This is a genomic window from Pseudomonas sp. NBRC 111123 (assembly GCF_001320205.1).
In the GTDB taxonomy this organism is placed as follows: Bacteria; Pseudomonadota; Gammaproteobacteria; order Pseudomonadales; family Pseudomonadaceae; genus Aquipseudomonas; species Aquipseudomonas putida_J.
In genome coordinates this window covers 1-57,500 of the sequence record NZ_BCAZ01000037.1, presented here as the reverse complement: position 1 = coordinate 57,500, position 57,500 = coordinate 1, and the positions used below count along the sequence as shown (strand labels likewise).

At 60.1% G+C, this 57,500-nt stretch carries 48 protein-coding genes and 1 pseudogene; 26 read left to right on the top strand and 23 right to left on the bottom strand.

The window, feature by feature from the left end; genetic code table 11:
* Positions 1-73 precede the first annotated feature (73 nt).
* The 6 genes from recC (at position 74) to APH27_RS18370 (ending at position 11,678) form a co-directional block, all read left to right on the top strand.
* Positions 74-3,538, top strand: coding sequence for an exodeoxyribonuclease V subunit gamma (recC, locus tag APH27_RS18395; protein WP_060485588.1), 3,465 nt, complete (start codon positions 74-76; stop codon positions 3,536-3,538).
* Positions 3,535-7,206: an exodeoxyribonuclease V subunit beta gene (gene recB, locus APH27_RS18390; RefSeq protein ID WP_060485587.1), complete on the top strand. Its 3,672-nt coding sequence runs from the start codon at positions 3,535-3,537 to the stop codon at positions 7,204-7,206. The genes recC and recB overlap by 4 nt, the downstream gene beginning before the upstream one ends.
* Positions 7,203-9,278 (top strand): exodeoxyribonuclease V subunit alpha, encoded by a 2,076-nt coding sequence (gene recD, locus APH27_RS18385; protein WP_060485586.1) that lies wholly within the window; start codon positions 7,203-7,205, stop codon positions 9,276-9,278. The genes recB and recD overlap by 4 nt, the downstream gene beginning before the upstream one ends.
* A gap of 70 nt (positions 9,279-9,348) precedes the next feature.
* Positions 9,349-9,915, top strand: coding sequence for a YfiR family protein (locus APH27_RS18380; protein WP_027918375.1), 567 nt, complete (start codon positions 9,349-9,351; stop codon positions 9,913-9,915).
* A complete protein-coding gene (locus APH27_RS18375) occupies positions 9,912-11,183 on the top strand; it encodes a diguanylate cyclase domain-containing protein (protein ID WP_027918376.1) in 1,272 nt (423 codons plus the stop codon). The genes APH27_RS18380 and APH27_RS18375 overlap by 4 nt, the downstream gene beginning before the upstream one ends.
* Before the next feature lie 3 nt (positions 11,184-11,186).
* Positions 11,187-11,678: an OmpA family protein gene (locus APH27_RS18370; RefSeq protein ID WP_027918377.1), complete on the top strand. Its 492-nt coding sequence runs from the start codon at positions 11,187-11,189 to the stop codon at positions 11,676-11,678.
* Between the two features lie 54 nt (positions 11,679-11,732).
* Here the strand turns inward: APH27_RS18370 and APH27_RS26460 are convergent.
* Positions 11,733-11,870, bottom strand: a pseudogene (locus APH27_RS26460) (LysR family transcriptional regulator); the annotation flags it as partial.
* A gap of 289 nt (positions 11,871-12,159) precedes the next feature.
* Between APH27_RS26460 and APH27_RS18365 the strand changes: the two are divergent.
* Positions 12,160-13,260, top strand: coding sequence for a tyrosine-type recombinase/integrase (locus APH27_RS18365; protein ID WP_256250629.1), 1,101 nt, complete (start codon positions 12,160-12,162; stop codon positions 13,258-13,260).
* Complete coding sequence (locus tag APH27_RS26075; RefSeq protein WP_082435191.1) at positions 13,257-15,869, top strand: SIR2 family protein; 2,613 nt, start codon at positions 13,257-13,259, stop codon at positions 15,867-15,869. Before APH27_RS18365 ends, APH27_RS26075 begins: the two co-directional genes overlap by 4 nt.
* A gap of 442 nt (positions 15,870-16,311) precedes the next feature.
* Here APH27_RS26075 and APH27_RS18355 read toward each other — a convergent pair whose 3' ends face one another.
* The 5 genes from APH27_RS18355 to APH27_RS18340 form a co-directional block, all read right to left on the bottom strand.
* On the bottom strand, positions 16,312-16,932 hold the full coding sequence (locus APH27_RS18355) for a recombinase family protein (protein WP_060485589.1): 621 nt from the start codon (positions 16,930-16,932) through the stop codon (positions 16,312-16,314).
* Positions 16,933-18,106: 1,174 nt separating this feature from the next.
* Positions 18,107-18,433, bottom strand: a complete 327-nt coding sequence (locus APH27_RS26455; RefSeq protein WP_156335897.1) for a hypothetical protein — start codon at positions 18,431-18,433, stop codon at positions 18,107-18,109.
* Between the two features lie 752 nt (positions 18,434-19,185).
* A complete protein-coding gene (locus APH27_RS18350; RefSeq protein WP_060485584.1) occupies positions 19,186-19,974 on the bottom strand; it encodes a phage antirepressor KilAC domain-containing protein in 789 nt (262 codons plus the stop codon).
* A gap of 63 nt (positions 19,975-20,037) precedes the next feature.
* On the bottom strand, positions 20,038-20,679 hold the full coding sequence (locus tag APH27_RS18345) for an ATP-dependent Clp protease proteolytic subunit (RefSeq protein WP_060485583.1): 642 nt from the start codon (positions 20,677-20,679) through the stop codon (positions 20,038-20,040).
* A gap of 804 nt (positions 20,680-21,483) precedes the next feature.
* Positions 21,484-22,428, bottom strand: a complete 945-nt coding sequence (locus tag APH27_RS18340; RefSeq protein ID WP_060485582.1) for a LysR family transcriptional regulator — start codon at positions 22,426-22,428, stop codon at positions 21,484-21,486.
* A gap of 132 nt (positions 22,429-22,560) precedes the next feature.
* On the opposite strand from APH27_RS18340, the gene APH27_RS18335 reads away from it, so the two are divergent.
* Together APH27_RS18335 and mmsB are read left to right on the top strand one after the other, a co-directional pair.
* Positions 22,561-24,087 (top strand): CoA-acylating methylmalonate-semialdehyde dehydrogenase, encoded by a 1,527-nt coding sequence (locus APH27_RS18335; protein ID WP_060485581.1) that lies wholly within the window; start codon positions 22,561-22,563, stop codon positions 24,085-24,087.
* A gap of 10 nt (positions 24,088-24,097) precedes the next feature.
* Positions 24,098-24,988 carry a 3-hydroxyisobutyrate dehydrogenase gene (gene mmsB, locus APH27_RS18330; protein WP_060485580.1) on the top strand — a complete coding sequence of 297 codons (891 nt, stop codon included), beginning with the start codon at positions 24,098-24,100 and terminating at the stop codon, positions 24,986-24,988.
* Positions 24,989-25,468: 480 nt separating this feature from the next.
* On the opposite strand, the gene APH27_RS18325 is transcribed toward mmsB, so the two are convergent.
* The 4 genes from APH27_RS18325 to dmeF all read right to left on the bottom strand — a co-directional run bounded on the left by APH27_RS18325 (position 25,469) and on the right by dmeF (position 28,621).
* Entirely contained in the window at positions 25,469-26,446 is a 978-nt protein-coding gene (locus APH27_RS18325; protein WP_060485579.1) for a hypothetical protein, read from the bottom strand.
* Positions 26,447-26,456: 10 nt separating this feature from the next.
* Positions 26,457-26,951: a type VI secretion system tube protein Hcp gene (locus tag APH27_RS18320; protein WP_256250630.1), complete on the bottom strand. Its 495-nt coding sequence runs from the start codon at positions 26,949-26,951 to the stop codon at positions 26,457-26,459.
* 284 nt (positions 26,952-27,235) lie between these two features.
* On the bottom strand, positions 27,236-27,580 hold the full coding sequence (locus APH27_RS18315) for a cupin domain-containing protein (protein WP_027918384.1): 345 nt from the start codon (positions 27,578-27,580) through the stop codon (positions 27,236-27,238).
* Between the two features lie 96 nt (positions 27,581-27,676).
* Positions 27,677-28,621, bottom strand: coding sequence for a CDF family Co(II)/Ni(II) efflux transporter DmeF (gene dmeF / locus APH27_RS18310; protein WP_060485577.1), 945 nt, complete (start codon positions 28,619-28,621; stop codon positions 27,677-27,679).
* 70 nt (positions 28,622-28,691) lie between these two features.
* On the opposite strand from dmeF, the gene APH27_RS18305 reads away from it, so the two are divergent.
* The 3 genes from APH27_RS18305 (at position 28,692) to APH27_RS18295 (ending at position 29,772) form a co-directional block, all read left to right on the top strand.
* The gene (locus APH27_RS18305) at positions 28,692-28,967 is read left to right on the top strand and encodes a metal/formaldehyde-sensitive transcriptional repressor (protein ID WP_060485576.1); all 276 of its coding nucleotides are present in this window, start codon (positions 28,692-28,694) and stop codon (positions 28,965-28,967) included.
* Positions 28,968-29,140: 173 nt separating this feature from the next.
* Positions 29,141-29,368: a type II toxin-antitoxin system HicA family toxin gene (locus APH27_RS18300; protein ID WP_033696119.1), complete on the top strand. Its 228-nt coding sequence runs from the start codon at positions 29,141-29,143 to the stop codon at positions 29,366-29,368.
* The gene (locus APH27_RS18295) at positions 29,365-29,772 is read left to right on the top strand and encodes a type II toxin-antitoxin system HicB family antitoxin (protein WP_060485575.1); all 408 of its coding nucleotides are present in this window, start codon (positions 29,365-29,367) and stop codon (positions 29,770-29,772) included. Before APH27_RS18300 ends, APH27_RS18295 begins: the two co-directional genes overlap by 4 nt.
* Before the next feature lie 110 nt (positions 29,773-29,882).
* Here the strand turns inward: APH27_RS18295 and APH27_RS18290 are convergent, their stop codons facing one another.
* Positions 29,883-30,767, bottom strand: coding sequence for a LysR substrate-binding domain-containing protein (locus tag APH27_RS18290; protein ID WP_060485574.1), 885 nt, complete (start codon positions 30,765-30,767; stop codon positions 29,883-29,885).
* 78 nt (positions 30,768-30,845) lie between these two features.
* Between APH27_RS18290 and APH27_RS18285 the strand changes: the two genes are divergently transcribed.
* Entirely contained in the window at positions 30,846-31,610 is a 765-nt protein-coding gene (locus tag APH27_RS18285; RefSeq protein ID WP_027918389.1) for a sulfite exporter TauE/SafE family protein, read from the top strand.
* Here the strand turns inward: APH27_RS18285 and APH27_RS18280 are convergent.
* Entirely contained in the window at positions 31,600-31,914 is a 315-nt protein-coding gene (locus APH27_RS18280; protein WP_027918390.1) for a putative quinol monooxygenase, read from the bottom strand. The two genes, APH27_RS18285 and APH27_RS18280, sit on opposite strands and share 11 nt — an antisense overlap.
* 158 nt (positions 31,915-32,072) lie before the next feature.
* Between APH27_RS18280 and APH27_RS18275 the strand changes: the two genes are divergently transcribed.
* The 3 genes from APH27_RS18275 (at position 32,073) to ggt (ending at position 35,375) form a co-directional block, all read left to right on the top strand.
* Positions 32,073-32,663, top strand: coding sequence for an NAD(P)H-dependent oxidoreductase (locus APH27_RS18275; protein WP_060485573.1), 591 nt, complete (start codon positions 32,073-32,075; stop codon positions 32,661-32,663).
* A gap of 30 nt (positions 32,664-32,693) precedes the next feature.
* Positions 32,694-33,590, top strand: a complete 897-nt coding sequence (locus APH27_RS18270; RefSeq protein ID WP_060485572.1) for a LysR family transcriptional regulator — start codon at positions 32,694-32,696, stop codon at positions 33,588-33,590.
* A 117-nt stretch (positions 33,591-33,707) separates the two neighbouring features.
* The gene (ggt, locus tag APH27_RS18265) at positions 33,708-35,375 is read left to right on the top strand and encodes a gamma-glutamyltransferase (RefSeq protein WP_027918393.1); all 1,668 of its coding nucleotides are present in this window, start codon (positions 33,708-33,710) and stop codon (positions 35,373-35,375) included.
* A 69-nt stretch (positions 35,376-35,444) separates the two neighbouring features.
* On the opposite strand, the gene APH27_RS18260 is transcribed toward ggt, so the two are convergent.
* Together APH27_RS18260 and APH27_RS18255 are read right to left on the bottom strand one after the other, a co-directional pair.
* A complete protein-coding gene (locus tag APH27_RS18260) occupies positions 35,445-37,364 on the bottom strand; it encodes a methyl-accepting chemotaxis protein (RefSeq protein WP_027918394.1) in 1,920 nt (639 codons plus the stop codon).
* A gap of 248 nt (positions 37,365-37,612) precedes the next feature.
* A complete protein-coding gene (locus APH27_RS18255; protein WP_060485571.1) occupies positions 37,613-38,506 on the bottom strand; it encodes a neutral zinc metallopeptidase in 894 nt (297 codons plus the stop codon).
* 188 nt (positions 38,507-38,694) lie between these two features.
* On the opposite strand from APH27_RS18255, the gene pcaH reads away from it, so the two are divergent.
* Together pcaH and pcaG are read left to right on the top strand one after the other, a co-directional pair.
* Positions 38,695-39,414 (top strand): protocatechuate 3,4-dioxygenase subunit beta, encoded by a 720-nt coding sequence (gene pcaH, locus APH27_RS18250; RefSeq protein ID WP_060485570.1) that lies wholly within the window; start codon positions 38,695-38,697, stop codon positions 39,412-39,414.
* A 10-nt stretch (positions 39,415-39,424) separates the two neighbouring features.
* A complete protein-coding gene (pcaG, locus tag APH27_RS18245) occupies positions 39,425-40,030 on the top strand; it encodes a protocatechuate 3,4-dioxygenase subunit alpha (RefSeq protein ID WP_027918397.1) in 606 nt (201 codons plus the stop codon).
* Between the two features lie 127 nt (positions 40,031-40,157).
* Here the strand turns inward: pcaG and trmA are convergent, their stop codons facing one another.
* The 3 genes from trmA to APH27_RS18230 all read right to left on the bottom strand — a co-directional run bounded on the left by trmA (position 40,158) and on the right by APH27_RS18230 (position 44,026).
* Positions 40,158-41,243 (bottom strand): tRNA (uridine(54)-C5)-methyltransferase TrmA, encoded by a 1,086-nt coding sequence (gene trmA / locus APH27_RS18240; RefSeq protein ID WP_027918398.1) that lies wholly within the window; start codon positions 41,241-41,243, stop codon positions 40,158-40,160.
* On the bottom strand, positions 41,240-42,535 hold the full coding sequence (locus tag APH27_RS18235) for an NCS2 family permease (protein ID WP_027918399.1): 1,296 nt from the start codon (positions 42,533-42,535) through the stop codon (positions 41,240-41,242). Before APH27_RS18235 ends, trmA begins: the two co-directional genes overlap by 4 nt.
* A gap of 270 nt (positions 42,536-42,805) precedes the next feature.
* The gene (locus APH27_RS18230) at positions 42,806-44,026 is read right to left on the bottom strand and encodes an MFS transporter (RefSeq protein WP_060485569.1); all 1,221 of its coding nucleotides are present in this window, start codon (positions 44,024-44,026) and stop codon (positions 42,806-42,808) included.
* A gap of 345 nt (positions 44,027-44,371) precedes the next feature.
* Here APH27_RS18230 and APH27_RS18225 point away from each other — a divergent pair, with 345 nt between their 5' ends.
* From APH27_RS18225 to APH27_RS18215, 3 genes are read left to right on the top strand one after another with little or no spacing between them, the layout of a single operon-like run.
* Positions 44,372-45,808, top strand: a complete 1,437-nt coding sequence (locus APH27_RS18225; RefSeq protein WP_060485568.1) for a cytochrome ubiquinol oxidase subunit I — start codon at positions 44,372-44,374, stop codon at positions 45,806-45,808.
* 3 nt (positions 45,809-45,811) lie between these two features.
* Positions 45,812-46,819 (top strand): cytochrome d ubiquinol oxidase subunit II, encoded by a 1,008-nt coding sequence (gene cydB / locus APH27_RS18220; RefSeq protein WP_060485567.1) that lies wholly within the window; start codon positions 45,812-45,814, stop codon positions 46,817-46,819.
* Positions 46,820-46,828: 9 nt separating this feature from the next.
* On the top strand, positions 46,829-46,984 hold the full coding sequence (locus APH27_RS18215) for a DUF2474 domain-containing protein (protein WP_016489104.1): 156 nt from the start codon (positions 46,829-46,831) through the stop codon (positions 46,982-46,984).
* Positions 46,985-47,037: 53 nt separating this feature from the next.
* Here APH27_RS18215 and APH27_RS18210 read toward each other — a convergent pair whose 3' ends face one another.
* Together APH27_RS18210 and APH27_RS18205 are read right to left on the bottom strand one after the other, a co-directional pair.
* Positions 47,038-48,162: a methyltransferase gene (locus APH27_RS18210; protein WP_027918403.1), complete on the bottom strand. Its 1,125-nt coding sequence runs from the start codon at positions 48,160-48,162 to the stop codon at positions 47,038-47,040.
* Between the two features lie 93 nt (positions 48,163-48,255).
* Entirely contained in the window at positions 48,256-48,966 is a 711-nt protein-coding gene (locus APH27_RS18205; RefSeq protein ID WP_027918404.1) for an autoinducer binding domain-containing protein, read from the bottom strand.
* A gap of 211 nt (positions 48,967-49,177) precedes the next feature.
* On the opposite strand from APH27_RS18205, the gene APH27_RS18200 reads away from it, so the two are divergent.
* Positions 49,178-49,954: a ferredoxin--NADP reductase gene (locus tag APH27_RS18200; protein ID WP_027918405.1), complete on the top strand. Its 777-nt coding sequence runs from the start codon at positions 49,178-49,180 to the stop codon at positions 49,952-49,954.
* A gap of 32 nt (positions 49,955-49,986) precedes the next feature.
* Here APH27_RS18200 and mscL read toward each other — a convergent pair whose 3' ends face one another.
* On the bottom strand, positions 49,987-50,406 hold the full coding sequence (gene mscL, locus APH27_RS18195) for a large-conductance mechanosensitive channel protein MscL (RefSeq protein WP_027918406.1): 420 nt from the start codon (positions 50,404-50,406) through the stop codon (positions 49,987-49,989).
* Positions 50,407-50,583: 177 nt separating this feature from the next.
* On the opposite strand from mscL, the gene radA reads away from it, so the two are divergent.
* Positions 50,584-51,951 (top strand): DNA repair protein RadA, encoded by a 1,368-nt coding sequence (gene radA / locus APH27_RS18190; RefSeq protein ID WP_060485566.1) that lies wholly within the window; start codon positions 50,584-50,586, stop codon positions 51,949-51,951.
* Between the two features lie 60 nt (positions 51,952-52,011).
* On the opposite strand, the gene APH27_RS18185 is transcribed toward radA, so the two are convergent.
* The 3 genes from APH27_RS18185 to APH27_RS18175 all read right to left on the bottom strand — a co-directional run bounded on the left by APH27_RS18185 (position 52,012) and on the right by APH27_RS18175 (position 54,897).
* Positions 52,012-53,529, bottom strand: a complete 1,518-nt coding sequence (locus APH27_RS18185) for a nucleobase:cation symporter-2 family protein (RefSeq protein ID WP_060485565.1) — start codon at positions 53,527-53,529, stop codon at positions 52,012-52,014.
* A gap of 263 nt (positions 53,530-53,792) precedes the next feature.
* Entirely contained in the window at positions 53,793-54,158 is a 366-nt protein-coding gene (locus APH27_RS18180; protein ID WP_060485564.1) for a PilZ domain-containing protein, read from the bottom strand.
* Positions 54,159-54,261: 103 nt separating this feature from the next.
* A complete protein-coding gene (locus APH27_RS18175) occupies positions 54,262-54,897 on the bottom strand; it encodes a lytic polysaccharide monooxygenase auxiliary activity family 9 protein (protein ID WP_060485563.1) in 636 nt (211 codons plus the stop codon).
* 289 nt (positions 54,898-55,186) lie between these two features.
* Here APH27_RS18175 and APH27_RS18170 point away from each other — a divergent pair, with 289 nt between their 5' ends.
* Together APH27_RS18170 and APH27_RS18165 are read left to right on the top strand one after the other, a co-directional pair.
* Positions 55,187-57,253 (top strand): carbon starvation CstA family protein, encoded by a 2,067-nt coding sequence (locus tag APH27_RS18170; protein ID WP_027918411.1) that lies wholly within the window; start codon positions 55,187-55,189, stop codon positions 57,251-57,253.
* 13 nt (positions 57,254-57,266) lie between these two features.
* On the top strand, positions 57,267-57,464 hold the full coding sequence (locus APH27_RS18165) for a YbdD/YjiX family protein (protein ID WP_027918412.1): 198 nt from the start codon (positions 57,267-57,269) through the stop codon (positions 57,462-57,464).
* Positions 57,465-57,500: the final 36 nt, after the last annotated feature.

The following is a 57,500-nucleotide window of genomic DNA, read 5'->3' as shown; positions in this document are numbered from 1 at the left end:
CTGGCTTTTACTTGGGCCAGTACCGGCAGCCAGCCGTGATATCGTTCCCCATTCTTCTTTCAGGGACTTTTCCATGCCCAACACCACCTCTCTGCAGCCTGGTTTCATGATCGTCCACGGCAACCGCCTGGACGACCTGCGCAGCTTGGTGGTGAGTTGGATGCGCCGCTACCCGCTGGCACCGCTGGAAAACGAAATCGCCTTGGTACAGAGCAATGGCATTGCCCAATGGCTCAAGCTTGCCCTCGCTGAAGATCCACAAGACGATGACATGGGCGGCTGCGGTATTGCTGCCGCCATCGATGTACAACTGCCCGGCAGCTTCATGTGGCAGTTGTATCGCAAGGTGCTCGGGCGTGACGAGATCCCCGAAGTATCCCTGCTCGACAAGGCACCGCTGACCTGGCGCCTGATGCGCCTGCTGCCTGCACTGATCGAACGCCCGCATTTCGAACCGCTGCGTCGTTTTCTCACGGATGACAGTGACCTGCGCAAGCGTTATCAGTTGGCCGAGCGCCTGGCCGACCTCTTCGACCAATATCAGGTTTACCGCGCCGACTGGCTCAAGGATTGGGCAGCCGGCGAGCACATCCTCAATACCGCCCGTGGTGAACGCAAGCCCCTTGCCCCAGGTAACCGCTGGCAGGCCGAACTTTGGCGTGCATTGCTCGAGGATGTCGGTGAGCAAGGCATGGCGCAAAGCCGAGCAGGGGTGCACCAGCGCTTCATTGAACGCATCAACAGTATGGAAGCAGCGCCGCAAGGGCTGCCTTCGCGGGTGATCGTATTCGGTATTTCTTCCCTGCCCGCCCAGGCATTGGAAGCATTAGCCGGCTTGGCCCGTTTCAGTCAGGTGCTGCTCTGTGTTCACAACCCTTGCCGCCACCATTGGGCCGACATCGTTGCCGACAAGGACCTGCTACGCCACCAGTACAAGCGCCAGCAGCGCAAGCAGGGCATGCCCCTGCAACTGGACGACGAGTCGCTGCATCAGCACGCCCACCCGCTATTGGCTGCCTGGGGCAAGCAAGGCCGCGATTACATCAACCTGCTGGACAGCTACGACGACCCCGGCAGCTATCAAGGCGTATTCAGCGACGGGCGCATCGACCTGTTCAGCGAAGGCCAGCCAAGTTCGCTGCTGAACCAGCTGCAGGACGATATCCTCGAACTGCGTCCACTCGCAGAAACTCGCGAATGCTGGCCTGAGGTCGACCTGGCCAAGGATCGATCCGTGCGCTTTCACGTGGCGCACAGCCCGCAGCGCGAAGTGGAGATCCTGCACGACCAGCTACTGGCCCGCTTCAGCGCCGACCCCACGCTGCGCCCGCGCGACGTAATCGTAATGCTCCCGGCCATCGACACCTATGCCCCGCATATCCGTGCAGTGTTCGGCCAACTGCAGCGCAACGACCCGCGCTACATTCCATTCACCCTGACCGATCAGGGCCAGCGTGGTCGCGACCCCCTGCTGATTGCCCTGGAACATCTGCTCAAGCTGCCAGACAGCCGCTTCGCCGTCAGCGAAGTGCTCGACCTGCTCGATGTCCCGGCAGTGCGCGCGCGTTTCGGCATCCGCGAAAGCGACCTGCCCACCCTGCACCGCTGGATCGAAGGTGCGGGCATTCGTTGGGGGTTGAACGCCGATCAGCGCGCCACGCTCGGGTTGCCCCAGGGCCTGGAGCAGAACAGTTGGCGCTTCGGTCTGCGGCGCATGCTGCTGGGTTACGCGGTGGGTGTGGGCGAAGGCTGCGACGGCATTGAACCGTACGATGAAATCGGTGGCCTGGATGCCGCCTTGATCGGCCCGCTGGTGGCGTTGCTCGATGCCCTCGATGTGGCCAACCAGGCCTTGTCCAAACCTGCCACTGCCAGCGAATGGGGTGACCGCCTCAACGCATTGTTGCAAGTGTTCTTCCTGGCCGAGGAAGAGCACGATGAGTTTCTTTTGATGCAATTGCAGGAGCTGCGCGACAGCTGGCTGGAAGTCTGCGAAACCGTGGGCCTGCAAGATCAGCTGCCACTCACGGTGATCCGTGAGGCCTGGCTGTCGGGCCTCGACGAAGGCAAGTTGTCCCAGCGTTTTCTCGCCGGCTCGGTGAATTTCTGCACCTTGATGCCAATGCGGGCAATTCCCTTCCGTGTGGTGTGCCTGCTGGGCATGAACGATGGCGACTATCCGCGCGCGCAGCCGCCGCTGGACTTCGACCTGATGGCCAGCGATTACCGCCCCGGCGATCGCTCGCGCCGCGAGGACGACCGCTACCTGCTCCTCGAAGCGCTGCTGTCGGCACGTGACCAGCTCTACATCAGTTGGGTTGGCCGCAGCATCCGTGATAACAGTGAACGACCGGCCTCGGTATTGATCGGCCAGTTGCGCGATCACCTGGCTGCCGGTTGGCGCCTCAAGGGCGATGCTGACGGCCAGCAACTGCTGCACGCCTTGACCCAGGAACATCCCCTGCAGCCTTTCAGTACACGCTATTTCCAGAAGGGCAGTGCGCTGTTCAGCTATGCCCATGAGTGGCAGTTGCTGCACCAGCAGACTCCAGACGAAAAGCAGCCCGACCTCAACCTGCCTCCGTACGTCAACGATGAAGCGCTGACGCTGACCCAATTGCAGGATTTCTTGCGTCACCCAGTCAGGCACTTCTTCAGCCAGCGCCTGAAAGTGTTCTTTGAGGCCTTGGAGGCTCCTACACCAGACGAAGAGCCATTCGTCCTTGACGCCTTGCAGCGTTACAGCGCCAGCGAAAGCCTGCTGGGCGCCGCCCTGAGCGATCCTGACAACGCCGAACGTGCGTTGCAGGCCCAGGCCCGCCGCCTGCAAGGCTGCGGCATGCTGCCCCTGGCTGGCTTCGGAGAACTGCTGCAAGCCGAGTTGATCCAGCCACTGCCCGATCTGCTGCTACGTCATCGTCAGCTGCTGCAGCGCTGGCCAACGGTGGTCGATGGTGCATTGCCGATTCGTTTCGAGCATGCCAATCACCGCCTTGAGGGTTGGCTGGGCCGGGTCTATCAGGCCGACGATCAAAGCCTGTTGAGTATCACCACGGTTCCCAACACCATCAGCGCCGGGCGCAACAACCTCAAGTGGCACCGCCTGATTGCCAGCTGGGTGATGCACCTGGCCGCGTGCGCCGCTGGTTATCCACTACACAGTGCGCTGCTGGCCAGCGACGTCACCCTGCTGCTCGGTCCCTTGCCACAGGATCAGGCTGGCGAGCAACTGGGGCACCTGCTTGTAGCGCGACAGGCTGCGATGAATGCACCGCTGCCTGTCGCCGCCAAGACAGCCTTTGCCTGGCTGGCTCAGGAAGATCCGGACAAGGCCCTGGCTGCCGCTATCCGTGCCTATGAAGGGGATGGCCGCACCAGTTTCGGCGAGCGCAGCGAAAGTGTTGCGCTGGCCCGGCAGTTCCGCGATTTCGCCGCACTCAGCGCCGATGAGACTTTTGAAGGCTGGTGCGAAACCTTGTACCGCCCCCTGTTCAGCGCTACCTGGCAGGCCCAAGGTAATCCGGAGAGTGAAGCATGACCCAGGCCCGCCCCCTGGCACTGAGTTTTCCCCTGCACGGCAGCCAGCTGATCGAAGCCAGTGCCGGCACAGGCAAGACGTTCACCATTTCCGCGCTGTACCTGCGCCTTATCCTCGGCCATGGCGCTGAGCAAGGCTTCGGCCGCGAGCTGCTACCGCCGCAGATTCTCGTGGTGACCTTCACCGATGCCGCCACCAAAGAGCTGCGCGAGCGTATCCGTGCCCGCCTGGCCGAGGCCGCGCGCTTCTTCCGCGGCGAACTGGAACGCGGCGACCCCCTGCTGCAGCAACTGCGCGACGACTATGCCGAAGCACTCTGGCCACGCTGCGCCAATCGCCTGGAAGTCGCTGTGCAGTGGATGGACGAAGCGGCGGTGTCGACCATTCATGGCTGGTGCCAGCGCATGCTCCGTGAACATGCTTTTGACAGCGGCAGTTTGTTTACCCAGAGCCTGGAAACCGACCACAGCGACCTGCTTGGCCAAGTCATGCGCGATTACTGGCGGCGCTTCTGCTATGGCATGCACGGCGAAGCACTGAGCTGGGTGCGCAGCCATTGGGTCAGCCCCGATGCTCTGCTGCCGCGCATCCGCCCGCTGTTCGGCCGCGTGCGTGCACAACAGGACGAAACGGAACCACAAGCGTTGATCGAAGGCGCGCTGCAACAGCGGGGCGAGCAGTTGCGCCAACTCAAGGCACCGTGGGTGCAATGGGCGGATGAGCTGCAGCAGATCTGCCGCGACGCAGTGGCGGCAAAGCAGGCGGATGGCCGCAAACTGCAAGCGCGCTACTTCGAGCCTTGGTTTGAAAAGCTGCGCACCTGGGCCGGTGATGAACAAGAAGTGGAGCTTGATCTGGGAACCGGCTTTACCCGCCTGACGCCGGCGGGGATGGCCGAGGCCTGGAAAGCTGGCGAGCCGCCCGACCACCCGGCCTTGCATGCCATGCAGAACCTGCAGCAACAGGTGCAGGCGCTGACCAGCCCGGATGCCCGCTTGCTCGAACATGCCGCCGCCTGGGTGGCGACGCGTTTCGAAGTGGAGAAACGCCGCCGAGCCGAAATGGGCTTCGACGACATGCTGCTGCGTCTGCAACATGCACTGGGCACCGAGTCGGGGGAACGCTTGGCCGCACTGATCCGCGAGCAGTTCCCGGTAGCGTTGATCGATGAATTCCAGGACACCGATCCAGTCCAGTACGGCATCTTCGAAAGCATCTATCGCATCAGCGAGAACAATGCGCAAACCGGACTGTTCATGATCGGCGACCCCAAGCAGGCGATCTATGCCTTCCGTGGCGCCGACATCTATACCTACCTGTCGGCCCGACGCGCTACCGCGGGCCGCCTGCATAGCCTGGACACCAACTACCGCTCCAGCCAGGCGATGGTCGCGGCGGTCAACCGGGTGTTCCTGCAGGCCGAAGCGCGCACGCAGGGCAAGGGTGCCTTCCTGTTCCGCGAAGCTGACGATAACCCGCTGCCGTTTGTCGAAGTTCGCGCCAAGGGCCGCGGCGAACGCCTGTTGATTGATGGCCAAGCGTGTGCGGCGCTGCAATGCTGGCAGCTGAAAAGTGACGAGCCGGTATCCAGCACGCTCTACCGGCAGCAACTGGCCGCCAGCTGTGCGAGCCATATCGTTACCGTATTGAATGGTGGCCAGCGCGGCGTGACCGGCTTCAGCGATGACCAGGGCGAGCTGCGCGCTTGCCAGCCTTCGGACATCGCCATCCTGGTGCGTGATGGCCATGAAGCGCAGTTGGTGCGCAGCGAGCTTGCCGCCCGCGACGTGCGCAGCGTGTACCTCTCCGACAAGGACTCGGTGTTCGCCGCCCAGGAGGCACACGACTTGCTCGCCTGGCTCAAGGCCTGCGCCGAACCGGACTCCGAGCGCTTGCTCAAGGCCGCGCTGGCCAGCCTGACTCTGGAGCTGTCGCTGGCTCAACTTGACCAGCTGAACCAGGACGAGCGGGTGTGGGAAGGCTGGGTCATGCGTTTTCGTCGGTACCGCGAAATCTGGCAGCGCCAGGGCGTACTGCCGATGCTGCGGCACCTGTTGCACGACTTCGAGTTGCCGCGCACGCTGATCGGCCGCACTGACGGCGAGCGTGTGCTGACCAACCTGCTGCACCTGGCCGAACTGCTGCAGCAGGCAGCTGCTGAGCTGGACGGTGAGCAGGCGCTTATCCGTCACCTGGCCGAGCACCTGGCCAGCTCCGGCCAAGCGGGGGAGGAGCAGATTCTGCGCCTGGAAAGCGACGAGCAACTGGTCAAGGTAGTGACGATCCACAAGTCCAAGGGCCTGGAATACCCCTTGGTCTATCTGCCGTTCATCTGCACCAGCAAGCCCGTGGACGGCAGCCGCCTGCCGTTGGCCTGGCACGACAGCCTGGGCAATGCGCAACTGACGCTGACGCCCGATGCAGAGCAGATCGCCCTGGCCGACGAAGAGCGCCTGGCCGAAGACCTGCGCCTGCTCTATGTGGCCCTGACGCGCGCCCAGCACGCCTGCTGGCTGGGCGTCGCCGACCTCAAACGCGGCAACCAGAAAAGCTCGCAGCTGCACCGCTCGGCGCTCGGCTACCTGCTGGGCGGCGGCCTGGCACTGCCTGGCTCGGAACACCTCAAGGCATGGCTGCAGCGCTTGCTCGCAGGTTGCGTGGATATTGCCTGCCCGCCGCTGCCAGAAGCCAGCGATGAGCATTATCGCGCGTCCCATGTCGAGCGCGAGTTGTTACCGGCACGCAAGCCACGCCGGGCAGCCGCCGAGCATTGGTGGATCGCGTCCTACAGTGCCTTGCGCGTCGGCGAGCAGACCCTAGGCGCCGACAGCTCACAGGCCCAGCAACTACTCGATGACGAAGTTGCCGATACTCAGCTGATCCGTGAAGCGCCCGCCGACGGTGGCGACATCCATCGCTTCCCCCGCGGCCCAAATCCGGGGACCTTCCTCCATGGGCTGCTGGAGTGGGCCGGTCGCGAAGGCTTTGGCGAAGTCGCCGGCAATGCCAGGCTCATCGAGCGTACCGTTGGCCAGCGTTGCAACCGCCGTGACTGGACCGGTTGGATTCCGACACTCAGCCAGTGGTTGCAGCGCCTGCTCAACGAGCCATTGCCGGTCGGCACTGCACAGCTGACGCTCGCGCAGCTGCAGCGTTACCAGATCGAAATGGAGTTCTGGTTCGCCAGCCACAACGTCGACGCCGAGCAGCTCGATCGTCTGGTGGCCCGGCACACCCACCCGGGCAGTGCACGCCCGGCCGCGCAACCGACACTGCTCAATGGCATGTTCAAAGGCTTCATCGACCTCGCCTACGAGCTCGACGGGCGCTATTACGTGGCGGACTACAAGTCCAACTGGCTCGGCCCGGACATCCAGGCCTACGACACCCAGGCCATGGAAAAAGCCATCCTCGAACACCGCTACGATCTGCAATACGTGCTTTACCTGCTGGCCCTGCATCGCCAGCTGCGCGCACGCCTACCTGATTACGATTACGACCGCCATGTTGGCGGAGCCCTGTTCATCTTCCTGCGCGGCGCCAGCAGCAGTGGCCACGGTGTGTACTTCGTCAAGCCGCCACGCGAGCTGATCGAGGCCCTCGACGCGCTGTTCCGTGGCGTGCACGCGCCCGAGCAGCAGGACCTGTTTGCCGGAGTTGCGCCATGAGCCGAACCCTCGACGATCTCTTGCCAACGCCACTGCACGCTGAGCATCTGCTGGCCTTGGCCCCTCAGCACAACAGTGCAGACCTGCTGCAATTGCTTGATCGCTGGGTGGAACGTGGCTGGCTGCGCGCGCTCGACCGGGCGTTCGTCAGCTTTCTTGAAGAGCGTGCCCCCGGCAGTGACCCGTTGCTCTTGCTGGCGGCAGCACTGGCCAGCCATCAGCTGGGCCACGGGCATGTCTGCCTCGACCTGCAACAGACCCTCGACGAGCCGGACTTCGCGCTGTCGTTGCCGCCGGAAGGCGATGCCCTGACCGGCCCGTTGCTGTTGCCCTCGCAACTGCTGGCCAACCTCGGCTTGCCCACCTGGCTGCAACGCATTGCCGCCAGCCCGCTGGTGGCGGCCGGCGATACACCAAGCCAGCACTCGCGGCCGCTGGTGCTCAGTGGCCAGCGCCTGTACCTGCGCCGCTACTGGAGCTACGAGCGGCAAATCGACCATACCCTGCGCCAGCGCCTGAGCCAGGGCGAGGCTGCTCCTGCCGACCTGCCTGCACGCCTGGCACAGCTGTTTGACGAGGGCGCTTTGGTGGGCCAGGTGGACTGGCAGAAACTGGCCTGTGCCCTGGCTACCCGCGCGGGTTTCAGCATCATCACTGGCGGCCCCGGTACCGGCAAGACCACCACTGTGGTGCGCTTGCTGGCGCTGCTACAGGCGCCTGCGGTGGAGCAGGGCAGGCCGTTGCGCATACGCCTGGCCGCGCCGACCGGCAAGGCGGCTGCGCGTCTGACCGAGTCGATCGGCCAGCAGGTTGAACGGTTACAGGTGAGCGCCGAAGTGCGTGCGCAGATCCCCACCGACGTCAGCACCGTGCACCGCCTGCTCGGCAGCCGCCCGGGCTCGCGGCACTTCCGTCACCACGCCGGCAACCCGCTGCCGCTGGATGTGCTGGTGGTCGACGAAGCGTCGATGATCGACCTTGAGATGATGGCCAACCTGCTCGACGCATTGCCGCCCAAGGCGCGCTTGATTCTGCTGGGGGACAAGGACCAGCTGGCTTCGGTCGAGGCCGGGGCCGTGCTCGGTGACCTGTGTCGGGATGCCGAGGAGGGTTACTACTCGCCCGCGACCCAGGCCTGGCTGGAGCAGATCGGTGGCCAGTCGCTGGCCGCCAGTGGCCTGAAACCTGGGGATGCGCAACGCAATCCGTTGGCCCAGCAGGTCGTGATGTTGCGGTTCTCGCGGCGTTTTGGTGAAGGCAGCGGCATCGGCCAGCTGGCGCGCCTGGTCAACCGGCAGGAGGCCCAGGCGGCACGTGACCTGCTGAGCCTGCCGCCAGCGGACGTATTCGGCCTGGCGCTGCGCGGCGAGCAGGACCGGGCCTTCGACCGTCTGATTCTCGACGGCCTCAACCGGGGTACCGAAGGGCCTCAAGGCTATCGCAGCTACCTGCGTGCCATTGGCCGCTATCGCCCGGCACCGGGCAGCGCATTCGACGATCCGCGGTGGGAGCAGTGGGCCGCCAAAGTGCTGCAAAGTTTCGAAGACTTCCAATTGCTGTGCGCTGTGCGCAAGGGCGCCTGGGGTGTCGAAGGCCTCAACGAGCGGGTAGCGCGGGTGCTGCACAACGCCGGGCTGATCGACAGCCAGCAGCCCTGGTATGAAGGCCGCCCAGTGCTGGTGACACGCAACGACTATGGCCTTGGCTTGATGAACGGAGACATCGGCATCGCCCTGCGCCTGCCGGATGAGCACGGTGAAGCGCTGCTGCGGGTGGCCTTCCCGCGCAACGATGGCAGTGGAGGCGTGCGCTTCGTCCTGCCCAGCCGCCTCAACGAGGTGGAAACCGTTTACGCCATGACCGTGCACAAGTCCCAGGGCTCCGAATTCAGCCACACCGCGTTGGTGCTGCCGGATGCACTCAACCCGGTGTTGACCAAGGAGCTGGTGTATACCGGCATCACCCGGGCCAAGCATTGCTTCAGCCTGATCGAGCCGCGCCAGGGTATTTTCGAAGAGGCGGTACTGCGCAAGGTACGGCGCATATCCGGTCTGATGCTCGAACAAGTCTGACGCGCCTACAGATAGCCAGCGTTGTGCTATCTTTGCGCCGACTTCGACAGGATTTTGAGAGAATTCTCACATGACAGGCGCCAGGGAGCGGTTGACAGGCTGTGCGCTTTCGCTGCTGCTGGTTGCCCTGTCGCTACTGGCCGGCCCTGCCCAGGCGGACGGTTCGGCCACCGCCGCACAGGCCCAGCAGCGTGCCAGGGCGGTTACCCAGGTGGTCCTGGGTATCCTCAGCTATGCGCGCTGGCCTACCGAGCCAGTGCCCTTGCGCCTGTGCCTGGTCGGCCCCACCGAATACGCCGACGACCTGATCAAAGGCAGCGTGCAGAACTCCGGGCAACCTTTGCAGGTAAGGCGCTTGCTGGCCGACGACCGGCAGGTGGCCCAGGCCTGTGACGCCGTGTACATCGGCAAGCTCGACGATGGCCAGCGCGACCGCCTGTTCCAGACCATCAGTGGCCGCCCGGTACTGAGCATCAGCGAAGCCGACGACCCGTGCACGGTCGGTAGCCTGTTCTGCCTGCGCGTCAGCGATCAACAGGTCGCCTTCGAGGTCAACCTCGACTCCGTGGCGCGTTCTGGTGTGCGTATCCACCCCAGTGTGCTGCAGCTGTCACGACGTCGCGGAGCACTGCCATGAAGGCCGGCAACAAGCAGGGCGTGCGCCCGACCCTGCGCTCGGTGCTTGGCCGTGGTCACCTCAGCGTGGCCCTGCTGGCGGTGAGCCTGGCCGGCATCTCGCTGACCCTGCTCGGCGTGCTGGCCCTGCGTGTGTACGCCAACCACAACCTTCACCTGATTGCCCGTTCGATCAACTACACCGTCGAAGCCGCCGTGGTGTTCGACGACAGTGCCGCGGCCAATGAGGCGCTGGAACTGATCGCCAAAACCGAAGAAGTGGCCGACGCCAAGGTGTTCAACAACGACGGTGAGCAGCTGGCGCATTGGCAACGCAGCGATGAGAGCCTGCTCGGGCACCTTGAGGTGCAAGTGGCGACGGCCCTGCTGGATGAGCCGATCAACCTGCCGATCATGCACCAGCAACAGAAGGTCGGGCATATCGAGCTGATCGGCCAGGGCCGCAGCCTGCTGCTGTTCCTGCTCAGCGGCCTTGGCGGCATCCTGTTCTGCACCATCCTCAGTGCCTTCGTCGCCTTGTACCTGTCGCGGCGCCTGCTTGGCGATATCGTCCGGCCCTTGCGTGGCCTGGCCAGTGTCGCCCACGCAGCTCGGCGTGAACGCAGTTTCGACCGCCGAGTACCCGAAGCACCCATTGCCGAGCTCAACGAGTTGGGCAACGACTTCAACGCGTTGCTCGACGAGCTGGAGGTATGGCACAGCCATTTGCAGAACGAGAACGCCACCCTGGCGCACCAGGCCAGCCACGACAGCCTTACCGGCCTGCCTAACCGCGCATTCTTCGAGGGCCGCCTCAGCCGCAGCCTGCGCAACGCCGCACGGCAGCAAGACCATCTGGCCTTGCTGTTCCTCGACAGTGACCACTTCAAGCAGATCAATGACAGCCGCGGCCATGCCGTGGGTGATCAAGTGCTGATCAATGTTGCCGACCGTGTGCGTGCACAACTGCGCGAGCACGACCTGGTGGCCCGCCTGGGCGGTGACGAGTTCGCCGTACTGCTGACTCCGCTGCATTCGCGCGAGGATGCCGAGCGCATCGCCGAGAAGATCATCACCAGCATGCAACTGCCGATGTTGCTCGAAGGCGGCGAAAGCCTCACCACGTCGTTGAGTGTCGGCATCGCTTATTACCCGGACGATGGCAGTGACCCTGCCAGCCTCCTCAATGCCGCCGATGCGGCTATGTACCAGGCCAAGCGCAAGCGCCGTGGCCAGTGGCAAGCGGCGCAGACGGAACGGTCCGCCGCCGATTTCAGGCACAGGAGTTGAACCGTGATACAGCGTTTGCGTTTTTCTTTTTTTGTCATGTTGCTTTCCTTGTTTGCACTGGCAGGGTGCCAGAGCACACCACCCAAAGGTCTCACCGCCGAACAGATTGCCGTGCTCAAGCGTGAAGGCTTTGCCCCCACTGACGAGGGCTGGGCATTCGACCTGTCGGGCAAGGTGCTGTTCGGCAGCGACCTGGACAGCCTCAACGGCGCGAGCCAGGCGATTGTCGAGCGGATAGGCAAGGCGCTGATGGGGGTGGGCATTCAAGGTGTGCGGGTTGATGGCCATGCCGATGCCTCGGGCAAGGCGGCGTACAACCAGCAGCTGTCCGAGCGGCGCGCGCAGAGTGTGGCCAAGGCGTTGATCGACGTTGGCATGCCGGCGCAGAACATCCGGACCCGTGGGCTGGGCAGCTCGCAGCCAGTGGCGGACAACCGCACCAGCGCAGGGCGGACCGAGAACCGGCGGGTGTCGATTGTAGTCGCGTCTTACTGAGCCCCGCCGCCCCTTCGCGGGGTTGACCCGCTAAGGGGCGGCGAAGCAAACCCATCATTCCTGAGCAAAGCGCAGCTCGCGCGTCTCACCCATCAGCAAGGGTGCATTCGCCTCAGTCACCCCGCGAATGTAATCCCACAGCAAGGTAATGCGCTTCAACTTGCGCAGATCCTCCCGGCAGTACATCCAGAACGACAAAGAGGGAAAGGGTTAACCCAGTGATTACAGGGGCTTAACCACCATGAACACCCTTCCACAGGAGCACCCTGTCACAAGTGCTGTCACAAACCGCACGCTCCCCTTGAGGCCAACGTGCCGGCTGGCGAGTCCGTACCATTACCGACGACACGGTATCTACTACCTACGCCTTCGTGTGACTGGCAGCGTGAACAGGACGGTTTCTGTCTCTCTGAAGACCACTGATCGCAGATGGGCAACGCAGACATCTGCTCATCTCACGTCATCACTTCAGGCATTCCACTTGGATCATCCTGATGCCTCATGGAACGATCTGCGGGAGCATCTGCTGACGTTGGTGAGCAGTACGCTGATGTCTACTGATGACGGCCACCCATTACGCCATTGGGGTGACATGTACCGGAACGTTGCTGTTAGCCCCTCGTCGGTGTTCGCTCCGAATGGTGAGGTGATGAGTACAGCGACAGAACCATCAGCAACCCCTATGACCTTCGATGTGCTGTCGCAGCTTTACATGGCTGATCGTGGAGGGGACCAGAAGCCCACGACCTTGAAGGAGACGACCCTGTGCCACAAGGTGATTTCTGAGAATCTGGATGGGTTGGACTTGAGGACTCATTCCAGAGCAGACCTTGTGAAGTTCCGTGAGCGTTTGTCAGAAGGTCGGATGCCTTCGACTGTGAACAAACTGATCGTGAAGCTATCAGCTGTCTTTGCCTGGGCTGTCGAGAACGGACACCTGAGTAAGACTTACGACAAGAAGCTGAAGCTTACAAAGGGGGTTGAGTCAACCCGTAAGGCGTTCTCCCAACCGCAGGTGCGCAAGCTAATGGACTATGCGAATGGCCTTCCAGAAGCATCATGGAAACGATGGCTGCTCAGCTTGGGAATCATCACTGGCGGGCGGCTGAGGGAGATATGCCAGCTGACTCCGGGTGACGTTGTAACCATGAAGTCTGGCCTTATTGCCATTCACATCAACGAGGCAGGTGAGGGCAAATCCATCAAGAACAAGCGGAGCGAGCGACTGGTGCCGCTTACTGACGGTGCCTATGGTTTCGACCTAGCAGCGTTCTTGAGGTACGTCGATGTGACCCGCTGCGGTGGGAGCGAATCGCTAGCCCAGATTGGTTATAGGCCGTCGGGCGAATGGGTCAACCAGCATGCTATCCCTGCGGCTTTAGAGGGTACGTATGAACGCGGATTAGTATTCCACTCATTGCGGCATTCTCTAGCTTCATTGATGCAAGCCAAGGGGGTTCCTGTTACTCATGCTCAGGCAGTGATGGGGCATGCGTCAGGAACGGTTACATTCGACACCTACGGCTCTAGCGTGCCTGTCGAGACATTGGCAGAGCTGCTAAAAGGACTGTACCCTCGATGAAACTCCCTGAGCCAATGGCCGAACCGGCCGCCTTCATAAAGCGAAAGGCTTCTAATAGCTCCTGTAAGCATTGCGGCGTCTGGGCAAAATGCTATGATCCAAAAAAATGCCATAACAGGGATGCTAGAGTGAAGCAGGCCGACATTGATGCAATAAAAGAAGAAATAGCTCCAGCAGTTAATAGCGGTGAAATTTCACTGTTATTGGGAGCTGGGTTTTCGTTTACTAATGAAACCAGCCGAGGTCCTTTGCCGGGCGGCGAGGGGTTGCGGGATCTTATATTAAAAGAATGTTCTCGCGCTGCAGGCCCCAAAACAACTTTGAAGGACGCATATGTTCTAGGTGGTCGAGAAATCGACGACTTTAATGCGTTTCTTTCTTCTTGCTTTATTGTTGATGATGTTGAGCCTTGGCAAGCAAAAATGTTTCAGTATGCTTGGAGTAGAATCTATACGACGAATATAGATAACGTTCTAAACGTTGCGCTTGAAAGGCAGAACAAGACTGGTAGACTTGGTGGAGATTTTAAATTCTTCAATTACGCTGATCAAGGGGTTTTGTCTGAAACTATTGGCAGCATTCCAATTGTTACTATCCATGGGACATGTTTAAAGCTCGATCAAGGGTTTATTTTTTCTACGTTAGAGTATGCGAAAGCTTCAACGAGGGTTTACGATTGGCATCGTGATTTGGCGGCAAACCTGCTGACTGGTGGCTTAGTTGTCATTGGTAATCAACTTGAAGAAACCGATATTGATACTTATCTGGCGGCTCGAATAAGTGATTACCCTAATTCTGACGTTCCGGCCAAAAACTGGATAGTAATGCCAAATCCTGACCCAATTAAAGCATCGAATTACGAAGCTAACGGGTTTAGAGTAATCGACTGCACAGCAGAAGAGTTCTTCAATCAGTTGTTTTCTGTCGCTTCACCAAAAAGCATTGGTGAAATAATGGCTGATACTGTTCCTCAAATCAAGAAGGTTATAAGCAACGTCCAATCACTAACTTGGTTTAGAGGGGCTTTTAAACATGTGCCTTCTGAAATTGAGGAGGCAAAAACTCAGACGGGTATCGTCAGGCATTTCATAACCGGTGCTGATCCCGAGTGGTTCTATCTTTATAATAATGCTCAGGCTTTGATAGGTAAGCATGAAAGTTTAACTGCGACTTTAGGTGGTATGCTTAGAGACGGTAAAAATGGTTTCGGTGTGATTCACGTAATCGGGCCAAGTGGTTCGGGAAAATCTACCGCTATCAAAGTGGCATTGCAAAGTCTTTCTAATTCTTATGATTGTATATATGAGTTTAATGATAGCTCTGAGCTGTCAACTTCGTATTTGCGGTCTGTGATTGAGAATCTTGGTAATAAGTCGATATTTGTATTCTATTCGGCTGCTGAGTATTATTTTGCCGCAACCTATCTGTCAGAAGCACTAGGTGATAAAAATAAGCCCTACTGTTTGTTTGTGCTTGAAGAGCGTAATCATGACCATGAAAGAAACAAAAGGCAGTTGATCTTAAGGGAGGATGCAACTTACTTTCATATGGGGAATCTCAGTATGCTAGATGCTGAGCGAATCGCCTTGAAGATTGAGGAGCATGGTTTTGAGTTCGATAATTTCTCTAAGAAGTCTATTGCTGCTAGATCCAGAATAATCTACGATAAAGAGAAGGGTTACTCGGGTGATCTCTTGACTACGTTGTTTTCACTTACGTCCAATGAAAACTTTGAGCGGAAGATTTTTCGTGACTACCAGACTGTTCCTGACGGCCTGGCGAAAAGAGTATTGGATTTAATTGTAATCATCAACAACTTAGGTCATCAGCTCCCGATAAGTTACGTTGCCGGGGCTCTAGGTGTATCAGTGGATTCCGTATTGGCAGAAGTCGATTCTGGCCTTGCGGGAATAGTTTCAAATAATAATAAGAATCTGAAGCTGCGTCATCGTATTATTTCTGAGTTTTATTACAAGAATTGCATTGCCAAAAAAGGGAAGCTGGATTTAATTGTCGACAGTCTAATATTCTTGTCTAGGCAGTTTACGGTCGATGACATTAAGTTCCATCCGCTTGCATATAGGATTTACAAGGATCTTATATCATACAATTTCCTGTACGAGAGCTACTTCCCAACTGCAACTAAAGACGCCGATACTGAGCGTACTTATCATGAGGTGCAGAAGTACTTTAATCGTGATGGGATTTTCTGGTTGCATTTTGGGCGGTACTATCGAAAGACTGGACGACTGGATGATGCGATCGTTTGCTTCAGAACTGGTCTTTCATATTATGACTCGTTCCAAACTCGGCATTCTCTTGGTACGGCATTGCTTGAAAGCTTCATCGCGTCTAACGGTTGTGAAACTGAAGCGTATGAAGAGGGCGTTTTGTTATTAGATCAAGAACGTATCAGTAGGGGGGATTCGGATGCGTACCCTTGCACTACTATGATTGCCCTTCTGCAGAAAGTCGTGCGTATCCCTGATCACAATACGGACGCTGAGAGTCGACTTAAAGCTTGTATAAATATGGGGTTTATGTACTTCCGTGATGACGCATACTTTAACAAAATATTGAAAGGCCAATTCAACGGTAAGGGTCGTTAAGCTATTTCTGCTGGCTAGTGTGCTAGGAGGTCTTGGCCTCCTAGTTCGGCCTTCTCGTATTGCTTAAGAGGGAGAAAAGCCGCTGCGTGCTGTTTAGGCTGGCTCGGTACTTAACCCCTCAAGCTGACTTGCATCCCGCCCTCGTGGCTGATTTCAAAATATCGCAAGCAGCAATAAGCCCCGCCAGCGACCGGCTATGAGCGTAATCGCTCTATCGCTGAGGATATGGCCTGTGAGTTGCCGTCTAACGTCTGGAGCGCTCCTAGCACGTTGTCGTGAGTGGTCACGGAGCCACGTTGACGTATCCACGTACTGACTTCCTCTATGGCTGCTCTTAATGCAATCTGATTGAGATGCAGTAGCTCAAGGGCATCGGCTGCAGTAGCGTTCATATCGTCCATTTGGCGTCCTCAAAGTGTGGTAGTTATCGAAGCGTAGGGGATTACGACGCCTTGGAGGAGATTTCTTTCTTGATCCGGTACACCGTCGCCACACCCACGTCGGCCAGCTTGGCAATCTCTTCCATTGTGTTGCCATTGCGTTTAAGTAGGTCCGCTACCTGATCCCACTTTCTCTGGTTACGGCCCTTGCCACCCACCTTCTCGCCACGGGCACGCTTATTGTCCAACCCCTGCTTGATTCGCTCTACCCGCTTCTCTTGATCTAGGCGGGCCATGGTGGCCATCAGATCAATCAGCATGCCATTGATCACATCCATGATCTGCCCAGCAATACTTTGGTCGGCAAGTTGGTGGGTAGTGTCCAGATCCTGCACCACCAGCCGCAGCCCTTTGGACTCGATGATGTACTTCAACTGCTTCCAGTCAGCTTGAGAAAGGCGGGACAGGCGGTCTACCGATTCCACCAGCAATATATCCCCAGACGAGGCCGTGGCCAGCAAGCGAGAAAGCTCCGGGCGTTCCAGCTTGGTGCCACTGATGTTCTCTGCATATGCCGCCGCCACTTCCAGTCCTTTAGCCAGGGCGAAGTCCAACAGGGACTGTTTCGCTCGCTCTGCGTCTTGATCGTTGGTCGAAGCACGTAGGTAAAGATGGGCCTTGATCATGGTTTATCCTTTGTCATGATGCTTGATAGACAAATGATAATCTATCGTTTGACTAGCAATCAATTGGTGATTGATAGCCTTTGACCGCTTTTTATCGCCATCTCGGATAGCTATAGCCAAATGAGAGGGTCGCTCTGGCTGCTCCCGACCCACCGGGAGCTTTTCAGCCCGCACAGTGACGGGTTGAAGGAGATAGCTTGGCTCTTAAGGGCTTCGAGGATGGCTCACTTTCGATCCATCAACGGACGTAGGCTCCTTACCCTATCCCTGGACCGCCTCAGGTTTGAGGCAGTACGCCGGGCAAGCTTGTTATCAGGAACTTGGCAAAGCCGGAATTTCGGCTTTGAAAGCAATACGGAGTGGTGTATCAGCAGATTTGCTGGCACACCTCCAAGGGCCGTAGTGAAACTGGCATACACCGGACGGCAGGGCACTGTAGTGCAATTCTGACTAATTAGTCAGATATTATATCAAGGGCGTGATTCGCTTAGCACCGCCACCAGCAATCCCACGAAAATAGGGGCTTCACCGGGTGTAAGGGTATGCCAGAACCGACACTGTCGCCCGATGGGGGTTAGTTAGTGGTTAGTTCTGTGATTAGTAACCGTAGGCTACACCAGCTGGGGAGATGATGTATAAGTGAGTTATCTTGGCCTGGCACTCACACCCGCTAGCGGGGTATTAGCAACTCTGCTAGCACTCACGCCTGTATAGAGTATTGAGTTGCTGAGTTCTATGGTGATGCACCGTCACACGATAATACACCTATGCCGCTCTGCATGGTTAAAGCAAGAGCAAGAGTGGGGGAGGGGCTCTGCTCGCCCTTGTTCCTCCCCTCTGCATAGAATTTTATTCTTGCCTCACGGCATGTTTGTAGCAGGGGGCAGGGCAGAAAGCCCCCAAAGCTTTTGATTTTCACCTTGCAGATATATGGTGACGTTCCGTCACGTCGTAATAATTTCTATTGTTCCCAGCAAGGTTAAAGAAAGATCAAGAGCAGGAGGGGCTTTCTTGCCCCTTCTCTTCTCTGCTTCATAGATTTGTTATCCTTGCCTCGGGCACGGTCTCTCCTACTGTGGCGTCTACGCCACTAATGGGAAAATGGTCAGGTATCGAGACTTCGGTGTTATATGCGTTAAGAGGTAAGGTTATCCCTTATATATATCTGTCGCTAATTACCCTCGACTGACCCCTCTATTTCATTTGTTCGGGGGACTTGCTTCCATTTCTTGACCGTGTTCTTGGATATGCCAAGCGCGTTGGCGATGTTCTTAATCGGAACCTCAGCCTTGATCATCATCAGTGCCTGCTGTTTCATCGGGTGTTCATTGCTAACAACGCTTGTAGTCGTTGGCTGCTGTGGCAACCATAACGCATTGAAATCCACTTGTACGTCGATGGATTGAAGAACCTGCGGGTGCCGTTCAAGGTACAGGGCAATGCCTCGTAAAGCTGTTCTCGCTGCTTCAATTACTCGTTGTAGTTGTCGAATACTCATTGGTCGAAGCTCATGGTTGAGCAAGCAATTTGCTGCTGCCGCTGTCGAGATGACAGAGAGGCGCAGCACTTTATTTACGTCAGAAAGAGAGACGCTATGCTTTCCGCTGATGACCCCTGGCCCTGTGTATATAGCTCCGAATACGATGTCATCTAGCCAAGGGGTTGAGCGTTCCTCGAACTTTAGAATACACAAGGCAGGTGCTAGCAGGTTTTGTATAACTTGTGGCTTCGGGCCGCGAGTGGAACTAGGCCTGGTTTCTACCACTTCTCCCTGAGGGAATAGATCGAAAACTGGGGCGAGCTTAGTTGAGTTGTGCAAATTGTTGAAAGGTGCCAGCGGTGAGACAGTGCCATCGTGTTCTGAGAACCAGTTTTCACCTAGCCTTGCCGGTGTGCCTGCACTGTAATGAGTTGGCTTTATTACATAAGGAGTGATGGTGTATCCACCGTAGCACTCTCCGGTTGCGGTGTCGTATATGTATCCTTCGATTATTCTAGTACGAGCTTCTGCCACCTTGCTGCGGAGTAGATCAAGAGAGCGGGTGGTTTGTGGATTGGGGTTGATGTATGTATTGATTGGGTCACTTCCTTGTATGCGATTTGAGTGTGTAGCGTTGGGTTTCGAGAGTAAGAGCGTAAGATGGCTAGCTTCGCGACGCTAGCCATTTTCAAACATGTGCCAAGGTGCCTAGAATAAACTTGGTGTCTGTCATGCTCGGCCTTACTTGATAAAATCTCAGTTGGCTTCTGTTAGGCGGCGAGTTTGTTCAGCGGCAGTCCTGCTCGGCGAAGCAACTTGCCGATGTAAATTTCACCTTTACCGGTTACCATGGTCTTATTGGTTCGGTGAATACCGCTAGCGGTGATATGTACCTTTCCGACAACCACGAAGTGTCCCGAGTTGATGTGCCGCTGGTAAGGCGAGTGATGCCTGTCTGCCATCAATACGTTGCTGTGTCGTAATAGTTTGAAAAGTGTGTTACGACCAATGCCATACTTCTTAGCTACCTCACTTACCGTCTGCAAGTTAGAAGAGCCTGCAACTGCGTCATGGTACTCAACCTTTGGTGCGTCCCTCTCGACTTTGTGGATCAACTGTGCGTAGTTACCTGCCATGCAGTGAGCTTGTTCAATGATAGTTTCCAGGTAGGTGCCTGGATTGTCCAGCACGTATTGGGCAGCATTCTCATGTACTGCTACGCCGTTTATCGCAAGGAGGTCATACGCCCGGATTACCTTCAAGTTATACTCGGGGCTGATCCACATTGCGTAGTCGTACACTAGTTCTTTTGCTACATAGGTACCGCCATTGCGACCGGGCTTGGTTTGCAAAGGGTACGATTCTGTACCTTTAGCTAACTCGCTGATTAGCTCTTCTGCTTGGCGTACCCATAGTGTCGGTTTGTGGCGGGGTTCACCGCCAGCAGCCTTATGGAAGTCGTTTAGGCAATATCGTCCTTCATGGTCTCGCCGTACCACAATGTCGCCGATGAGAACTGTTGTGGTCTGATAGTCTGTGATGCTGATTACGTTGCTCATTTTATATTGCGTTCCTTTTTACTTAAAAGTCAGCTAGGGCTGACATGTTTCCTTGTGCTGCTGTTAGGCTGCTTGCTGTTGTTCCCAATACTGCAAGATCTCTTCAATCTTCCGGGCTTTAGAGGTCTTGCGGTATTCCTTCAGTAGCGGCATGCGTTCCCGCAGATCATCTGCAAAGAGGTACAAGTCTTTGCCGTAGTCTAAGGCTTCGATCATTTCATCTTCCCAGAGAAAACCTTGGTATGTCCGTTCGAGCCATTCCCGGTTGAGTCGCTCCGTGTATTCCACTCTCGACCGGATGTCCGACTCTTTGCCGTAGCCTGGGGAGTAGGAGCAGGCATGAACCATCATGGTGCTACTGTCGTAAATTACCCATTCATCGGCTTGTAGGGCTATGGCAGACGCAGCTGAGGCGCAAGTCATGCCAATCTCTACAGTGATGTGGGCTTCGCATTCATCCATTCGGCGGCAGAGATAGTCGCAAGTATCCAGGCTTCCGCCAGGTGATGAGAGTTGGATATATACTTGGTCTTCCTCTCCCGCATGGGCAAGGATGCTCACGAACTCGCCATACTCGTGGATTTCCCCGATGGGGCCGGTGAGCGGGATGACGTATTGCGTTGAAGCTCGCTGCTTGGCAAGGATGTTCTTCGGGCGGTAAATGCTTTCGAGTTCTACGTGGTCGTTGTTGGTGTTGTGTTTCATCTGGTTATCTTCCTTTACGGATTTCAGGTAATAGGTGGCCGTCGCTCGAAGTTAAGAGCTAGTGCGAGTGCATGCACCTATTAATCAAGGTTTGGTGACGCTGAGGTAAATGTCTAGTGCTAAGTTAGTTCATTTATCTGTCCTGTGGGCGTTTTTTAGGCAATAGAGTGCCGTAACGTAAACTGTGGGTCTCGTCGGATTTATAGTGTAAGTGGACCGAGTTGGGGTACTGGCTCTATACTAAGCCAGATATGCTGGGCTTTTCTCTTAGGTCATATAGTTGTTCTCTAGTGGTGGTTTACGGCGTTTTACGGGCACGGAATTATCTTGCGATCAAGGCATGGCAGTTGCTCGAATAATTTAAACTAGGGCTGATGCGGCTGAGATGGTTAAATCTCGGGCACGACAAAACCTCCGTGCTAACCATTCATCGTTCCGACGAATCTGCAGGGAGGTTGGTGTTGCAGTTGGCCAGTGCGGGCCTGATAGATCACCGTTGACTTGGCGATGAGCGGCACATTACGTGGGTTATTCCGGCCTGTCAACAGGTTTCTTGAAAGAAAGCGCCATTGGTCCTGACTGACTCGACGTCCTGAAGCCTGCCCAAGTCAAGCAGGGCAGGATGCAGATGAAGCACGCGAAGACTGCTGGTGTTCGAGTTCACGCTGCTACCTGTGTGGGAGGGGCCGTTCCGAAGTGTCACAAATGCTGTCGCAACCCCTGTCACAACCCCTGTCACAAATCGTTGCCATGGACCTGTTGCGGTGAGTAGGATGAGACACCCTTACTCCTTGTCGATCCCGGCTACGCAAAGCGTATCTCGCGCGTCTCACCCATCAGCAAGGGTGCATTCGCCTCAGTCACCCCGCGAATGTAATCCCACAGCAAGGTAATGCGCTTCAACTTGCGCAGATCCTCCCGGCAGTACATCCAGAATTGCCGCGTCACCTCGATCTCCTCCGGCAGCACCGTCACCAGGCGCGGGTCCTGCGCTGCCAAAAAGCAGGGCAATATCGCCAAGCCACGCCCCTGCAACGCCGCCGTGTACTGGGCGATGACACTGGTGCTGCGCAAATGTGCATTGGCATGGGGGATCAGGTTGGCCAGGTACAGCAGTTCCGAACTGAACGCCAGGTCATCCACATAGCTGATGAACGGATGCCCCACCAGGTCGCTCACCTGGCGAATCGGCGCATGGCTGTCGAGGTAGCCCTGGGTCGCATACAGCCGCAGCCGGTAGTCGCACAGCTTGCAGCACACATAAGGCCCATGCTCGGGCCGCTCCAGGGCGATGACGATGTCCGCCTCGCGCTTGGACAGGCTGATGAAGTGCGGCAGCGGCAAGATATCCACCGAAATCGCCGGGTAGGCATCGACGAAATGGCTCAGTTGCGGGGTGACGAAGAAACTGCCGAAGCCCTCGGTGCAACCCATGCGCACATGCCCCGACAGCGCCACGCCGGAGCCTGAGACCTGCTCGCAGGCCATGTGCAAGGTGCTCTCGATCGACTCCGCATAGCCCAGCAGGCGCTGCCCTTCGGCAGTCAGGACGAAGCCGTTGGTGCGTGACTTCTCGAACAGCAGCGTACCCAACGCCCCCTCCAGCGAACTGATGCGTCGCGACACCGTGGTGTAGTCGACGGCCAGGCGTTTGGCCGCGCTGCTGGCTCTGCGCGTGCGCGCTACTTCAAGGAAGAACTTCAGGTCGTCCCAGTTCAGCGAACTGAGGGAGGTCAGGTCTTTTTGCATGTTGATCCGGTTTTTTTGTGCGTTCTTGTTGGATGTTTGCACATCTATACTCGAAAAAAGCCCCAAGGCGCCACCTTGTGTTTGCCCGGCGCTGGCGATCTCGTCCTGACAATAATTCCAAGGAGAACGCAGATGAACGCACCACAATCCCCTGACAAGACCAAGGTCGAGCAGGTCAAGCTGCTGATCGACGGCCAGTGGGTCGAGTCGAAAACCAGCGAATGGCGCGATATCGTCAACCCCGCCACCCAAGAGGTGCTGGCGCGGGTACCGTTCGCCACCGTCGAAGAAGTGGACGCCGCCGTGGCTGCAGGCCAGCGCGCCTTCAAGACCTGGCGTGACACCCCGATCGGTGCACGCATGCGCATCATGCTCAAGCTGCAGGCGCTGATCCGCGAACACACCAAGCGCATCGCCCAGGTGCTCAGCGCCGAGCAGGGCAAGACCCTTGCCGACGCCGAAGGCGACATCTTCCGCGGCCTGGAGGTGGTCGAGCACGCGGCCTCCATCGGCACCCTGCAGATGGGCGAATTTGCCGAGAACGTCGCCGGTGGCGTTGATACCTACACCCTGCGCCAGCCGATCGGCGTGTGCGCTGGCATTACTCCGTTCAACTTCCCGGCGATGATCCCGCTGTGGATGTTCCCGATGGCCATCGTTTGCGGCAACACCTTCGTCCTCAAACCTTCCGAGCAAGACCCGCTGTCGACCATGCTGCTGGTGGAGCTGGCGCTGGAAGCCGGTGTGCCGGCGGGCGTGCTCAACGTGGTACACGGTGGCAAGCAAGTGGTGGATGCGATCTGCACCCATCAGGACATCAAGGCGATTTCCTTCGTTGGCTCCACTGAAGTCGGTACCCACGTGTACAACCTGGCCAGCCAGCACGGCAAGCGTGTGCAGTCGATGATGGGCGCGAAGAACCACGCAGTGGTGCTGCCTGACGCCAACCGCACGCAAACCGTCAACGCCCTGGTCGGTGCCGCCTTTGGCGCAGCCGGCCAGCGCTGCATGGCCACTTCGGTGGCAGTGCTGGTGGGCAAGGCGCGTGATTGGCTGCCGGACATCAAGGACGCAGCAAGCAAGCTTAAGGTCAACGCCGGTTGCGAACCGGGCACCGATGTCGGCCCGGTGGTTTCCAAGCGTGCCAAGGAGCGTGTGCTGGGCCTGATCGAAAGCGGTATCCAGGAAGGCGCCAAACTCGAACTCGATGGCCGTGGCGTGAAGGTGCCGGGTTACGAGCAAGGCAACTTCGTCGGCCCGACCCTGTTCTCCGGGGTGAAGACCGACATGCAGGTGTACACCCAGGAAATCTTCGGCCCGGTGCTGGTGACCCTGGAAGTCGACACCCTCGACGAAGCCATCGCCCTGGTCAACGCCAACCCCTTCGGCAATGGCACCGGCCTGTTCACCCAAAGCGGCGCGGCGGCGCGCAAGTTCCAGAGCGAGATCGACATTGGCCAGGTCGGCATCAACATCCCGATCCCGGTACCGGTGCCGTTCTTTAGCTTCACAGGCTCCCGCGGCTCCAAGCTCGGCGACCTCGGCCCGTACGGCAAGCAAGTGGTGCAGTTCTACACTCAGACCAAGACGGTCACCGCCCGCTGGTTCGATGACGACAGCGTCAATGACGGTGTGAACACCACCATCAGCCTGCGCTAAGGAGTAAGCCATGCGTATCGCATTCATCGGTCTGGGCAACATGGGCGCACCCATGGCCCGCAACCTGATCAAGGCCGGCCACCAGCTGAACCTGTTCGATCTGAACAAGGCCGTGCTGGCCGAGCTTGCCGAGCTGGGCGGGCAGGTTAGCGCCTCGCCCCGGGACGCGGCGGCCAGCAGCGAGCTGGTGATCACCATGCTGCCAGCGGCGGCCCATGTGCGCGCCGTGTACCTCAACGAAGACGATGGTGTGCTGGCGGGCATTCGCGCGGGCACGCCAACCCTGGATTGCAGCACCATCGACCCGCAAACTGCGCGTGATGTGTCCAAGGCCGCTGCGGCCAAGGGTGTGGACATGGGTGATGCGCCAGTGTCCGGTGGTACCGGCGGCGCGGCGGCGGGCACGCTGACCTTCATGGTCGGTGCCAGCAACGAACTCTTCGCCACCCTCGAGCCGGTGCTCAAGCAGATGGGCCGCAACATCGTGCACTGTGGTGAAGTGGGTACCGGGCAGATCGCCAAGATCTGCAACAACCTGCTGCTGGGCATCTCGATGGTCGGCGTGTCCGAGGCCATGGCCCTGGGCAATGCGCTGGGCATCGATACCAAGGTGCTGGCGGGGATCATCAACAGCTCGACCGGGCGCTGCTGGAGTTCCGACACCTACAACCCGTGGCCGGGCATCATCGAAACTGCCCCCGCCTCGCGTGGCTACACCGGTGGGTTTGGCGCCGAACTGATGCTCAAGGACCTGGGGCTGGCCACCGAGGCTGCGCGTCAGGCGCACCAGCCGGTGATTTTGGGTGCCGTGGCCCAGCAGCTGTATCAGGCGATGAGCCTGCGCGGTGATGGCGGCAAGGACTTCTCGGCGATCGTCGAGGGTTACCTCAAGAAGGATTGACGAGCGAGGACTTTATCGCGGGCCGGGCGGCCTTCCCTCTGTAACTGCGCACCAGAGGGGAGGGCACCCGCCCCGCGATGTTTTTTGAGCATTATTTAGGTAAGGGGGGTAAGTAATGCATGAAAACTCCCAAACCAAAAAAAGCGATAGACAATATCAAAAGCGAGGCGCCTATGAAGATTAGTAGGCTCTTGACTCTTGAAGGAAGATTGTTTATTTCATTGATGTCAATGAGGTTTTTTCGTGCATAAATTTTAGGAGTGAGCAGAATGAATGATATATGCGTTAGTCGAAAGATTTTTCCCATCAAGCCAGCATGTAGCCAGAGTTTTTTTTCGCCGGTTATTGCGTTACAATTTAATAGAAATCCTTCAATGTAATCAATTTTGCGATGAGCAATATAGATTGTTAATGCCAGGTTCAAGAAAAGTAAAGTTGTAACTGTCATGCTGTAGACTAAAAAAATCCAGTGCATGATTGTCATTTTTCTACTGCCTCGTATAGAAGTTCCCCAGCCCAGGCGCCTGCTTCATTCCCAAGTTTTCCGCCTGCCATTCCCCCCACGGTACCCCCGAATATCCCACAAGCGAGTGCTCCGGTTCCACCTGTCGCTACGCCAAACACCACGCTGCAAGCAGCACCAAGAAGAAGCTTGCCACTGGATGCCCCAGCAGCAGTACCAACCAAGCCCAAGGTTAATGAACTAACCTCGACATACTGCGCCTTTTTGCATTCGTCCTTGCGTCCGAGCGTACAGGCTTTATGTATCTCCAGTCCGGTAGCAGCGACATCTAACGCAATTCCGACATACGTTCCTTTCTTTATCAAGTTAGCAGCTGTCGCCACCCCTGATACTTTGTTGGCGTATCCGGCAATCTCGCCTGTATGTAAATAACTCTTTGTGGATATCCCTAGCGTCCTTTTGATCGAGCTTTTGTTCCTTAGACCGGAACCGTACGCAGCCAGCTTGTTCAACTGCTGATCCAACTTCATGAACAAGGCCGAACGCTTTGCATAGAACTGATCGCGGGCCGCCATCGTTCCTGACCCGAGATGCCGTTGATGCAACTTCTCGATTTCCATCAAGGTGGCTTCGATCGCTTTCAGGTGCTTGCTCCACCCTTCACTGACCACTCCAGCGCCCACGGACGCATGCGCGATCAGGCTTTTCAAAGTCTCGAAATTATCGAGGAAAAAGTTATCCACACCTTGGCCATTGCGCATCAGCCCAATGTGCGCAATTGTCGCCTGCCTCATCATCCAAGCTTCCTGGCTGGTGCAGGAGGCCGTGGTGGGGTCGCCGATGATGATAAGTTCACCGCTACGGACCACCGTATTGGCGATGTGTGAATTCAGCACATCAAACTTTTCCAGGGAATGACCGGTCAGCGCCAGGTCGGATTTCAGCCTGTGATAATTTTGCAGCTTGAGGTTGAGGTACGCGCGAGCTTCAGACATGGCAGCACCCTCACGCGTATTTTCTGTTGCCGATACGGTCCCAGCCCCCGGCGATACTACCGCCGCCACTGCCGTCGTGGCGGCGCTGCTGGGTGTAAGTGGTCTTGATCCGGCCGTAATTGAGCTGCACCACTTCTACTGGTACCCCCGTGTCCACGCTCTGCGAATACTCTGCGATGATCACTTCTTCAAGGATGATCTCGAAGTACCTGAGCTTGTCACCACCAGCACGGCAAAGGGCGAGCTTCACTTCTTTCAGATGCTGGCCTGTGCAACTGGCTTCCATCAGTTTGCAACTGGCACTGTCGAGGTACTTGGTGAAAGTGAAGTTGGTGACGGAGGTCCTGCCCGATGTTGCGCCACCTGCGGAACTGGCTGTGGCAGATGTACTTTGGCTGACACCAAAGTCGTAGCCCAGCACTTCAATCCATTTACTGTATTTTTCGTCCAGCGCTTCTCCTGGAATACTGTCGATCTGAATGTAGGCGTCGAATGCCATGCTTATCTCTCCTTGACATTGTTTTGAACAGGGAATATTGCCCGCTGACTTGGGCGATCAGTGCAGGCTAGGTCTGGGAGCGTGCGAGGGCAATACGCTAAGGGGCGGTGTGGAGCAATTCAGAAAGGGACTACAAGTAGAGGGATTTAAGCTGAGGGTATATGTCAGAAGCTGTTGCTGAGGTTCAATGGATTAATGGTTGATTTGCTATTTATGCGAGGTTCAACTCAGTGATGGCCCTGTAGGAAGTTTCGTGTTATCCACAGGGCCTGCATTACTCTGGCAAAAAATCAGGCAAAGACGAAGTACTTGCGCACGGTCTCGACCACTTCCCAGGTACCTTTCATCCCCGGTTCGATCACGAATACATCACCCGCTTTCAGGTGCTTCGGCGCTTCGCCTTCCGGGGTGATGATGCAGTAGCCATCGAGGAAGTGGCAGAACTCCCACTTCTCGTAGTTGACCTCGAACTTGCCCGGGGTGCAGATCCAGGTACCCATGATCTTGCTGCCGTCAGCCGACAGGTAGGCATTGAGGTTGACGGTGTGTGGATCGCCGCCGATGCGCTTCCACTTGGTGGCGTCCACGACCGGCGTCGGGCAGGTTTCGCGCAGGACGGTGATGAAATCGGACATGGCACAACTCCTGGTGACTGGCTGAATGACTGGTCACCATAGGGCCTACGGACGAGTCGCAGTTGCCTGGGCTCGACGTCCAGCTGCCTGCCCGCGCTATGCCAGGGCGTTGACCTCGACGGTGATGTGGGCCAGTTCCTCATGCACGCCCAGTGCCTGGCGAACACTGTCGGCGCTCAACGCTGCCTGGGTGGCCAGGCTGAGGATGCAGGCGTACTGGTCCTTGCCCACTCGCCACACGTGCAGGTCGGTGAGGGTGGCAGGCACAGGCAGCTCGGCGACCACCTCGCGAATCTCCTCGACCACTGGCGCATCCATCTCGGCATCCAGCAGGACGCGGCCGGTATCGCGCAGCAGGCCGCGAGCCCAGAGCGCCACCAGCAACGCACCGACCAGGCCCATCACCGGGTCGAGCCAGCTGGCGCCCCAGAACTTGCCGGCTAGAAGGGCGATGATCGCCAGTACCGACGTTGCGGCATCGGCGATCACGTGCAGGTAGGCCGAGCGCAGGTTCAGGTCGTGGTGGTAATGGCCATGGTCGTGATGATGGTCATGGTCATGGCCATGGCCATGGTGCTGATGATCGTGATCGTCGCGCAGCAGCCAGGCGCAGATCAGGTTTACGGCCAGACCGATGACCGCGATGAAGATTGCCTCGTCATAGTGGATCGGCCCCGGCGTCAGCAGGCGTTCGGCTGACTGGAAGGCCATCAGCCCGGCCACGCCGAGCAGCAGCAGGGCGCTGGAGTAGCCGCCTAGGATCTCGATCTTCCAGGTGCCGAAGGCGAAGCGTTGGTCCTTGGCATAACGACGGGCGGCAGCGTAGGCCAGCAGCGACAGACCCAGTGCCAGGGCATGCGAGCTCATGTGCCAGCCGTCGGCCAGCAGCGCCATGGAGTTGAAGAACCAGCCACCGGCGATTTCCGTCACCATCATGATCGCCGTCAGCCACACGGCCAGGCGTGTCTTGCGCTCGGCGCCGAGGTTGCTGGTGTGGAACTGGTGGCTGTGCTGCCAGCGGCCTGAGGTTTGCGTCGCCATGGTTTATCATGCTCCCGGAATGTCGAGAAATATACTATACCCCAGTATACCTAGCATGGTGTGAAAGCGAATGGCACATACGATCAAGAGCAAGAAGCAGCTGCTCACCCGCGTGCGCAAGATCAAAGGCCAGGCTGCCGCCCTGGAAACCGCGCTGGAGCAGGACAAGGACTGCCTGGCGATCCTCCAGCAGATCGCCGCCGTGCGTGGTGCGGTGAACGGGCTGATGACCGAAGTGATGGAAGGGCACATCCGCGAGCACCTGGTGGCGGAAGGGCTGAGTACTGAGGAACGGCAGGAAGAGGCGGACAAGGTGGCGGCGTTGCTGCGGTCTTATCTAAAGTGATACCCCTAGGGGGTATACGGTAGGAATGCAATTTTCCTACAGGGCTATAAGTAGAGACCTACTTGGTGGCCTGAACCATCCGCTGGTCGCCTGAAGTGTGCATGATGTGTACTGCGCTTCGTTTTGGTCAAATCGGTGTGTATCATACACATCGACTGCCGAAGGAAGGGCGTATGCGCAGTCGTGAAGTGATCCAGCTCATTGAGGCGGACGGGTGGTACGAGGTCGAGGTCAAGGGCAGCCATCACCAGTTCAGGCACCCGATGAAGAAGGGGAGGGTGACAGTACCTCATCCCAAGAGCGATCTTCCTAAAGGCACCGTACACAGCATCCTGAAGCAAGCTGGCTTGAAGCAGTCCAGTGGCTTCGATAGCTCGAACATCAGTGGAGACGCGCAATGAAATTCCCGGTCGTATTGCACAAGGACGCTGATTCGGATTATGGCGTGACCGTTCCCGACGTGCCTGGTTGCTTCTCTGCGGGCTCGACTGTCGCCCAAGCACTGGAGAACGTTCAAGAGGCGCTAGCGCTGCATTTTGAGGGATTGGTTGCTGATAACGAAGCGCTTCCTCAAGCGCAGGAAGTCGACGTCCATGTGGCGAATTCCGATTATGCTGGCGGGGTCTGGGCTGTCGTTGATTTCGATGTCACGCCTTACTTGGGGAAGGCCGTGCGGTTCAACGCAACATTGCCGGAAAACCTCCTTCAGCGGATCGATGAAAAAGTGAAGCGTGACCATCGGTATGCTTCTCGTTCTGGATTTCTCGCGTCGGCCGCTCTAAGAGAACTGGCGCTCGCACACTGAACGAATTCGTATTGCAACCAGTGCGGGAATCATGCCGGATGCAAGGTCAGCGCAATCCCTGTGGGAGCGGGTTCACCCGCGAATGCACGAGTACAGGCGACGACGAACCTTCAGGCCTTGATCAATCGCTCGACCAACCCTGCCGAATAGCCTGGTAACCCGGCGAAATCCCGCGCGCACAACAGCAACCGCCGGGTGGCCCAGTCCTCACGCAGCGCCACCCAGTGCATCGGCAGCACCCCCTGCCAGCGCTGCACCGATGCCAGCGGCACCACGCCGATACCGGCGCCACCGGCGACCATGCGAATTACCCCGTCAAACCCTTCGGCCCGCACCCGTACCTGCATGCGCTGGCCTTCGCGCAGAGCCTGTTCTTCCAGGTACAACGCCAAGGCACTGTTCGCCCCCAGGCCGACATGACCATGGGCAAGGCAGTCGACGAAGCTCGGTGCGGGCTCCGCGGCGAGGGGGTGACTCAGCGGCGTTACCAGCACCAGCGGATCATCGCGAAATGGCAAGGTCTGCAGATGCGCGCTGGGCGCTGCGGTGGAAATGATGCCCAGATCAGCCATGCCCTGGGTTATCGACTGCACGATACGCAGGCTCGGCAGCTCTTGCACGTCGATGCCGACCCCAGGGTTGTCGGCAAGGTAGCTGGCCAGCAGCTCCGGCAAGTACTCGGTCAACGCAGCGGTGTTGCACAGCAGCCGCACCTGCCCTTGCTGGCCCCTGGCATAGTGGGCCAGGTCGAACTGCAGGCGCTCGACCTGCTGGCCGATCTGCCGCGCATGTTGCAACAGCGCCTGCCCGGCGGGCGTCGGCTGCACGCCACGGCGATTGCGCTCAAGCAAGGGTATGCCGAGCGAGGCCTCCATGGCGCGGATGCGTGCACTGGCCGCAGGCAGCGACAGATGGCTGCGGCGGGCGCCGGCGGTGATGTTGCCGCACTCGGCGGTGTGCTGGAAAAGCCGGAGGTCGATCAGGTCGAAATGCATCTGCCTCTGTCCTGGCGAGAGTCTGGCTGAGTATAGGGCAGATTTTCAGTTCAATCGCTGCGCGCCATCATGGTGCCCATGGATACCTTGATCGCTTTCTACCAGAACATCGGCCCGGCATTGACGCTGCTGGTGGTCATCACCTTCCTGCTGGCTGGTGCCGTCAAAGGTGTGATCGGCCTCGGCCTGCCGACCATCGCCATGGGCCTGCTGGGGCTGGCTATGTCACCGGCGCAGGCTGCAGCGCTGTTGATCGTTCCCTCTACGCTCACCAACCTCTGGCAGCTCGCTGCCGGTGGGCATCTGCCGGCGCTGTTGCGAAGGCTCGGGCCGATGCTGGTGATGATTTTCGTCGGCACGTTGCTTGGCAGTGCCTGGCTGGGTATCAACAGCGGGCCGTGGGCAGTGCATGCGCTGGGGGCGGCGCTGGTGATCTATGCGCTGTACGGGCTGGCAGGCCCGGCCTTGCGCGTGGCACCGGAGCGGGAAGGGTGGTTGGGCCCGATTTGCGGGCTAGTGACAGGCCTGGTCACTGCGGCCACTGGCGTATTCGTGATGCCTGCGGTGCCTTACCTGCAGAGCCTGGGCCTTAGCCGCGACGAGATGATTCAGGCGCTGGGCCTGTCATTCACGGTCTCGACCCTCGCCCTGGCCGGTGGCCTGGCCGGGCAGGATGCGCTGGGTGGGCAAGCGCTGGGTGCTTCGCTGCTGATGCTGGCGCCGGCGCTGCTGGGCATGCTTGCCGGGCAGTGGCTGCGCCAACGCATCAGTGCAGCGCTGTTCAAGCGCTGCTTCTTCATCGGGCTGGCCGCGCTGGGCGGCCATTTGCTGATCAACGGTTAGCGGATGAGGCGCTGAGCATCACGATCGGCTGGATGTCGAAATCGCGCTCAAGGTAGTCCATGCGCTTTTCGAAGAACTCGACCATATGCGGCAGTGCCGAATGCACGTCCAGCGCCGCCTTGTCGGCCCACACCTCATAGAACACGAACAGGCTCGGGTCCTGCTGGTCGCGCAGCATGTGGTATTCGATGCAGCCAGGTTCCTGGCGGCTTGGCTCGACGTAGGCGCGGAACAGGGTTTCGAAGGCTTCGGCCATTTCCGGGCGGGTCTTGGCCTTGAGGATGAACGCGTGCTGCTCGCTCATGGATCGGTGCTCCCAAGTGATTGATGAATCGATTCTACGGCAATAATGCGTATCGAATTCTTGACTTGAGATCAATTGTATTTTGCCGCGCGCCTGCTGTATCCCGCGCTCGCGAGCCATTAAGGTGCCGGTCATTCCTTTATGACCCGAGGCCCAGCATGAAAAACATCCTACTGCTCAACGGCGGCAAACAGTTTGCCCACTCCGACGGCCGTCTCAACCTGACCCTGCACGACGCCGCGCTGGCCCACCTGGACCGTGCCGGTTTCGATGTACAGCAGACCTTCATCGACGGGGGCTACGACGTCCAGGCCGAAGTGGAGAAATTCCTCTGGGCCGATGTGATCATCTACCAGATGCCGGGCTGGTGGATGGGCGCGCCGTGGTCCGTGAAGAAGTACATCGACGAAGTTTTCACCGCCGGCCACGGCAGCCTTTATGCCAACGACGGCCGTACCCGTTCCGACCACTCGCAGAAGTACGGCAGCGGTGGCCTGGTGCACGGCAAGCAGTACATGCTGTCGCTGACCTGGAATGCACCGCAGCAGGCGTTCGATGACCCGACCGACTTCTTCGAGGGCAAAGGTGTGGATGCGGTGTACTTCCCGTTCCACAAGGCCAACCAGTTCCTGGGCATGACCGGCCTGCCCACCTTCCTGGCGGTGGATGTAATGAAGCGCCCGGATGTACCGGCGGCGTTGGCGGCTTATGAGGCGCATCTGGACAACGTGTTCGGCAAGGCTATCTAATCCCTGCATGGTTCACGCACAGGCGCTCACGTGAAAACCCGATCCGAAGAACTCCAGGTATTCGTCGCCGTCATTGATTGCGGTTCGATCTCCGCTGCCGCCGAGCAGATGGGCCAGACCCCATCGGCGGTCAGCCGCACGCTGTCGCGCCTGGAGGCCAAACTCGGCACCACCCTGGTCAACCGCACCACCCGGCGCATGGACCTCACCGAAGAAGGCCGCTTCTTCCTCGAACGTTCGCGCCGGGTGCTGGAACAGATGGACGAGATGGAAGAGCGCCTGTCGATGAACCGCCAGACCCCATCCGGGCGTTTGCGCATCAACGCCGCCGCGCCGTTCATGCTGCACGCCATCCTGCCGTGGATCGGCGAGTTCCGTCGCCAGTACCCCGGCATCGAGCTGGAGCTCAACACCGACGACCTGATCATCGACCTGCTGGAGCAGAGTACCGATGTGGCCATCCGCATTGGTGATCTCGCCGACTCCAGCCTGCATGCCCGCTCGCTTGGCTGCAGCCCAGTACAGGTGCTGGCGAGCCCGGAATACCTGGAGCAACACGGCACACCGGAGAAGGTCGAGGACCTGAACAACCATTGCCTGCTCGGCTTCAGCCAACCTGAGTCGCTCAACCAGTGGCCGCTGCGTCATGCTCAGGGTGACCGCTGGAGCATCCGCCCGGCATTGATCGCCTCCAGCGGCGAGACCCTGCGCCAATTGGCGCTGGCCGGGGAGGGCATCGTTGCGCTGTCGCACTTCATGACCCACGAGGACATCCGCGCCGGCCGCCTCAAGGTGCTGTTGAGCGAGGCCAGCAACAGCTACCGCCAGCCGATCCACGCGGTGTATTACCGCAACACGCAGTTGGCCCTGCGTATCCAGTGCTTCCTCGACTTCATCCAGCGCAAGCTGGCGATGTACGCCTGCTGAGTTGCCTGAACGCGACAGTTACTGTCCACAGGCGGCGAAACGTCCTCTGTTTGATTGCACAGTCGAAACGCTTCGGCCTTACTGACTGCTCAACAAAAACAACACCAAGGAAGTGTCATGCGTATTGTCCCGTTTCAGTACCTGGCTCTGGCAGCCGCGATCCTGAGCTGTTCCTCGACTTATGCCGCCACGTTGGAAGGTGGCGCCGTAGCTGCGCCCGATCAATATGGTGCACAGGTAGCCGCCGACATTCTCAAGAAGGGCGGCAACGCCGTGGATGCTGCGGTAGCGACGGCGTTCACCCTGGCGGTGACCTACCCCGAGGCGGGCAACATCGGTGGCGGTGGCTTCATGACCCTGTTCGTCGACGGCAAGCCGTACTTCCTCGACTACCGCGAGGTGGCGCCCAAGGCTGCCACGCGCAACATGTACCTGGACGACAAGGGCGAAGTGATCGAAAACCTGAGCCTGGTCGGCGTGCGTGCCGCGGGTGTGCCCGGCACGGTGATGGGCCTGTGGGAGGCCCACCAGAAATTCGGCAAGCTGCCCTGGAGCGAGCTGCTGACCCCGGCCATCGGTTATGCGAAGAATGGCTTCAAGGTCGCCGAAAAGCAGTACCAGTATCGCAACGATGCCCAAGGCATGTTCAAGACGGCGACCAACTTCAACGACTACTTCGGCAACATGAAGGTCGGTGAGCTGTTCAAGCAGCCGGAAATGGCCCAGACCCTTGAGCGCATCGCCGACAAAGGCGTGAGCGAGTTCTACCAGGGCAAGACGGCCGACCTGCTGGTGGCGCAGATGCAGGCCGACAAGGGCCTGATCACCAAGGACGACCTCAAGGACTACAAGGCCGTGTGGCGCGAGCCAATGGCCCTGAGCTGGCGAGGTAACGTGGTCTACACCGCGCCACCGCCAAGCTCCGGCGGTGTGGCCCTGGCCCAGCTGCTGGGCATCAAGGAAGACCGCGCAGCGGACTTCAAGGGCGTGGCGCATAACTCGGCGCAGTACATCCACCTGCTGGCGGAGATCGAAAAACGTGTGTTCGCCGACCGTGCCGACTACCTCGGTGACCCGGCCTTCACCAAGGTGCCGGTCGACCAACTGGTAGCCAAGGACTACCTGGCCAAGCGTGCTGCGCAGGTCAACCCGAAAGCCATTTCAGAGACTGACAAGGTCAAGCCAGGGCTGGAACCGCACCAGACCACGCACTTCTCGATCGTCGACAAGCAGGGCAACGCGGTCAGCAACACCTACACCCTCAACCTCGATTACGGCAGCGGCGTGGTGGTCAAGGGTGCAGGCTTCCTGCTCAACGACGAGATGGACGACTTCAGCGCCAAACCGGGCGCAGCGAATGCATTTGGGGTGGTCGGTGGCGACGCCAACGCCATCGAACCGGGCAAGCGCATGCTGTCGTCGATGAGCCCGAGCCTGATGACCCGCGACGGTAAGGTCGAGCTGGTGATCGGCACCCCGGGCGGGTCGCGGATCTTTACCTCGATCTTCCAGGTGATGAACAACCTGTACGACTACGGCATGCCGCTTGAGAAGGCCGTGGCGGCGCAGCGTGTGCATCATCAATTACTGCCCAAGGACACCATCTACTTCGACAGCTATGCGCCGCTGACCGGGCCAGTGGCTGATGAGCTGAAGAAGATGGGCTATGTGCTGGAGGACCAGGGTTGGGAGATGGGCGATATCCAGGCGATCCGCGTCAATGGGGCGCAGCTTGAGACCGCTTCGGATCCGCGTGGGCGTGGGGTAGGGATGATCGTCAAGTAATGACATTCGAGATTGCCGGGGCGCCGGACCGGTCGGATAGGGCCGCAAAGCGGCCCCGTGCTCTTGAGGTCAGACGCGGAACTGGCTGACCAACATCTGCAGATGCCCACCCAGGCGCGCCAGTTCGACGCTGGACGCCGCTGTCTCGTCGCTGGCAGCGGCCGTCTGCTCCGATACATCCCTTACATTCAGAATGCTGCGGCTGATCTCTTCAGCCACCGCACTCTGCTGCTCGGCCGCCGCAGCGATCTGCTGGTTCATCGACTGGATGCTCGACACCGTGCTGGTGATGTTCTCCAGCGAAGTCCCGGCCTTGCGCGCCAGCTCCACACTGCTGTCGGTCAGCGTGCGGCTGCCCTGCATGGCATTGGCCACTTGCTGGGTACCGTGCTGCAGGCTGGCTACCAGCTCTTCGATCTCTTCGGTGGACTTCTGTGTGCGCTGGGCCAGGCCACGCACTTCATCGGCCACTACCGCAAAGCCACGGCCGGCCTCACCGGCACGGGCTGCCTCGATCGCGGCGTTCAGTGCCAGCAGGTTGGTCTGCTCGGCGACCGACTTGATCACGTCCATCACGCTGCCGATCTTCTGGCTTTCCTGCTGCAGCAGGTTCATGGCCTCGGTGGAGCGGTGCACTTCTTCGGCCAGGCGCTCGATCTGGCTGATCGCCTCGCCTACTACGCGGTCACCGGCACGGGCCTCGTCGTCGGCACCGGTGGCTGCGTGCGACGCTTGCTCAGCGTTGCGCGCCACTTCCTGAACTGTGGCGGCCATTTCGTGCATGGCGGTGGCCACCTGGTCGGTCTCGACTTTCTGGCTGTTGGCGCCAGCGCTGGTCTGCTCGGTTACCGCCGACAGCTCTTCGGCGGCACTGGCGATCTGGGTGACGCCGTCACGGATGCCGCTGATCAGGTCGCGCAGGGTGGTGCCCATGCGCGCGATGCCTTGTTGCAGTACACCAATCTCGTCGCGGCGGGTGACGCGCAGGTCGTGGGTCAGGTCGCCAGCGGCGATGCGTTCGACAGCTTGCAAGGTCTCGCGCAGTGGGCGGGTGATCTGGCGGGTGATGACAACCGCGGCGATCACGCCAGCCAGCAGCGCCAACAGTGTGGCGATGGTCTGCAGGCTGCGTGCCTGGGCGCTTTCGACGTCGCGGCGGTCAATCTGGATCTTGTACAGCGCGTCGCTGCGCTTGACGATGTCGGCACCCTCCACAGTCATTTCCGCACGGGCTACGTTAATGGCGGCGACCGCATCGCGGAACTGGCGCACGGCATCGCGGTAGGCCAGTACCGCCTGTTCGAACTGCTGAACACGGGGTGCCTCGGCCGGTAGCTGGCGCTTGAGGCTGTCGATGTCGGCCAGCGAACCTTCCAGTTGGCGCAGGGCGGCCTGCTCGTTGGCGGTGCTGTTGTCGGCAATGTAGCCGCGCACATCGACGCGCACCTGCAACAGTTGTTGGCGCGCCTTGCTGATCAGCTGGTACTGGGCCAGGCGCACGCTGTCAGCCTCGGGGCGGGACATGACGTCCTGGCTGAGCGTTTCCATCGCTTCATCGGCCTTGGCCGCCGACACGTTCATCGCATCGCGGGCGGCCAGCGAACTCTTGTAGCCGGCGCGCATCTTGTTCAGCGATACCTTGTATTCGCTGATGGTCTGCCCCAGCTCCTTGAGCAGCTCGACGTTGGCCGGGCTGGTGAAGGTGCTGACCAGGTATTCCTGCTGCTTGCTGAAGGCGTCGAGCTTGGCCTGTGTGTTGGCGGCGGCGGCATCATCGCCGTTGGCGATCATGTATTGCAGGCGCGCTACGCGCAGGTCGGTCAGGTCCTTGTTGAGCTGGCCGATGTCGCCCATCCAGTTGCTGCGGTCGATCAGGCTGCCCAGGCTGGTCCAGCCGGTCAGGGCCAGCAGGCCGGTAAGAAACAGCACCAGGCCGAAGCCCAGGCCGAGTTTGAGGTTGACGCTGATGTTGGCGAACCAGCTGTTCATGCACGCTCTCCAGAAAATTCATTCGCTCACTTGATCATCGATCGCAGGGCGTTGTTGTTCTGGGGCCTGCTGATTCGTGCAGGTGTTATCGGCACGACGAAGGGAAAGCTGAATCGCTTTTTCAGCTGATTTGTAACTTTGGTGATCGCAGGCGGCTGTGCAGCCCATCGCCGGCAAGCGCGGCGCCTACATCGATCAAACGGGGAGCCGCGCTTGCCGGCGATGGGCCGCAAAGCGGCCCCAAGATCTCAAAGGCTACGCGCGCTGAAGGTATCGCAGCTGTTCACATTACCCTGGGCAAACCCGGCCTTGAACCAGCGCACCCGCTGCGCCGAGGTGCCATGGGTGAACGAGTCGGGTACTACGCGCCCCTGGCCTTGCTGCTGCAGCCGGTCATCGCCAATGGCATTGGCCGCATTCAGCGCTTCTTCTACATCGCCAGGTTCCAGCCAGTTCAGCCGTTTCTGCGCCTGATACGCCCACACCCCGGCCAGGCAGTCAGCCTGAAGCTCCTGGCGCACCAGCAGGCCATTGTCGCCCTCCATGCGCTGGCCGCCGCGCCGTGCGGCATCGACCTTGGCCGACACACCAAGCAAGGTCTGCACGTGGTGGCCGATCTCGTGGGCGATCACGTAAGCCTGGGCGAAATCACCCGCTGCGGCGAAGCGGTTTTCCATCTCGCGGAAGAACGACATGTCCAGGTAGACACGTTGGTCCGCCGGGCAGTAGAAAGGCCCGACCGCCGCGGAAGCGAACCCGCAGGCGGAGTTCACCTGGCCGCTGAACAGCACCAGCTTGGGATCGCGGTATTGCTTGCCTGCCTGGGCAAACAGGGCCTTCCAGGTATCCTCGGTGTCACCCAGGATCGAGGCGACGAACTGCGCCTGCTCGTCATTGGCCGGCGGCGCCTTGCCGCCTGCGCCAGCCGGCGCTGCCTGATGTTGCTGCTGGTCCATCTGCCCTGTGAGCTGGCCGAGGATCTGCAGTGGGTCCTGGCCGGTGAGCCAGCCGATGCCAACGATCAGCAATATCGCCCCCAGCCCCAGCCCCTTGCCGCCGCCAAAGCGCATGCCGCCGCCACCGCCACCTTCGCCACGGGCATCGACCACGTTGTCGCTGCGCCGGCCTTTTCGCCATTCCATGAAGTGCTCTCCAGAGCGTGAAACATGGGGATAAAGATTAGTTCACCCCAGCCAAAGGTACTAATGCATAACCATTTGGTTATGTATTGGGTGGCTGATTTCAATATTCATCTGGCCCGACCTATCTGAAACTGCAAGTCCGCCTGCCGTGTACAGGCGTTTTCATAATTCCAAGAGAGGAATCCGGCATGCCCGCCCAGGACAACAGCCGCTTCGTGATCCGTGATCGCAACTGGCACCCCAAGGCCCTGACGCCTGACTACAAGACGTCCGTTGCCCGCTCGCCGCGCCAGGCACTGGTCAGTATCCCGCAGTCGATCAGCGAAACCACCGGCCCGGACTTTTCCCACCTGGGCTTCGGGGCCCACGACCATGACCTGCTGCTGAACTTCAACAACGGCGGCCTGCCGATCGGCGAGCGCATCATCGTTGCCGGCCGCGTCGTCGACCAGTACGGCAAGCCGGTACCGAATACCCTGGTGGAGATGTGGCAAGCCAATGCCGGCGGCCGTTATCGCCACAAGAACGACCGCTACCTGGCGCCGCTGGACCCGAATTTCGGTGGTGTCGGCCGCTGCCTGACCGACCGCGACGGTTACTACTGTTTCCGCACCATCAAGCCGGGCCCATACCCATGGCGCAATGGCCCGAACGACTGGCGCCCGGCGCACATCCACTTCGCCATCAGCGGCCCGTCGATCGCCACCAAGCTGATCACCCAGCTGTATTTCGAGGGCGACCCGCTGATCCCGATGTGCCCGATCGTCAAGTCGATCGCCAACCCCGAAGCGGTGCAGCAGTTGATTGCCAAGCTCGACATGAGCAACGCCAACCCGATGGACTGCCTGGCGTATCGCTTCGACATCGTGCTGCGCGGCCAGCGCAAGACCCACTTCGAAAACTGCTGAGGACCCCGCCATGCCTATCGAACTGCTGCCGGAAACCCCCTCGCAGACCGCCGGCCCCTACGTGCACATCGGCCTGGCCCTGGAAGCGGCCGGCAACCCGACCCGCGACCAGGAAATCTGGAACCGCCTGGCCAAGCCGGACGCTGCTGGCGAGCACATCCTGCTGATCGGCCAGGTGTATGACGGCAACGGCCACCTGGTGCGTGATTCGTTCCTGGAACTGTGGCAGGCCGATGCCAATGGCCAGTACCAGGATGCCTACAACCTGGAAAACGCTTTCAACAGTTTCGGCCGCACCGCCACCACCTTCGATGCCGGCGAGTGGACCGTGCACACGGTCAAGCCAGGTGTGGTGAACAATGCCGCAGGCGTGCCGATGGCGCCGCACATCAACATCAGCCTGTTTGCCCGGGGGATCAACATCCACCTGCACACGCGCCTGTATTTCGATGACGAGGCCGAGGCCAACGCGAAGTGCCCGGTGCTCAACCTGATCGAGCAGCCGCAGCGCCGCGAAACCTTGATTGCCAAGCGTTGCGAGGTGGACGGGAAGACGGCGTATCGCTTCGATATCCGCATTCAAGGGGAAGGAGAGACGGTGTTCTTCGACTTCTGATACATACCCTTGGGGCTGCGTTGCAGCCCATCGCGGCGCAAGGCCGCTCCTACAGGAATATGCATTCCCCTGTAGGGGCGGCCTTGTGCTGCGAAAGGGCCGCACAGCGACCCCAGCGATTTATCAGTCAGCGCCGAACCAGCAGGACGCCACTTTCCATGTGGTGGGTATAGGGGAACTGGTCGAACAACGCACAACGCTCGATGCGGTGCGTGTCCTGCAACTGGGCAATGTTCGCCGCCAGCGTCTCCGGGTTGCACGAGATGTACAGGATCCGCTCGAAACGCCGGGTCAGCTCGCAGGTGTCCGGGTCCATGCCGGCACGCGGTGGGTCGACGAACACCGTGCCGAACGCGTAGCTTTTCAGGTCAATCCCTTCCAGCCGGCGGAACGGGCGCACGTCATTCAGCGCCTGGGTCAGCTCTTCCGCCGACAGGCGCACCAGCCGCACGTTATCCACAGCGTTCTCGTCGAGGTTGCTCAGCGCGGCATTGACCGAGGTCTTGCTGATCTCGGTGGCCAGTACCTGGCGCACGCGTGTGGCCAGCGGCAGGGTGAAGTTGCCGTTGCCGCAATACAGCTCCAGCAGGTCGTCCTCACGCTCGCCGATGGCCTCGAAGGCCCAGCTCAGCATCTTCTGGTTCACCGCGCCGTTGGGCTGGGTGAACGCACCTTCTGGCTGGCGGTAACTGAACACACGGCCGGCGACATCGAGCTTTTCCACCGCGTAATCGCGGCCGATCACCAGGCGTTTGCCCTTCGAGCGGCCAATCAGGCTCACGCCGAGGTCTTCGGCCAGCTGCCGGGCAGCCACTTCCCAGGCTTCGTCCAGCGGGCGGTGGTAGCACATCGTGACCATGGCATCGCCGGCCAGGGTGGTGAGGAACTCCACCTGGAACAGGCGGTTGCTCAGCGCTTCGCTGGCCTGCCAGGCGGCTTTCAGGCGCGGCATCAACGCATTGATGCGCTGGCTGGCGATGGGGAAGTCGTCGATCAGGATCGCCTTGTGCTTATCGCCTGGGGCGAACATCGCATAGTGGCGCTGGCCCTCTTCACGCCACAGGCGGAACTCGGCGCGCAGCCGGTAGTGCTCGCGCGGCGAGTCGAAAACGGCCGGTTCCGGCGCGCCAAAGGGCGCCAGCAACTCGCGCAGGCGGGCGACTTTGCCCTCAAGCTGGGTGTCGTAGGCGGTGGGATCGAAGACAGCACTCATGCGTTGAACCAGCCCAGCTTGATGACGAACAGGATGGAAAGGATCACCAGGGCCGGGTTCAGGTCGCGGTGGCGGCCAGAGATCAGCTTGACGGCGGTCCAGGAGATGAAGCCGAAGGCAATGCCGTTGGCGATCGAGTAGGTCAGCGGCATGGCCAGGGCGGTCACCACCACCGGGGCGGCTTCGGTAACGTCGTCCCAGTTGATTTCCGCCAGGCCCGAAGCCATGAGCACGGCAACGAACAGCAGCGCCGGGGCGGTGGCGAAGGCGGGCACGCTACCGGCCAGCGGGGCAAAGAACAGCGCCAGCAGGAAGAGGATGGCGACCACGATGGCGGTCAGGCCGGTGCGGCCCCCGGCGCTCACGCCAGCAGCGGATTCGATGTAGCTGGTGGTGGTCGAGGTGCCCAGCAGGGAACCGGCCATGGCTGCGGTGCTGTCGGCGATCAGGGCGCGGCCCATCTTTGGCATGTGGCCATCCTTGCCCATCAGGCCGGCGCGCTTGGCCACACCGATCAGGGTGCCGGAATTGTCGAACAGGTCGACGAACAGGAAGGCGAAGATCACGCTCACCAGGCCCACGTCGAGGGCACCCTTGATATCCAGCTGCAGGAAGGTCGGTGCCAGCGAAGGCGGCATGGATACCACGCCACCGAACGGGGTCACGCCCATTACGATCGAGGCGATGGTGACGGCGAGGATGCCGATCAGCACCGCGCCTCGCACCTTCAGCGACTCGAGGCCAACGATAAGGAAGAAGCCCAGGGTAGCGAGGATCGGTGCCGGCTGCTTGAGGTCGCCCAGGCCCACCAAGGTTGCCGGGTTATCGACGACGATGCCGGCATTATGCAGGGCAATGAACGCCAGGAACAGGCCGATACCCGCAGCAATCGCCGAGCGCAGGGGCAGCGGGATACTGTTCACGATCCATTCGCGAATGCGGAAGATCGACAGCAGGAAGAACATCACCGCCGAGAGGAACACCGCGCCCAGTGCCACCTGCCAGGTGTGGCCCATGTGCAGGACCACCGTATAGGTGAAGAACGCGTTCAGGCCCATGCCCGGCGCCAGGGCGATCGGGTAGTTGGCGATCAGGCCCATGGTGGTCGAACCGATGGCGGCGGCCAGGCAGGTGGCGACGAAGATCGCGCCTTTGTCCATGCCGGTCTCGCCGAGAATGCTCGGGTTGACGAACAGGATGTAGGCCATGGCCAGGAAGGTGGTGACGCCCGCAAGAATCTCGGTGCGCACATTGGTGTTGTGTGCTTTTAGTTGAAACAGCCTTTCCAGCATGCCCGCTCCCCAGGGCGCCCTCGCGCCGTGAATGTATCGACCCCATCAGCAAAGCACAGACCGTAGCGGATGCCGTGGTTTTGTGTGGGGCGGAAAAAAGCCGCGCATCATACCAGCATGCTCGGCGGGGGCCTATCGCCGTTGGGGAATGGGTTACCTCTAGCCTGTGCCGGCCTCTTCGCGGGTAAACCCGCGCCCACAGGGATATAGCAAGGGCGGCCCCCTGTGGGAGCGGGTTTACCCGCGAAGAGGCCAGCACAGGAGAGCGAATTATTCGTTGTGCAACCGGTCTCGCTTGGCCAGTGTGGGGAACAACTTTATCCACACCCCGGTCACCACCAGCGTGCCGACCCCCCCCATCACCACCGCCGGCACCGTGCCGAACCAGTGCGCCGTCACCCCGGACTCGAACTCGCCCAGCTGGTTCGACGCGCCGATGAACAACCCGTTGACCGCGCTCACCCGCCCGCGCATCTCGTCCGGCGTCTCCAGCTGCACGAAGGCGCCACGGATGACCATGCTGATCATGTCCGCCGCGCCCAGCACCACAAGCACTGCCAGCGAGAACCAGAACGAGGTCGACAGACCAAAGGCAATGGTCGCCACGCCGAACAGCCCGACGGCGGTGAACATGGTGCGGCCGACCTTGCGCTCCACCGGGAACCGCGCCAGCCATAGCGACATCAGCAGTGCCCCCACCGCTGGCGCCGAGCGCAGCAGGCCCAGGCCCCATGGGCCGGTAAGCAGGATGTCCTTGGCAAACACCGGCAGCAAGGCGGTGGCGCCACCGAGCAGCACGGCGAACAGATCCAGCGAGATGGCCCCGAGAATGTCGGGTCGGCTGCGGATGAAGCGGATCCCGGCCATCAGCGATTCGATACTGGTGCGGCCACGCTGAGGTACCTGCTGGCGCGAGTCGAGGCTGAGCATCAGCAGGCAGGCGATGGCGTACAGGGCGACAGTCGGGCCGTACACCCAGATGCTGCCAAATGCGTACAGGAAGCCCCCTACGGCCGGGGCGACGATAGTGGCGGCCTGGGTCGCCGAGGCCGAAGCGGCTACCGCGCGCGGGAACAGCCCGGCAGGTACCACGTTAGGCAGCAGCGCCTGGGTCGCCGGCATCTCGAACGAGCGGGTGGCACCGAGCAGGAAGGCCAGCACGAAAATCAGTTCGCGGCTGACGTTGTCGGTGGCGCTGCCCACGGCCAGCGCCAGGGCGATCAACCCCTGCAAGGTCTGGCACAGCGCCGCGACCTTGCGCCGGTCATAGCGATCGGCGACGTGCCCGGTGTGCAGCATGAACAACACCCGCGGAGCGAATTCGACCAGGCCCACCAGGCCCAGGTCGAGCACATTGCCGGTCAGCTGGTAGAGATGCCAGCCAATGGCCACGGTGAGCATCTGGAAGCCGCTGGCGGTGAACACCCGGGCCAGCCAGAAAGCGATGAACGGGCGGTGATGACGCAACAACTGCGGTGCGGAATCGGACATCGGAAACCTGTTGGCCTCGGCGCAGTAGAGGGGCCCGCAGCGTATCATCTGTTTGTAACAAACGGTTACTGTTTGCCGTGATCGGCACTTTTTCACGTTTCGCGAAAGAGGGTGGGGCAACCGGTCACGCGGCAAACAACCACACGGCCCGGCGGGCCATTCGGGGCTATGCTTCCTAGTAATCGTTGACTTGGATCAATCGTTCCAGATCTAACGAATTGGCCCTCGGGCCGGAATCCCTGCGATCGAACAGAACAATTCCAACGTGCCGCACTCGACTACCGTGGGGGCAGTGGGCGACGGGGCCACAAGCCCGGACGCCGGATTATCTGAAGAGGAAGCACCATGTTCGGAATAGAGGCCTTAGAGCTCGCCCGAATGCAGTTTGCCTTTACCGTGTCGTTCCACATCCTGTTCCCGGCCATCACCATCGGCCTGGCGAGCTACCTGGCAGTCCTCGAAGGCCTCTGGCTGCGGACCCACTACCAGGTCTACCGTGATCTCTACCACTTCTGGTCGAAAATCTTCGCCGTCAACTTTGGCATGGGCGTGGTCTCCGGCCTGGTCATGGCTTACCAGTTCGGCACCAACTGGAGCCGGTTCTCGGACTTCGCCGGTGCCGTCACCGGCCCATTGTTGACGTATGAAGTGCTGACCGCCTTCTTCCTCGAGGCGGGCTTCCTTGGCGTCATGCTGTTCGGCTGGAACCGTGTCGGCCGTGGCCTGCACTTCTTTTCCACGGTGATGGTCGCGCTCGGCACCCTGGTCTCGACCTTCTGGATTCTGGCGTCCAACAGCTGGATGCAGACCCCTCAAGGCCACGAGATCATCGATGGCCGGGTGGTGCCAGTGGACTGGCTGGCGGTGGTGTTCAACCCATCGTTCCCCTATCGCCTGATGCACATGGCCACCGCCGCGTTCGTTTCCACGGCCTTCTTCGTCGGTGCCTCGGCGGCCTGGCACCTGCTGCGCGGGCGTGACAACCCGGCGGTGCGCAAGATGCTCTCGATGGCCATGTGGATGGCACTCATCGTCGCGCCGATCCAGGCGGTGATCGGTGACTTCCACGGCCTCAACACGCTCAAGCACCAGCCGGTGAAGATCGCTGCGATCGAAGGCCACTGGGAGAACGTGCCCGGTGAACCGACCCCGCTGATCTTGTTCGGCATCCCCGACATGAAGGCCGAAACCACCCGCTTCAAGATCGAGATCCCGGCGCTCGGCAGCCTGATCCTGACCCACAGCCTGGACAAACAGGTGCCGGCGATGAAGGAGTTCCCGCCTGAAGACCGGCCCAACTCGACCATCGTGTTCTGGTCGTTCCGGGTCATGGTCGGGCTCGGCTTCCTGATGATCTTCGTCGGCCTGTGGAGCCTGTGGCTGCGCAAGCGCGGCACACTCTACACCTCGCGGCCGTTCCTCTATGTGGCCCTGTGGATGGGCCCGTCTGGCCTGGTCGCGCTGCTCGCCGGCTGGTTCACCACCGAGATCGGCCGCCAGCCGTGGGTGGTGTATGGCCTGATGCGCACCGCCGATGGCGTGTCCAACCACAGTTATGCACAGCTCGGCTTCACCCTGGTGGCATTCGTGGTGGTGTACTTCGCCCTGTTCGGCACCGGCCTTGGCTACATGATGCGCCTGGTGCGCAAAGGGCCGCAGACGGGCGAGGGTGACGAGCACAACCCCGGAGGCCCTGGCACCACACGCACACCGGCGCGGCCGCTGTCTGCCGCTGATGATGGCCGTGAGGCCGAATCCGCCAGCCTGAGCAAGGGGAACTGAGCCATGGGTATCGACCTTCCGCTGATCTGGGCCGTGATCATCATCTTCGGCGTCATGATGTACGTGGTGATGGATGGCTTCGATCTGGGCATCGGCATGCTCTTCCCCTTCGTCAAGGGCGAGCGTGACCGCGATGTGATGATGAATACCGTTGCCCCCGTGTGGGACGGCAACGAAACCTGGCTGGTGCTGGGCGGCGCCGGGTTGTTCGGGGCGTTCCCGATGGCCTACGCCGTGGTGCTCGAAGCGTTGTACCTGCCGCTGATCCTGATGCTGATCGGCTTGATATTCCGTGGCGTGGCTTTCGAGTTCCGCTTCAAGGCCAAGGCCGACAAGCGTCACGTGTGGGACAAGGCGTTCATCGGTGGCTCACTGGTCGCCACCTTCTTTCAGGGCGTGGCGCTGGGGGCCTTCCTCGAAGGCTTCAAGGTAGTCGATCGGCATTTCGCCGGAGGCACCCTCGACTGGCTGACACCGTTCAGCCTGTTCTGCGGCCTTGGCTTGATCGTCGCCTACACCTTGCTGGGCTGCACCTGGCTGATCATGAAGACCGAGGGCGACTTGCAACTGAAGATGCACGACCTTGCCCGGCCGCTGGCGCTGGTACTGCTGGCAGTCATCGGCATCGTCAGCCTGTGGACCCCGATCGCTTATCCGCAGATTGCCGACCGCTGGTTCAGCATGCCCAACCTGTTCTGGTTCATGCCAGTGCCGCTGCTGGTCCTGGTGACCTTCTACGGTTTGCTCAAGGCGGTGGCACGCAATGCGCACTACACGCCATTCCTGCTCACCCTGGTATTGATCTTCCTGGGTTACAGCGGGCTGGGCATCAGCCTGTGGCCGAACATCATCCCGCCGTCGATCTCGATCTGGGAGGCCGCAGCGCCACCGCAGAGCCAGGGCTTCATGTTGGTGGGCACGTTGTTCATCCTGCCGTTCATCCTCATGTATACCTTCTGGAGCTACTACGTGTTCCGGGGCAAGGTGACCCATGAAGACGGCTATCACTAGGAGGGCGCCATGATGACCGGTAAACATGGCCTGGAAGAGAAGAAACCGCTGTGGCAGCGACTGGGTTGGCTGGTGCTGATCTGGGCGATGAGCGTGGCAGCGCTGGGCGTGGCGGCCTGGGTGATGAGGCTGTTCATGGGGGCAGCGGGCCTGACCACCCATTGATTCAGGCCTTCAGGGCCCTCTCGCCGGCTTGCCGGCGATTGGGCCCTGAACGTTCACTTGCGGGCTTTGAGGATCACGAACTTTGGCGTCGCCGCTACCTGCTCCACGCCACGGAACAACCGCGCCAGTTTGCTGTGATAGCCCAGGTGGCGATTACCGACGATGTAAAGTGCACCGCCCACCACCAGCGCCTCACGCGCCTGCTGGAACATGCGCCAGGCCAGGAAGTCACCCACCACCTGCTGCTGGTGGAACGGCGGGTTGCACAGCACCACATCCAGCGACTGTTTCTCCACCCCGGCCAGGCCATCACCCGGCATCACCGTTACCGGCCGCTCACCCAGGGCAGCCTGCCAGTTCTCCTGCGCCGATTGCACGGCCATGTACGATTCATCGACCAGGGTGAAGTGCGCGTCCGGGTTGGCCAGAGCGCTGGCAATGGCGAGCACGCCGTTGCCGCAGCCGAGGTCGGCAACGCGGGCGTTGCCCAGGTTGCGCGGCAAATGGGGGAGGAAGGCACGGGTGCCGATGTCCAGGCCCTCGCGGCAGAACACATTTGCATGGTTGAGCAGTTCAAGGGCCGGCGTATCGAGCAGATAGCGGGTCGGGTACGGCGACTTGGCAGCAGGGCGGTCGGCGACCGAGGCGGTCAGCAGGCGGGCCTTTTTCTGCGCCAGTGAGGCTTGCACCGGGCCGATGTACTTTTCCATCAGGTCGCCGGCCGCTCGCGGCAAGTGTTTGATCATGGCACCTGCAATCACCTGGGCGCCGGGTGCCAGGTGGCCTTGCAGGCGGATCAGTTGTTCTTCGAGCAGCGCCAAGGTCTTGGGCACGCGCACCAGCACGCGGTCGAACGGGCCTTGCCAGTGTTCGCTTGCCGGCACGAAGGGCACGCTGTCGAAGGCCTTGTCATTGCGTGCCAGGTTCTTCTCCAGGGCAATGCGCGCCAGGTGCGAATCGCCGCTGCTGACCACTTGCAGGTGCCCGGCCAGGCTGGCCGCCAGGGCGCCGAAACTGTCGTTGAGCACCAGCACGCGGCTGCCGGCTACCAAGCCCTGCGCGTGCAATTGCTCGAGCAGGTATTCATCGGCGGCATCGAAGGCCTGCAGCGGGTCGTTGGCCTGGTCCGGCTGTCGGATCAGGTCGAGTTCGGCGTAGGGGGTGGTCAACAGGGGCATGGCGTCTGGCTCGGGTACGGATCTGCCCACGGCGGTTCGCCACGAGCTTTGCTGCGCGATTCTACAGGGCTTTGCGCGACGCCGCAGGCCTGGCTAGTGTTCGATCAGGCCGCGCATCATGGCGGTGGCGATGGCACCGGCCTTGTTGGCGGCGTTGGTCTTGGTGATCACGCTGCGAATATGAAAGTTCACCGTACTCTGCGACAGCGACAGGATGCAGGCCACATCGGCTGCGGTCTTGCCGGCTGCCGACCACTTGAGCACTTCGATTTCGCGGTCGCTCATCTTCAGCGGCACACTGATTCTGGCCAAGTGATATTCACTGATGATCGCGTGCAGGGTGTGGCACAACCACTGCACCTTGCTGGCCTTGTCATACAGTTCGGCAATCTTCACTTCGCCCAGTGGCCGGCACACACTGACCTGGCTTTCGTTGTGCTGAAGGTCATGCAGGGATTGTGTCCAGCCATGGCGCAGGCCATGCGCGCAGGCTTGTTCGCGGTAGTGGGGCACGTCACGGTACAGTTCGTCGGTCCATAGCACCGGCATGGTCGAGGCGTGGCTACGGATAGCAGCAGCGTCCTGTTTGTAGAAGTCGTCGCGCTGATAACGCTCGATCCACTCGACGGGGTAGTTGCTGTAAAGGTACAAGTGGGGAGACTGGGCAGCGAGTTGAATGCGAAGCTTCAGGCCCATGAATTCCATGCCTAGGTCCTGGGCAAGGTGCACCGCAAGGTCGAACACCTTTTGCGGCGTGCTCTCGCTGACCAGCTTGTGAAGATGCTCATGGTTCCATTGAAACATCTCTCGACCTCCTCCCGTTTCTGGGATCCATTCCATTTGCTGCCGGGAGGAGTGTAGGAAAAGTCTGAGCGTTATGATGGGATTATTTGTAACAGCGGTTATGCGTTTATGACGTAACAATTGGGGCAGTAGGCTGTGCCCCTACACTCTTGCGGTTTTTATCCTGTCCGCTTTGCGCGACACTGGGCACACGCTATCGATGGAGCCCGTCATGACCGCCAGTGCCGACAAATTTACCTGCCAGACCCTGCTCGACGTCCAGCCGCTGACGCCGAACCTGTTCAGCCTGCGGGTTACGCGCGACCCAGGGTTTCGCTTTCGGGCCGGCCAGTTTGCCCGGCTGGGCGTGAGCAAGGCTGATGGCAGCGTGGTCTGGCGTGCCTACTCCATGGTCAGCGCCCCCCATGACGAATACCTCGACTTCTTTTCAATCGTAGTACCGGGTGGGGAGTTCACAAGTGAGCTGAGCCGTCTGGGAGAGGGCGATACCCTGTTGATCGACCGTCAGGCGTTCGGTTATCTGACCCTTGACCGCTTTGTCGGTGGCCGCGACCTGTGGCTGCTGGCCACCGGTACCGGCATTGCACCCTTCATGTCGATCCTGCAGGACTTCGAAGCCTGGGAGCGCTTCGACAACATAAAGCTGGTGTATTCGGTCCGTGAGGCGAAGGAGCTGGCGTATGTAGACGACATCGCCGGGTTGGAGCAGCGTGATTATCTGTCCGAATTTGCTGGCAAGCTGCAGTTCATTCCGGTGGTGACCCGTGAGCAGCACCCAGGGGCATTGAATGCGCGCATCACCACGCTGATCGAAAATGGCGAGCTGGAAAAGGCGGCAGGGCTGGAACTGTCGCCCGAGCATTCGCGGATCATGCTCTGTGGCAACCCGCAGATGATCGACGAGACACGCAAGGTGCTCAAAGCGCGTGACCTGCAACTGAGCCTGAGCAAGCGGCCGGGGCAGGTGGCGGTGGAAAACTACTGGTAATGCAGAGGGGCCGCGAAGCGGCCCCTGCTGTTTCAGGGCAGACGGTTCTGGTTCTGCGCCTTGAGCAGATCGCGGATCTCGGTCAGCAAGGTTTCCTGAGGCGTCGGCACCGGCGGAGTGGTGGGTGCAACGGCTTCTTCACGCTTGAGCTTGTTGATCGCTTTCACGCCCATGAAGATGGCGAAGGCGACGATGATGAAGTCGACCACGGTCTGGATGAACTTGCCGTAGGCCAGCACCACGGCCGGTACATCACCTTCAGCAGCCTTGAGGGTAATTGCCAGGTCGCTGAAGTCGACGCCGCCGATCAGCAGCCCCAGTGGTGGCATGACCACGTCCCCGACGAACGAGGAGACGATCTTGCCGAAGGCCGCGCCGATGATGATACCGACCGCCATGTCGACGACATTACCTTTGACCGCGAAGGCCTTGAACTCACTGAGCATGCCCATGTTTGATTCCTTGTAACAAATGGTGAGGTAAACGCAGTGTAAGCCACTCAAACGCTTCATGCGTTGGCTTCAGGGGTAGTGACTGCGGTTAGAACGAATAGTTTTGTCGCATCTCGACGCGTTCGAGACACGTCGCCCTCGGCTATGATGGCGGTTTTTTCCAGGAGACCCTGCCCCATGGCCAAGGCCAAGCGTTTGTATGGCTGCACCGAGTGCGGCGCGACCTTCCCCAAATGGGCCGGCCAGTGTGCCGACTGCGGGGCCTGGAACACCCTGGTCGAAACCATGATCGAAAGCGGCGGCGCGGCGGCCCCCAGCGGCCGCGCCGGCTGGACCGGGCAACAGGCGCAGATCAAGACCCTGGCCGAAGTCAGCGTCGAAGAAATCCCGCGCTTCACCACCAGCAGCACCGAACTCGACCGCGTACTCGGTGGTGGCCTGGTCGATGGCTCGGTGGTGCTGATCGGCGGTGACCCGGGGATCGGTAAATCGACCATCCTGCTGCAGACACTGTGCAACATCGCCGTGGGCCTGCCGGCGCTGTACGTCACCGGTGAGGAGTCGCAGCAACAGGTGGCCATGCGTTCGCGGCGCCTGGGCTTGCCCCAGGACCAGCTCAAGGTGATGACGGAGACCTGCATCGAAACCATCATCGCCACTGCGCGGGTAGAAAAGCCCCGGGTCATGGTGATCGACTCGATCCAGACCATCTTTACCGAGCAGTTGCAGTCCGCCCCTGGCGGTGTGGCCCAGGTGCGCGAAAGCACGGCCTTGCTGGTGCGTTATGCCAAGCAGAGCGGCACGGCGATCTTCCTGGTTGGCCACGTCACCAAGGAAGGCTCGCTGGCTGGGCCGCGGGTGCTGGAGCACATGGTCGATACCGTGCTGTATTTCGAGGGCGAGTCCGACGGCCGCCTGCGGCTGTTGCGGGCAGTGAAGAACCGCTTCGGCGCGGTCAACGAACTGGGCGTGTTCGGCATGACCGACCGTGGCCTGAAAGAGGTTTCCAACCCCTCTGCGATCTTCCTTAATCGCACCCAGGAAGAAGTGCCGGGGAGTGTGGTCATGGCCACCTGGGAAGGCACCCGGCCGATGCTGGTAGAGGTGCAGGCGCTGGTCGATGACAGCCACCTGGCCAACCCTCGGCGGGTCACCCTGGGCCTGGACCAGAACCGCCTGGCCATGCTGCTGGCGGTACTGCACCGCCATGGTGGCATTCCTACCCATGACCAGGACGTGTTTCTTAACGTGGTCGGTGGGGTGAAGGTGCTGGAGACGGCTTCGGACCTGGCGCTGCTGGCGGCGGTGATGTCCAGCCTGCGCAACCGGCCGTTGGCCCATGGGCTGCTGGTGTTTGGCGAGATTGGCTTGTCGGGCGAGGTGCGGCCAGTGCCCAGTGGCCAGGAGCGCTTGAAGGAAGCAGCCAAGCACGGCTTCAAGCGCGCCATCGTGCCCAAGGGCAATGCGCCGAAGGAGCCGCCAGCAGGGTTGCAGGTCATTGCAGTGACCCGGTTGGAGCAGGCTCTGGATGCGCTGTTCGAGTAAATGAAAAAGGGGAGCCGACGATGCGCATCGGCTCCCCCCACCTCACCGCTCAGTCAGCGGTCAATGCTCGGCAACAGCACTGCGCCTGGGCGCCTGGTTGCCGTGCTCGTCCAGCTCCATTACCGGCACTTCGTTGCCATCGGCATCGAACAGCTTGCCATCCTTGAAGTAGTCACCATCACGCAGGCACGAGATGTCCGAATACTGGATGGTGCGCTCGTAGGCTGCGGCGAATACCGACTGGTTCTCCGAGTTGCCCGTCTTGAAGTGGTTGAACAGCAGGTTCAGCAGGATGGCCATGATTGCCGCCGAGCTGATGCCGGAGTGGAAGATGGTCTCGAACCAGTTAGGGAACTGGTGGTAGAAGGTCGGCGCAGCGATCGGGATCATGCCGAAGCCCAGCGAGGCGGCGACGATGATCAGGTTGACGTTGTTCTTGTAATTGACCTTCGACAGGGTGCGGATGCCGCTGGCGGCCACGGTGCCGAACAGCACAATGCCCGCGCCACCCAGCACTGGAGTCGGTACGGCGGCAATCACCCGGCCCATCACTGGCAACAGGCCCAGCACCACCAGGATCACGCCACCGGTGGCCACCACATAGCGGCTCTTGACCCCGGTCACGGCCACCAGGCCGACGTTCTGGGCGAAGGCGCTCTGGGTGAACGAGCCGAAGATCGGCGCCAGAATGCTCGATGCCATGTCGGCCCGCAGGCCATTGCCCAGGCGCTTGGAGTCGACCTTGGTGTCGATGATCTCACCCACGGCGAGGATGTCGGCCGAGGTTTCCACCAAGGTCACCATGATCACGATGCACATCGACAGGATCGCGGCGATGTGGAATTCCGGCATGCCGAAGTGGAACGGGGTAGGGAAGGCGAACATCGAGCCTTGGCTGACCTTGCTGAAGTCGGTCATGCCCAGCGCCCAGGCGATCAGCGTGCCGATCACCATGGCCAGCAGAATCGACAGGCGCGAGATGGTCGCGCTGCCCAGCTTGCTCAGCACCAGCACGATGGCGAAGGTCAAGCCGGCCAGGCCGATGTTGGCCATGCTACCGAACTCCGGTGAGGCACTGTTGCCGCCCATCACCCAGCGCGCAGCGACCGGCATCAGGGTCAGGCCAATGGTGGTGATGACGATGCCGGTCACCAGCGGCGGGAAGAACTTGGTGATGCGCGAAAACACTGGGGTGATCAGGAAGCCGATCAACGAAGCCGCCATGACTGCGCCGAGCACGCCCGGCAAGCCGCCACCGCCCTCGCTGCTGAGGATGGCACCCATGGTCGCCACACCGGCGAACGATACGCCCTGTACCAGCGGCAGCTGGCAACCGAAGAACGGGATGCCCAGCGTCTGCAACAGGGTCGCCAGGCCACCGGCAAACAGCGAAGCGGCAATCAGCATGCCGATCTCGGCACCGTTGAGGCCGGCGGCCTGGCCCAGGATCAGGGGTACCGCGACGATCCCGCCATACATGGTCAGCACATGCTGCAGACCATAGGCCAGGTTGGCACCAAGCCCGAGGTTTTCATCCTCGGGGCGCTTGGCGGGAGACGTGCTAGGGGACGTAGTCATGGAGCAGGCTCTCTGTTTATTGTTGTGGCGTTACTGTAGACATTTCCTACAAATGATTGCTACATAAATTGTATACAATATTTTGATCGGAGCGCGGACAGCTAGCCTTGCAATGTGTGCAGGACGGCAATGCAGATCGCGTACCAAGTCGTCAGAGGCTGTATTAGAAGGGTGTGTACAAAGCGTCAATGCCCAGGCATAAAGCTGTCTGGGTAGACAAGAAACAATAGGTGGGGATGCTGTTAGCTAGCTAAGAGATTCCATTATTCGATGAGTTCGCGCAGCTCACGCATCATTTCGGTGCTGTCGGCTACGTTCAGTTCCACAAGACGGTGCAGGTGGGTCATCGATTCGACGTCTATATAGAGGCAGACGAAACCCAGGCGGGTTGCTTCTTCATGGCGTAATTCCACCTGCATCTGCACGCGCACATTGCGGTCGAGGTGGATGATCGCGTCGAAATCCTGGGTCAGGTCGGCATCCCAGGGCGAAGGGCATTCGATCAGCAGGCCCTTGAGCGACAGGTCCAGCAGCTTCACCGGCCAACGGCGATCGCCCTGGCGCAATTCGGTAGGGGCGTCGAAATCGATGCGCTGGAAACGGCGGCGTTCGTCGGCAGAAGTGGTCATGGCAGGCCCCTCGTCAGTTGCTCTGACTATAGACCAGCCATGGCCTCTTCTGCCTCATGACGAGCGACAAGGTGCCGTCTACGGGAGTCGCCCGGTCCCACCTTTAATTGGAGACGAAATTCAGGTCGACCACCTGATAGAAGGCTTTATCGGTCTCGGCAATTTCCCATACCCCAAGCAGCACATGATAACCGTCGCGCTCAGGCATCTTCAGGGTGTGCTTGGTCGGTTGCTCCGGCCACATTTCTTCGTCCGAGTAGCTCCAATAAGGTTGTCTATCATTGAGGAAGGTGGCGAAGGGTTCAGGTTCGAACTGTGCACGCGACAGCGGCTGCGTCGAGTCCCATCCGGCTTTGGTAATGAAGTAGTTGAAACGGCGGTACTTGTGGCGCGCACTGAAGCTCCACACGAACTCCAGCGGAGTGCCGCTGGTCACATCATGCTTGTCCCAGGCCACATCTGTGCGGTCCAGGTAGGCAGCGCCCGGCCTTTCGCCGCTGGCAATCTTGCCATCGACCGGTGGCGCAATATTCTTCACGTCGTCTTTGGCATAGGGATCGGCCAGCCCGCCCGTGGTCTTCGGGAAGAATTTGCCGCTTTCGATGCCGTTGTGAAGATTTCCCTCAATAAGGTGTTTTTCCTCTGCGAAGGTCGCTCGGGACTTGGGCGTTGAGATCGAGCCATGGGTGGGTTCGATTGGGCCTGAGTCACGCGTGGATTTACTCTTATCCTGAGTCATCGTTACTCCCTGCTGGTTATCCTATGATCGACGCACGGTTCGAGCTTTTGCGTACTCGATCCTGTGAGTCATTCCGTGACAACTGGTTTGCGTGATCATTGAATGCGTGGGGGGCCTTCCTGCGCAACTGGCAGAAATGACAGGTCAGCCCAACTGAACTTCTGCGGGTAGTAGCGTGCTAGAGCGCGTGCTGGTCAGTGGCTGAGTGCCAAATCGGGATGGTAAAGCCGTCAAGCAGGCCCTAGACTCAAGGGGATGTCTATTCCAACCACTTAGCTGGAAGCATGCCATGAACAACAATAACAGCCTGCTACGCCACATCCCGTGGCTGGCGCTGGCGGTCATAGGGGCCTGCGCGCTGGGTGTCGTCGCCCTGCGTCGCGGCGAGGCGATCAATGCCTTGTGGATCGTGGTCGCTGCGGTGGCCATCTACCTGGTCGCCTATCGTTACTACAGCCTTTTCATCGCCACCAAGGTGATGCAACTCGACCCCCGCCGAGCTACCCCTGCTGTGCTCAACAACGACGGACTGGACTACGTTCCGACCAACAAACACATTCTCTTCGGTCACCACTTCGCCGCCATCGCTGGCGCCGGCCCGCTGGTTGGCCCCGTACTCGCTGCACAAATGGGCTACCTGCCCGGTACGCTGTGGCTGATCGCCGGCGTGGTGCTGGCCGGTGCGGTGCAGGACTTCATGGTCCTGTTCCTGTCCACTCGCCGTAACGGCCGCTCGCTGGGCGACATGGTGCGTGAGGAGATGGGCCGCATCCCGGGGACCATTGCCCTGTTCGGCTGCTTCCTGATCATGATCATCATCCTCGCGGTGCTGGCGCTGATCGTGGTCAAAGCCTTGGCCGAGAGCCCATGGGGCATGTTCACGGTGATGGCGACCATCCCGATCGCGATGTTCATGGGCATTTACATGCGCTACATCCGCCCGGGCCGTATCGGCGAAATCTCGGTAGTCGGCGTGGTACTGCTGCTGGCGTCGATCTGGCTGGGGGGCCAGATTGCCGCCGATCCGGTCTGGGGCCCGGCATTTACCTTCACTGGCGTGCAGATCACCTGGATGCTGGTGGGTTACGGTTTCGTCGCTGCTGTACTGCCGGTATGGCTGGTACTGGCGCCGCGTGACTACCTGTCGACCTTCCTCAAGATCGGTACCATCATTGCCCTGGCCATCGGCATCCTGGTAACCATGCCCGAGCTGAAAATGCCGGCGCTGACCCAGTTCACCGACGGCACCGGCCCGGTGTGGAAGGGCACCCTGTTCCCGTTCCTGTTCATCACCATCGCCTGTGGCGCGGTGTCGGGCTTCCATGCGCTGATCTCTTCGGGGACCACGCCAAAGCTGCTGGACAACGAAGCCAACGCCCGTTACATCGGCTACGGCGGCATGCTGATGGAGTCGTTCGTCGCCATCATGGCCATGGTTGCTGCCTCGGTGATCGAGCCGGGCGTGTACTTCGCCATGAACAGCCCGGCCGCGGTGGTTGGCGCTGACGTTGCTTCGGTGGCGCAAACCGTCAGCAGTTGGGGCTTCATGATCACCCCTGAGCAGCTCGAAGCGGTCGCCCGCGACATCGGCGAGCACACGGTACTCGCCCGTGCCGGTGGTGCTCCAACCTTGGCAGTGGGTATCGCGCAGATCCTGCACCAGGTGCTGCCGGGTGAAAACACCATGGCCTTCTGGTACCACTTCGCGATCCTGTTCGAAGCATTGTTCATCCTCACCGCGGTAGACGCCGGTACCCGTGCCGGTCGCTTCATGCTGCAGGACCTGCTGGGCAGCTTCGTGCCAGCCCTCAAGCGTACCGAGTCGTGGACTGCCAACCTGATCGGTACCGCCGGTTGCGTGGCGCTGTGGGGCTACCTGCTGTACCAGGGCGTGATCGACCCGCTGGGTGGCATCAACACCCTGTGGCCGCTGTTTGGTATCTCCAACCAGATGCTCGCGGGTATCGCGTTGATGCTCGGCACCGTGGTGCTGATCAAGATGAAGCGCGAGCGCTACATCTGGGTCACCCTGCTGCCGGCTGCCTGGCTGCTGATCTGCACCACTGCAGCGGGCCTGATCAAGCTGTTCGACCCGAACCCGGCTGTCGGCTTCCTGGCATTGGCCAAGAAGTACAGCACCGCGCTGGACGCCGGTCAGGTGCTGGCCCCGGCCAAGGACATCAACCAGATGCAGCACGTGATCTTCAACGCCTACACCAACGCCGGCCTGACGATTCTGTTCCTGCTGGTGGTGTTCAGCGTGCTGTTCTTCGCCCTCAAGGTCGGCTACGCCGCCCTTGGCCGCAAAGAGCGCACCGACAAGGAAACCCCATTCCAGGCCCTGCCTGACGCTTGAGAGGACTGCAGTGATGTTCAACGACCTGGGTCGACTGGGTAAATACCTGGGGCAGGCAGCCCGCCTGATGGTCGGCATGCCCGACTACGACAACTACGTCGAGCACATGCAGGCCAAGCACCCGGACAAGCCGGTGATGAGCTACGAGGCGTTCTTCCGGGAACGCCAGGAAGCGCGTTATGGTGGCAAGTCCGGGCCCAAGTGCTGTTGAGCCGGATGCCGGCGCGGTCCATGTAGGAGCGGCCTT

Bases quoted from the DNA above. Each gene is read 5' to 3' on its own strand.
- APH27_RS26075 (WP_082435191.1), top strand. From the start codon at position 13,257: ATGAAACTCCCTGAGCCAATGGCCGAACCGGCCGCCTTCATAAAGCGA.
- APH27_RS18235 (WP_027918399.1), bottom strand. From the start codon at position 42,535: ATGCTGGAAAGGCTGTTTCAACTAAAAGCACACAACACCAATGTGCGC.
- APH27_RS18340 (WP_060485582.1), bottom strand. From the start codon at position 22,428: ATGCAAAAAGACCTGACCTCCCTCAGTTCGCTGAACTGGGACGACCTG.
- recD (WP_060485586.1), top strand. From the start codon at position 7,203: ATGAGCCGAACCCTCGACGATCTCTTGCCAACGCCACTGCACGCTGAG.
- APH27_RS18275 (WP_060485573.1), top strand. From the start codon at position 32,073: ATGAAAAACATCCTACTGCTCAACGGCGGCAAACAGTTTGCCCACTCC.
- dmeF (WP_060485577.1), bottom strand. From the start codon at position 28,621: ATGGCGACGCAAACCTCAGGCCGCTGGCAGCACAGCCACCAGTTCCAC.
- APH27_RS18345 (WP_060485583.1), bottom strand. From the start codon at position 20,679: ATGAAACACAACACCAACAACGACCACGTAGAACTCGAAAGCATTTAC.
- APH27_RS18285 (WP_027918389.1), top strand. From the start codon at position 30,846: ATGGATACCTTGATCGCTTTCTACCAGAACATCGGCCCGGCATTGACG.
- APH27_RS18205 (WP_027918404.1), bottom strand. From the start codon at position 48,966: ATGTTTCAATGGAACCATGAGCATCTTCACAAGCTGGTCAGCGAGAGC.
- APH27_RS18210 (WP_027918403.1), bottom strand. From the start codon at position 48,162: ATGCCCCTGTTGACCACCCCCTACGCCGAACTCGACCTGATCCGACAG.
- APH27_RS18335 (WP_060485581.1), top strand. From the start codon at position 22,561: ATGAACGCACCACAATCCCCTGACAAGACCAAGGTCGAGCAGGTCAAG.
- cydB (WP_060485567.1), top strand. From the start codon at position 45,812: ATGGGTATCGACCTTCCGCTGATCTGGGCCGTGATCATCATCTTCGGC.
- APH27_RS18255 (WP_060485571.1), bottom strand. From the start codon at position 38,506: ATGGAATGGCGAAAAGGCCGGCGCAGCGACAACGTGGTCGATGCCCGT.
- recC (WP_060485588.1), top strand. From the start codon at position 74: ATGCCCAACACCACCTCTCTGCAGCCTGGTTTCATGATCGTCCACGGC.
- APH27_RS26455 (WP_156335897.1), bottom strand. From the start codon at position 18,433: ATGAGTATTCGACAACTACAACGAGTAATTGAAGCAGCGAGAACAGCT.
- ggt (WP_027918393.1), top strand. From the start codon at position 33,708: ATGCGTATTGTCCCGTTTCAGTACCTGGCTCTGGCAGCCGCGATCCTG.
- APH27_RS18325 (WP_060485579.1), bottom strand. From the start codon at position 26,446: ATGTCTGAAGCTCGCGCGTACCTCAACCTCAAGCTGCAAAATTATCAC.
- APH27_RS18230 (WP_060485569.1), bottom strand. From the start codon at position 44,026: ATGTCCGATTCCGCACCGCAGTTGTTGCGTCATCACCGCCCGTTCATC.
- radA (WP_060485566.1), top strand. From the start codon at position 50,584: ATGGCCAAGGCCAAGCGTTTGTATGGCTGCACCGAGTGCGGCGCGACC.
- APH27_RS18175 (WP_060485563.1), bottom strand. From the start codon at position 54,897: ATGACTCAGGATAAGAGTAAATCCACGCGTGACTCAGGCCCAATCGAA.
- APH27_RS18170 (WP_027918411.1), top strand. From the start codon at position 55,187: ATGAACAACAATAACAGCCTGCTACGCCACATCCCGTGGCTGGCGCTG.
- APH27_RS18165 (WP_027918412.1), top strand. From the start codon at position 57,267: ATGTTCAACGACCTGGGTCGACTGGGTAAATACCTGGGGCAGGCAGCC.
- APH27_RS18260 (WP_027918394.1), bottom strand. From the start codon at position 37,364: ATGAACAGCTGGTTCGCCAACATCAGCGTCAACCTCAAACTCGGCCTG.
- APH27_RS18225 (WP_060485568.1), top strand. From the start codon at position 44,372: ATGTTCGGAATAGAGGCCTTAGAGCTCGCCCGAATGCAGTTTGCCTTT.
- pcaH (WP_060485570.1), top strand. From the start codon at position 38,695: ATGCCCGCCCAGGACAACAGCCGCTTCGTGATCCGTGATCGCAACTGG.
- trmA (WP_027918398.1), bottom strand. From the start codon at position 41,243: ATGAGTGCTGTCTTCGATCCCACCGCCTACGACACCCAGCTTGAGGGC.
- APH27_RS18350 (WP_060485584.1), bottom strand. From the start codon at position 19,974: ATGAGCAACGTAATCAGCATCACAGACTATCAGACCACAACAGTTCTC.
- APH27_RS18290 (WP_060485574.1), bottom strand. From the start codon at position 30,767: ATGCATTTCGACCTGATCGACCTCCGGCTTTTCCAGCACACCGCCGAG.
- APH27_RS18380 (WP_027918375.1), top strand. From the start codon at position 9,349: ATGACAGGCGCCAGGGAGCGGTTGACAGGCTGTGCGCTTTCGCTGCTG.
- APH27_RS18180 (WP_060485564.1), bottom strand. From the start codon at position 54,158: ATGACCACTTCTGCCGACGAACGCCGCCGTTTCCAGCGCATCGATTTC.
- pcaG (WP_027918397.1), top strand. From the start codon at position 39,425: ATGCCTATCGAACTGCTGCCGGAAACCCCCTCGCAGACCGCCGGCCCC.
- APH27_RS18305 (WP_060485576.1), top strand. From the start codon at position 28,692: ATGGCACATACGATCAAGAGCAAGAAGCAGCTGCTCACCCGCGTGCGC.
- APH27_RS18185 (WP_060485565.1), bottom strand. From the start codon at position 53,529: ATGACTACGTCCCCTAGCACGTCTCCCGCCAAGCGCCCCGAGGATGAA.
- mscL (WP_027918406.1), bottom strand. From the start codon at position 50,406: ATGGGCATGCTCAGTGAGTTCAAGGCCTTCGCGGTCAAAGGTAATGTC.
- mmsB (WP_060485580.1), top strand. From the start codon at position 24,098: ATGCGTATCGCATTCATCGGTCTGGGCAACATGGGCGCACCCATGGCC.
- APH27_RS18375 (WP_027918376.1), top strand. From the start codon at position 9,912: ATGAAGGCCGGCAACAAGCAGGGCGTGCGCCCGACCCTGCGCTCGGTG.
- APH27_RS18200 (WP_027918405.1), top strand. From the start codon at position 49,178: ATGACCGCCAGTGCCGACAAATTTACCTGCCAGACCCTGCTCGACGTC.
- recB (WP_060485587.1), top strand. From the start codon at position 3,535: ATGACCCAGGCCCGCCCCCTGGCACTGAGTTTTCCCCTGCACGGCAGC.
- APH27_RS18295 (WP_060485575.1), top strand. From the start codon at position 29,365: ATGAAATTCCCGGTCGTATTGCACAAGGACGCTGATTCGGATTATGGC.
- APH27_RS18300 (WP_033696119.1), top strand. From the start codon at position 29,141: ATGCGCAGTCGTGAAGTGATCCAGCTCATTGAGGCGGACGGGTGGTAC.
- APH27_RS18280 (WP_027918390.1), bottom strand. From the start codon at position 31,914: ATGAGCGAGCAGCACGCGTTCATCCTCAAGGCCAAGACCCGCCCGGAA.
- APH27_RS18315 (WP_027918384.1), bottom strand. From the start codon at position 27,580: ATGTCCGATTTCATCACCGTCCTGCGCGAAACCTGCCCGACGCCGGTC.
- APH27_RS18215 (WP_016489104.1), top strand. From the start codon at position 46,829: ATGATGACCGGTAAACATGGCCTGGAAGAGAAGAAACCGCTGTGGCAG.